Here is a 57,671-nt window from a genome sequence, read left to right on the forward strand (position 1 = left end):
CTCAGCCTTTTGGACCTCAGCCTTTTGGACCTCAGCCTTTTGGACCTCAGCCTTTTGAACTATATTAATTTCATTAATCACAGAAGCTTTTTGAGCACTAAGATTTATATTCTTTCTCTCATTAAGAACGTTAGTTATGTTCTCATTAAAAGCTTGTATTTTGCTTGCATCAAAAACTTTTTCTTCTTTTTCATGGAGAGTTTTCATCTGGTTCTCATCATGAAGAAATTGATGGCCGTCAATTGCTTCATTATTAAGAAAACGTTTATCAACAATCTCAGCCTGACCAAAAACTTTCATTTGGCCTGCAATTAAGGTTTCTCCTAAAATTTTTACTTCACCGAAAATTCTAGCATATCCATAAATTTTAGCACAACCATAAACTTCAGCATTTTCGGTAATTGCAGCAAAGTCATAAATTTTTGCTTCATCAAATATTTTACTATTACCGAAAATCTGAGATTTTCCGAAAACGCAAGCATTGCCAAAAATATTGGCAGACTCCCAAACTTCTGCAAATTCGTAAACTTTGGCTTGACCAGAAATTTTGACTTGACCAGAAATTTTGACTTGACCAAAAATTTTAGCATTTTCGAAACATTCGACCGCTTCACTAATCACAGCATTTCCATAAATCTGTGCATTACCATACACCTTAGCTTTTCCCGCAATTATGGATTTCTCAAAAACTTGAGCATTTTCATAAATCATAGCTTCGTTATAAACTTCAGCATTACCACAAACCTTGGCAGTATCTGAGATTATACTACTACCATAAACTTTAGCATTTCCCCGAACTTCGGCATTGCTCTTAATCTGAGCATTGTGAAAAATCTTTACATTTTCATTAACTACAGCACTTCCATAAATCTGTGCATTACCATAAATGTTAGCATGGCCATTAACTGTGGCATTTTCATAAATTTTGGTATTTCCATAAATCTTAGCGTGACCAGAAACTTGTGCATTATTCGCAATTATTGCATTGTCGTAAATCTTTCCACCACTAACCAAAGCATTGTGGTAAATAGCAGCATTTCCATAAATCTTGCTATGTCTAAAAATCCTGGCATTACCAGAAATTATGGTATTACCATAAACTTTACTGTTGCCAAAAACTTCGCTTTGCTCCTTAATCTGAGCATTACCATAAACTTCAGCTTTGCCGTGAACTCTACTTTTGTCAGTAACAAGAGCATTCTCATAAATCTCGGCATGGTCAAAAATCTTTACATAGTCATCAATCTTAGCTCTACCGTGAATTTTTGCATTATCATAAACGTCGGTATATCCACAAACTTGAGCGTGTCCATAAACGCTTGCCTGACCATGAATTTTAGCATCGCCAATAATGTTAGACTTACCATAAATTCGAGCATTACCGTAAATTTTGGCAGATTGAGAAATACGAGCTTTATTATGAATTTGGGCATTTCCATAAACTTTGGCATTATCATACACTTTAGCATCTTCGTAAACTCTAGCGTTTCCAAAAACCTTAGCGTTGCCGTAAATCCAACAATCACCCTGTTGTGATAAATTTGATTCATTTTCAATAAAACCGCCAAGATCGCCCTCTGTTACATTTCCAAAAGATCTAACGGCTATAATACGATAAGGTGCAGGATTCTCTCCTGTGAATATACAGTGATATTTTTTTTCGATTTCTATTGCAAGCTCTTGTTTTAATTTTGATGAAAGCTCTTTGGGTGAAGGAATGCTGTCTTTTAATTTTGATGAAAGCTCTTTGGGTGAAGGAATGCTGTCTTTTAATTTTGATGAAAGCCCTTTGGGTAAGGGAATGCTATCTTTTAACTTTGATGAAAGCTCTTTGAGTGAAGGAATGCTGTCTTTTGATTTTTGTAACAGTTTTTCTGCTGAAGCAATTTTCTTTTGTGAGGGCATATTAAATCCTTTAACATACTTAATCCCCACCCAATTAATTAAATATAACAATATAATAAATTTTCAGTAGAAATTATTATATTATTTAAGATAAAAAGTTACCTTAAAGATAATTTACAATCAAGTTGAAAATATGTTTTATCAATTATTTATTTTTGGTTGTTGCTAAATTACAAATAATTCATTGAAGTGGTTTTAATGGGTAAGTTATATTGCTAACTGTTTCAACAGGATAATAAGTAGCATTATTAGTGATCTTTTTTGTTTTGTGAAGTTTTAAAATTGTCGCTGCATTACTCATTTGAAGAGAGACCGATTATTTGCAATATTCTTATAGGATTAAAGAAAAATATTTTTTATTATAAGTGTTAACAGACTGCTCTCTGTATTTCTAAATTATAATGAGTTTCCTTTCTGTAATGCAGTAAAATGCTTGCAGATTAGAAATATTTGTAAATTTAGGATCTTCTTTTGCAAAGATTACTCGATCGTTTATATTTGCATAATTCTTTTGTAAATTGCTTATTTTCGTTTAACTGTAATAAATGTTAAAAAATCTTCAATACCTTATTTAATATAGGAGATACGATATAATTCTTTAAGAAAAGTTGTTGGTATGATCGTCATAATAAGGACATATAATTTTCTAAATGCAAAAGCTTATAGATCTTTTTAGAATGATTTTTTGACTCATTATCTCGGGAAAAGCAATTAAAATGTGCTCATTTGTCATTGGTAATTATCACGCTGTCGTGAGCCATTTCTTTGTAGAATTTATAAGAAGATGACGGTGTTTCTTATGTGTATTAACTCAGACATTAGCGTTCTCATATTCATATAAATAAAGTGAGAAGTATTGATTATTCTATTATGTAAGAGCTCTTCATAAATCTGTACTCTCTAAAAAGTATGTAATATACGGCGTAATTGATGCAATTATTCTTTTCCTATGAGGATGACGATGATTTATGATTATTTTTAAGTATGAAGAAGCAATTGTAACCAAATAATTAGTAATCTGAGGGCAGAATTTTTTGAAATTGGTTCAATTTAGGAAACATATAACATTTATAGCCCATCCTACAAATATTATTAAGTCAGTATAATGTGTATATTTTACTTTTCCAGAAAATCAAATAAATGATTTACTTGATGGTGAAATAAATCAAATTAAAGCGTCACATTTTATGCGACTGAATCATTGTCATAAAGTATTTTATAAGAGTATAGAGATTGTACAAAACTTTATAAATATATGCAAAAAGCATTAGGTCTAATCATTTTTTTGATGAGTGCAAAAATTGCTCCCATAGTTCTTATAAGGTATAGAGTGAAATCTATTTATTTTCAGATCGATTAATTTAAAGGTGAAATTCTTTGCATCTTTATTTATTCATGATACGTGTATGCTTTAAAGATATTTCATAATATGAGATTTGGCCTAAAATGCGTTTGTTGGGAATAGAAACAAGTTGTGATGAAACAGCAGTCGCTGTTATTGAGCACAACAATAAGGGAAAAAGCCGTATTCTTTCCAATATTGTTTGGAGCCAAATTGACCACCACGCGCCTTATGGTGGTGTTGTTCCTGAAATTGCTGCACGCGCTCACATTGAAATTCTTGATGGTTTAATTCTTCAAGCGCTTACAGACGCTGATCTGAAACTCAAAGATATTGATGCCATTGCAGCAACAAGTGGTCCTGGTTTGATAGGAGGACTTTTAGTTGGGCTCATGAGTGCAAAAGCACTAGCTTTTGCTACCAGAAAGCCTTTTATTGGCGTCAATCATCTAGAAGGACACGCTTTGACAGCTGTTTTAACGCATAATGTTAATTTTCCTTATTTATTGCTCTTAGTTTCAGGGGGGCATACTCAAACAATCCTTGTTCATGAGGTGGGGAATTACCAGCGTTTAGGAACCACTATTGATGATGCATTAGGAGAAGCTTTTGACAAAACCGCAAAACTCTTAGGTCTTTCCTATCCTGGTGGTCCAGCACTTGAAAAAGCTGCTTTATTGGGGGATAAAAATCGTATTTCTCTTCCACGACCTTTGAAGGGTGATAAGCGGTTAGATTTCTCCTTCTCTGGTCTTAAAACGGCTGTTCGGCAAGTTGCAACAGCTATGGCACCTTTAACAGAAAGTGATGTTTCCGATATTGCTGCAAGTTTTCAAGCAGCTGTTATCGATATATTGCAGGATCGCGTTGGTCTATCGTTACAACAATTTATCAACCATTATCCGTTTTCTCGTCATGAGGCATCTCCTCTCCCTGCTTTAGTTGTTGCTGGAGGAGTCGCAGCTAATCAAGCTATTCGTTCTAGTTTGCAAAAGCTTGCTCATCAACACGGTTTTGAATTTATTGCTCCACCTCTTTCTTTATGTACGGATAATGCTGCAATGATTGCTTTTGCTGGTGCTGAACGTTTAGCACGGGGACAAGTAAGTTCTCTTGATATCGGACCTCGATCACGCTGGCCATTAGATGAAAAATCTCTTCCTTTAGTCGGGACAGGGCGTCGTGGAGTAAAAGTATAAATCTGGAAACTTATTAAAGTTTATAAAGGAAATTTTATGGCTTATTGGCTTTTCAAATCTGAACCTTCTAAGTGGTCGTGGGACATGCAAAAACAAAAAGGATTTGATGGTGAACAATGGGATGGTGTGCGCAATTATCAAGCACGCAATAATATGCGCGCTATGAAATATGGCGATAAGGGTTTTTTTTATCACTCAAATCAAGGACTAGAAATAGTTGGTATTGTGGAAGTATGCGCTGAAGCACATCCTGATTCTACTAGTTCAGATCCACGCTGGGAGTGTGTAGATATTCGTGCTATTTGTGATATACCAAATCCCGTTTCATTAAAACAAATTAAAGCTAATCCAAAATTAAAAAATATGATGCTGGTTAAAGCTATGCGCTTATCGGTACAATCAGTTACAGAAGATGAATGGAAAGAAATCTGTTCTATGGGAGGATTAAAAGTAGCATAGCTTTAACCTAAAATAATAATTTTTGTTTGCCGATTAATATAAGGTAAAATACGTTGCATATCACGATATGAAAGTGCGATACATCCTTCTGTTGGCGTATAATTATTTTGTGCTAAATGTATGAAAATAGCACTTCCTTTTGCCATCTTTCGTTCTGTAATATTCCAATCTAGAATAAGGCCCATATCATAGAGGCCATCTTCACGTTGCATCTTTTCAGCACTTTTTGGATAAGGAAGACGTACCAAACGATTATAATTGGCATCTCCACTTGCATCACACCAACCGTCGTGTGCTTGAATATGCCGGATTGCTAAAATTGAACGTGGGAAATAACGGTAAAAATTATTGCGAAATCCCCCTAAACAACGCATATTGGCTAAAGGAGTAGCACCATCACCTTCACGTTTAAAAGCAGAGATACCAGCTCGCCCTAAAGCACAAAAAAAGCGATGCTGACCAATACACAGAATACCCCGTGTCTGCATACCTGTTTGTCGACGGATAACAATAGAAGAAACAAAAGCTTGTTTTTTATATATTTTCTTTTTTAATGTCACTTGCAAGCAATCCTATTTTCATGAAATTATTCTTTCTTCAATCTTAGTGAAAATACATCTTATAGGAAAAAAAATGAAGGACTATACCCTTTTAATCGTTGTGGATGATAACGATCTTCGTTCTATTCTTGTAGAACAATTGCAAATTCATAAAGAGTTTGAAGTGCTTCAAGCAAAAACTACTGAAATAGGGATTATAGTGGCTCAAAAAGACAATGTTGATCTCGCTATTTTTGATGTAGAACTTCCCGATCTCGATGGTCGTGAAGCTGTAAAAAAATTACGCTCCCAAGGATTTCGTGCTCCCATTATTATGATGACTCATTGTGATACAGATTGCGATACTATTTTAGGTTTTAAAATGGGTGTTAATGATTATGTGACAAAACCTTTTCGTTTTTCAGTGCTTTTAGCTCGTATTCGCGCCCAATTGCGCCAATATGAACACAATGAAGATTCTTTTGATCTTGGTCCTTATATTTTTAAACCTAGAGAAAAATTCCTTATTGATCAGCAGAACAATATAATTAACCTTACAGAAAAAGAAACAGCAATTCTTAAATATCTTTATGAGACTAGAGATAAAATTGTAAGTCGTGAAACATTATTGGAACACGTTTGGGGCTACAACGCAAATATTATCACGCATACATTGGAAACCCATATTTATCGTTTGCGTAAAAAAATCGAAAAAGATCCTTCTAAAGCAAAAATTCTTGTTACCGATCATAATGGATATCGTTTGAATCTTTAATTGTGCTGGAGGCGCGCTGTTTGAAATACAATTCAGATAACATTGTTTTAAGATAAAAATTTAGATTAAAGTGGTCTGTCTCTTTGTACATGTTTGTGGTGTTAGTGTAGGAATAAAAATGCGTCGCGACTGATGACGTTGCACAAAAGAACCTTGATAGACATGTTTTTCTGCTGAACACATTAAAAGTCCACCAAAATAAGGAAAAATATGACTTGCTAATGATTCATAAAAAAATGAACATAACCGCGATATACAGTTTAAAGAGGGCATATAATGGACAATTTCTTGTACTGATTCAGTAATAAAATTGGTTTCTTTCAATAAACGAACTATTTGTTGTCGGCTATAAGATTTGCCATAACCAAAAGGTGTACGATCATTACGTGCCCATAATCCATAACGATTAGGAACAATAACAATAAGGCGACCATTAGGAATCAAAACACGCCATATTTCGTTTAGTGTTTCGTATGAATTTTCTGTATATTCAAGTGCATGTATTAATAAAATGCAATCAATCGAAGCATCCGGAAGAGGCAAATCTTCTTCAAAAACAAGTGCTGTAGCAACTTTATCGGGATAAGGCCAAGGTGATGCTCCTTGACTAGCAGGCATAAAAGCACAACACTGCTTTGCACGTTTACGCAATGCAGAAAGATAAGGAAGTGTATAGCCAAGGCCCATAACTCGTTTATCTATAAGATCAGGCCAACAGACATTTAACTGATCATAAACTGTCATTTGCATACGCATACCAAGCGTAGAAGTATAAAAATCTTTTAATGTAATTATATCCAATTTAAAATACCGTTTAGAAGCAAATTTCAAGTATCGCAAGTTTTCACACACTTAAATTTATATGGAATTCTGCTTTTTTGTCTCAAGAAGAAAAATCTTAATCTTTAATTTCCTTCATCCGAATGATTTTAAAAGCATGGGGAAAAGTTATTTTATCGTCTCCTTTATTATAAGTAATTAACTTTATTATTATCTGTAGTGCTTTTTTATTGCATAATAATTTGCACTATATTTTCAAAATAGTCGCAAAAATTTTTTCTTCAATTAAAATGAAGTAATCTTTCAAGATAATTCTTTTCTTCTTCTGAAATATACTCATTGCTAAGGCGTTTGCGAATTTCATCCAAAATTTGCCGTGCGCGCATTCTATCATTTGCTTTTGGTTCAATTACACCTTCTTGTTTTTGGTCAATTTCTGAGGAGAGTGGACGCCCTAATGGATCTTTACGGTTATGAATGGCATTCTGATTATTTTTTTCTTTATTGAGCATGTTACGCATCTTTTTTAATACATTTTGTGCGCCTTGTCGTAAAGCTTCTAAAGCATCTGATTGATTTTGTATTGACAATTCATAGTCTTGCTTATCAAAAGCATCTCTTGCAGAATTCATTTTCTCTTCTGCTTCTTTCAGGTCATCGCTTGATTCAAATCCTTCTGCTGTCAATTCTTTTTTCAATATTGATAATTCAGATTGCAACTCATTTTGGCGTTCTTTTAAGGATTCACTCTGTACTTTGGGCGTACTGTTTCCATGCTGCTGATCTGTTTTTAAATTGTGTGTATCATTAAGAATTTCTTGCTGACGACGCATTAAATCACCAAGTTGATCTATTTTTTCTTTCATTTGTGTCGTTTGATTTTTGTTTTGCCCGTTTGTTTGATGACTTTTCCGTATTTGCAAATGATCAAGTGTTTGTTCAATTTCAGCTAAAAGTTGTTCCGCTGCAGAAGAAGAACCCATTTTAGCCATTTCTTCCATTGAATTCAGTTTATTTTGTAATGTATCTATAGAGAGATTAGCCTCTCTTGAATCTTTATCTTCTGGTGCTTTTTCAGCTAAAGCATGGATATAATCATTTACAGCTTGTCGTAAATCTGCCATAAGTCGCTCGATTTCAGCAGCAGAAGCACCATGCTGCAATGCATCACGGAGAGCAGCTTGTGCTTGTTTTAATCTCTGTTGAGCAGACTCGAGCTGATTATCTTCAATACCTAAAGCAATTGTCCATAAATAATCAACGACATCTCGCAATTGATCCTCTGTTTGTGCCATAGAAAGCCTTGTCCATGCACTCTGTAAAAGAAGAAAATGAGTTGTATTTTGAAGACCATTTTCTGGACGTAAAAGCAAAGCAGAAATCATATCAAGTACATGCTCGCGTTTAGATGCGTTAAGAGCCAATAAACGACGTTGTTCATTGATTGCACGTGCAACAGGATTTGCAAAAATGCGCTCTGGTAACGTCATGATAAAAGTTTTACTGCGTCCCTGTTGGTCAGCACCATCTTGTACTATCAAAGTAATTTTTACTTCTGAACCAGCCCACGGATGGCTTGATAAATCTTGCACTGTCCGCATTTTACCTTTTCCACCACGTGCTAAAAGAAGTTTTATTTCAGGTGCTTTATAAAGGGGAGAACTATTTTTTTCTTGATCAAAAAAAGGTTCTATTTCAACAAAAGCATTTGTAGCTCCATAATCATCATCCATTTCATACTGCAATTCTAATGATCCAGATAAAATTCTTCCTGGTTTTTCTAACCAATGAATCGTTGGTAATTGATCTTTAATCATGCGTAAATGCCATTGTTGTTGCTTATGGCGCGACGCTAAAGATAAATAAATTGAACGCTCTAAGTGTGTTTCAAAACGAATAATTGAATTATTTAAAGCCGGTTGTTCGTTCTTCTTAGTAAGTGAAATTTTCTGGCCATCTTCTTCAGAGATTGCTGTTACTGTAACACCAGCACCATTGACAATATGTACAAAAACCTCACTACCTTCAGGAATTGTAAATTGTGTTGTTTCATTTTGCGTTAAATAAATGGGTGCAACTCCTGTATAAGCAGGTGGTGTAACCCAAGCATCAACGCGCATTAATGTCTCATCAACGGTAGGACGAAAATCAAATGCATCTGCTAAACGTCCACCTGATGAACCAAAAGAAAAACTAAAAGCACAAACACAAAATAGAATAAATAAAGCTCTAAGAGCCATGGGATCGTAGGAAGCACTCCTGAGATAAATTAATCCAATTCGCAAATGATGCAATTGTTCTGCCATACGGCGCTGATGTTCACGCCAAATATTTGTAGTTGTATCTTCTTCATCTTCAAAGTGTAAACGATCTTTTTGAACATTGAGAGGTTGGTGTTTGAGATTATTTGTTTTTTCGATATGGTCATTAATATCTTTGATTGTGGGCAAACGGAAACCGAAAAGCAGAAAAAGACTCCCCGTTGCTATAAAAAGCACGAGCCATAGAAGAAATAAATGCGCCCAATAACCAAGAGCATTGAAAATGCCAAACCAACTCAGCGAATATAAAAGGCTCAGAGCAAGAAAAAAGGGTAATAATCGTGGCCATATTCGCTCACAAAATAGGATACACCAAACAAGAATGCGCACAAACAAAAGCTTTAGTTCTGAAAAACTTTTGATGTTTTTATTGTTCATAGATAAATAGTTACCTTTTTTTATAGCGGTGCATTGAAATCATAAGATTCATACAAAATAATTATGAGAAAATAAATTGTTTCATGAGAGTTGAGTGAAAATAAGACTAAGATATTTAAAAATTTTCAATCCAATCTGGAATTTGATCGAGTCCGATCAATTGTTCATAATCAAGACGTGGACGAATAACTGCATACCGCATATCTTGAACTAAAACCTCTGGTATTAAAAGTCGGCTATTATAAGTATTTGACATAACCGCACCGTAAGCCCCTGCTCCTGTAACAACCAAAAGATCTCCTTGCGACAAGAGCGCTAAAGAACGATTCAAACCTAAATAATCACCCGTTTCACAGACAGGGCCAACAATATCTGCATTGATCAGCGGAGTATCTATTGGTTTTTCTTTTACCAGGAGCACATTTTGCCAAGCTTCATACAGCGTTGGGCGAATGAAATCATTCATTGCTGCATCAACAATAACAAAATTTCGCTCTTTTCCCCTTTTTAAATGTATTACAGATGTGACGAGTATGCCAGCTTCACCAACAATACTACGTCCAGGCTCTAGGATAATATTGATCCCTAAAGGGGCAATATGTTTTCTAACAAGAGCCGCATACTCAAAAGGAGAAGGTACGGAGTGATGTTCAGAACCATAAGGAATTCCAAGTCCTCCTCCAATATCAACATGGGTTATAGTATAACCATCATTCCACAACTGACAGATAAAATCTGCCGTAATAAGAAAAGCATCTTCAAAGGGTTTTAAATTACAAATCTGACTGCCAATATGTATATCTACACCACAGATGTATAAACCAGGCAATTGAGCGGCTTTTTTATATACTTCTCGTGCTGATGAGAGTGGAATACCGAATTTATTTTCAGATTTCCCTGTTGTGATTTTTTTATGAGTTTTTGCATCCACATCTGGGTTAATTCGCAGTGAAATGCGTGCTGTTGTCGAAAGTGCAACAGCACGTGCTGATAATTGTTCAAGTTCTGGTTCTGACTCAACATTAAAACAATGAATATTTTGCGTAAGAGCAAAATCAATCTCTTTCATTGTTTTACCAACACCAGAATAAACAATTCGATGAGCAGGAATACCGGCAGCAAGTGCACGTCGGAGTTCACCTTCTGATACCACATCAGCTCCTGCTCCACTCCGTGCTAAGAGTCGTAAAATTGCTTGATTAGAATTCGCTTTGACTGCATAAGCAATCAGATAAGGCATATCTTGAAATGCTTGCTGATAGTTTTCAAAATTTGTAATAAGTGTACGCGCTGAATAGCAATAAAAAGGAGTCCCTACCTTTTGCGCAAGAATAGAAAGTGAAAGGTCTTCAGCGTGAAGTTCGCCTTGATAATAAGAAAAGAAATGCACAAAAAACCTATTGTATCAGCTGATCAAGAAAAAAAGGTTTATCTGCTTTTCTTTCAGAAATAAATGCTTCTTGTGAAGGATTCATGATTGTTGAAGATGGTAAATCTAATATTTCTCTCCGTCCACATCCAAATATGATAACATTGCAGAAAAGAATAATTATTAAATTTTTCACAATGGTTATCATATATCTTTTCCTATTATGTTGATATTGTTTCTGTCTTATTTTTTGTATTAAAAAATAAAATCACTTAAGCGGCTATAAGGCGCTTTTTCCAATAAGCAATTTGACGCAGAACTTCTGAAGGTGCTGTTCCACCAAAACTTTTCCGGCTTTTAACGGATTTCTCAACTGTCAAAATATCAAAAATGGTTGCATTGATATTGGGATGTATCGTTTGAAGTTCAACTAATGTTAGCTCATTAAGAGTGCACTGTTTTTTTTCTGCTAATGCTACAATAGATCCAGTAATATGGTGCGCCTCACGAAAAGGAAGCCCTAATTCACGAACAAGCCAATCAGCTAAATCAGTTGCTGTTGCATATCCAAAATGAGCTGCTTGTTTCATGGCTTCTTTATTAACTTCAAGATCACCAATAATTCCTGTCATAGCTGCTAGCGATAATTCCAAACTCAAAGCTCCATCAAATACATATTCTTTATCTTCCTGCATATCTTTTGAATAAGCAAGGGGTAAACCCTTCATCACTGTTAAGAGTCCAATCAAAGCAGCATTTAATCGCCCTGCTTTAGCACGTATAAGCTCGGCAGCATCAGGATTTCTCTTTTGTGGCATAATAGATGAACCCGTTGAAAAAGCATCTGATAAACGAATAAAATGAAATTGTGCACTCGACCAAAGAACAATTTCTTCTGCTAAACGGGAAAGATGCATAGCACAAAGAGTCCCAACGCTTAAAAATTCTAATGCAAAATCACGATCTGAAACACTATCAATCGAGTTACGCGTTGGCTCACGAAAACCTAATGCTTCTGCTGTCATAAAACGATCAATCGGAAAACTTGTACCTGCTAGAGCAGCAGCCCCTAAGGGGGATTCATTCATTCGTTCAATGGCATCATGCATACGCGATAAATCTCGACTAAACATTTCAACGTAGGCCATCATATAGTGACCAAATGTAACAGGTTGTGCGGTTTGTAAATGCGTAAAACCTGGCATAAAAGTATCGACATGCTGTTCTGCTCGAATCAGGAGTTGTTTTATCAGCTCTTTTAAAGCTTGTGTCATTTTTTGCATTTCTTCTCGTACCCACAAACGAAAATCAACAGCAATTTGATCATTTCGTGAACGTGCTATATGTAAACGTCCTGCAACAGGGCCAATTAATTCACTCAGCCGTGCTTCAATATTCATATGAATATCTTCAAGTTTTCGTGAAAATGTGAATGTACCCATTTTAATTTCTTGATGAATCTTCTTTAAGCCATGGGTAATTTTTTCATAGTCGGATTGTGAAATGATTTTTGTTTGCGCTAGCATGGCTACGTGACAAAGTGAACCTTCAATATCTTGTTTATAAAGTTTTTGATCAAAATCAATTGAAGCGTTAATTTCTTCCATAATTGCGGCAGGTCCTGCTTTAAATCGACCGCCCCACATCTGGTTTTTTAATTCTTCATCTGCCATATCTTAAAATACCTATTGAAAAGGACAAAAATTATGATTCATAAAATTTTTATCAGCCGAAAAAATAAGAATAAAAAAACACAATATTTTCTTATGTTTTTTATGATTGTTTTAAGTTTATACACAACAATTAATCAAAATAACAACAGAAGAGCATTCTTTCTAAATTTTATTTCAGAGGCAAGAGCTCAAGAAACAGATATCAATAAGCAACAGACGGAAAAAATAGGAGCCATTAAAAAAGCAGCAAAGGGCTTTTTTACACATGTACGATTTACCGATACTCTTTATGATATGAACCAATTGTCTTTTAAAGATATTGAGGGAAAAGATCATAATTTGTCCGAATTTAGGGGAAAACCAATACTCGTCAATTTATGGGCTGTTTGGTGCGCACCTTGTCGTGCAGAAATGCCAGAATTAGCACGATTAAAACGTGATATGGGAGGAAATAATTTTGATGTTATAGCTATTAATATTGATAAAAATACTTCTGCTGAAAAAATTCAAAAGTTTTTAAATGATGCTCATGCTGATAATTTAGTTTATTATCGGGATAATACAATGAATATTTTTCAGGATATTAGAAAAAAAGGACTCGCTTTAGGTTTGCCTATCACATTTCTCATAAATAAAGATGGTTATCTTATTGCTTCGTTTAATGGCGCTGCTCCATGGGCTGATGATGATGCAAAAGCGCTTATAAAAGCCGTTATTGAAGAGAATTTATAACTTTCATAATTAAATTTTAAATGGAGTGCGATTAAATCTAGAACTCATGCATAAAGCAGGTATATTTTTGCAATAAAAAAGGCAAGGTTCACCTGTTAGATAGCTTTATTTCTAAAGATTGTTTATTCTTAACAGTTTGACCAATCACACTTTCGATAAGAAAATACCTCATTGATGAAGCACATTCATTTAGGCTGCAGAATTTGTATTTCACGCGCTCAAAGAAGTTATATTTGTACAAATGAACTTCGTTTATGATTATCATTTAAATTTTGTTATCTATAGAATGAGGTTTACAGTGAAAATCGCTCTCACGATAAGGGATTTTTAGGAGAAAACAAACAGTTGGTTACAATCAATATTTCAAGCTGATAAAAGTTTTATATTATGATCAATTCCGGATTTTAGAAAATGAGTATCAATTCCATTTCCGAAAATGATAGGCGTTTTTTGTGTTTGTCTTTTGCATTCAATCAATAGAGAATGACTTTAATGGATCTGTGCGTTGTGCATGATCACGATAAAATATAATTGCTGCATTTATTTCTCCTCCTAAAATAAAAATTGCACTTAAGATATACAGAAAAATAATTGCAACCATAATAGAAGTTAATCCTGCGTAAGTAGAAGCATAATTAAACATTGTTAAATATTGGGCAAAGGCAATAGAGGTTAAAAACCAAACAAATATTGTCACTAAAATACCTGGTAAAATATCTCTTACTTTTCGCTGTCCCGCTGGCAACCATTTGTGAACAATTAAAAGACTCGTAAAAAGAACAACTATCGCAATTATATAACGCCATAAACGAATTATGCCAATATATTCAGTAATCTGAGAAGAGTGGTTTTGCATAATTTTAATCAGTAAAGGTGCTAAAACCAATAAAAAGCTAATAACAACAAGACCTACTGTCCCAATAATGACGAAAAATAAACTTTGAAAACGACAAAAAAACAAGCTGCGTCGATCAATAACACGGTAAGCTTTATTTAATGCTGTACGCAAAGCACCCACACCATTTGAAGCAAAATAAGCGGCTCCAATAACTGAAAGTGTTAATAAATCTCCCCGTTGTGTGGTGAGGACAGTAATGATTTCTTTAGAAAGAGGTTCTGCAATTGCATCCGGCAACAATTGTACAAGTGCTTCAATTTTTTGCGGTGTATATGTAAATGCTCCAAGAAAACTAGCAAGAGATGTCCCGAAAATAAAAAAAGGAAAAAACGCTAAAAGTCCCGAAAGTGCAACATGACTCGCAAAGGCACTCCCATTATCACGAAAATAATGACTCACTGCGTTAAAAAAAATACGGTAGCTATACCAAAATGCCCTTTTTATCACATTTAAATACCTTTGGATAATAGCTTCACGCTTAGCATAGTTTTTTCATTGGGAATATATAAAAATAAAAAACATTTGCACAATAGGAACTGTTTATCAGAATGTTCATCTATGGTAGAGGTAAATATTGTCTACCTTATATTTTAACATTGTGAAGAGCATATCGGAAATAAAAGGGGAAAAACGATTTTAGAGCGTTTTAAGATTGTACTGGATAAATTTATAGGAAGGAACGTTCGTAAATGAAGCTGAATTATTTTAAAAATAATGAAGTTACGGAGGGCGTTTTAAAGAGTGCATAGCGTTTGATTATACTCATGAAAATATCATATAGTATGCTTCTAGAGGATTTTCTCGTATATACTATGAGAAGCATTTTTTCAATTTGGGTGTTTATATTTTTGTGTCTTTTAAGAATTTCCATTCTCAATTATTTCATTATTGTTTGTAAAATATTATAAGACTAAACATATTCATTATTTTTATTTTAAAAAAGGATCTTGAGTAAGAGAAATTTGAAAAGATTTTATTTTTCCTTATCATACACTGTTCATAAGAAGCCCTCTGCAAAAAAGGATGTTATTCGAAAAACATCTAATTTTTAAAGTTTTTTTCATTTTGATATCGTATTGTAAAAAAGCATGTGGTAAAAAAAGTGATCATTATGGTAAATTCTTCAAGATCAAAAGAAAAATTAAAAAGTTCTAAGGCATCTAAGGCATCTGTTGTTAAATCTGAAATTATAGCTCATGACTCAGAACAAGAAACACAACACTCAAAAGAGCCGATAATAACAAAGCAAAGCGATGTTGAGCGCAAGACTGTAAGTGGTGTTGCTTTTACTTCTTTAATGGTTTCAGGGATTATTTGTGGTCTTATAACTATCAGTCTTTGGGTAGGTCTGCAAAGAGCAGGTTTTCTTCCATCTTTTTTAGTGGTTGATCATTTGGAAGAAGAAAAAAATCTTCAGATTACTAGGCATGTAAAAGAAAAAGCAGAAGAAACAGAGAAACAGTTGAATCATATGCTTCAACAGTTTGATGTATTGAAGAGAGAGTTTTCTTCTTTTTCATCACAACAGGTTGAAGCTTTTCAAGAAGATGAATCTTTTCAAAAAGAGAGAAGCAAATCTCTTGCACTCTTAGAAAAAAAAGTAGATGCTTTCGAAAAGAATATACAGACTTTAATGAGAATATCAGAAGATGTAAAGACAGCTTTATTTGTTGGAGAAAGTAATAAAAACGATATTATTACTTTAAAACAACAGTTAGATACTGTCCAAAAAGAAATATTCACTCAAAATAGCGAAAAAAATGGGATAAATACTGCACGGTTTGTTGCAGTCAATGCATTAAAAAACGCTATAGATCGTGGTGGATCTTATGTGCGTGAATTGGAAACAGTACAACATTTTTCATCTTCTGTTGAAGGATTGGATTTGTTACAGAAAACAGCGCATACTGGTCTTCCAAGCTCTGCAAAGCTTTCAGCTGATTTTGCTTATGTTGCAGATAAAATTGTTGGGACGCAAAATAGTCTTGCATCGGATGCTGATTTTTTAAAGAAGATTGAGATATGGATAAAAAGTTTTATTGTTTCGCGTCCAATTGGATATGTTGAAGGGACAACAGTGCCTGCAATTGTGGCACGGATGGAAGTTTCTATTCAGGCTGGAGATTATGAAAAAGCTTTAGCTGAATGGCAAACTTTACCTCAAAATGCTAAACATATTTCGGTAGATTTTATTGATCAACTTAAACGACATCTTGCTGTCCAGCACGTTCTTCAACAGTTGTTGATTGGAATGCCAAAAGAAACTTCCGAAGCTGCAAAAATGTAAATAGGATCAAAAATGATACGTATTTTTATTTATATTTTTGTCGTTTGTGTGATCGGTGCAGTTTTTAGCTGGGGTGCCAATAATAATAGTTTCTTGGTCATAACATTTTTGCAGATGCGATTTACTGTCTCATTGCTTACGATTATTAGTGGGATTGTTATCCTGTTGATGGTATTAGTGTTTTTATGGAAGTTTTTTAGAATTATTTTTTCCATTCCTAGAACTTTATACAGCTTTTTTTCAGGACGTTACCAAGAATGTGGTCGCAAAGCTCTTACGCAAGGTCTGCTTGCTGCTTTTGCAGGTGATTACGCGGCTGCACAAAAAATGGAAAGACGTGCATTAAAATATTTTATAAAAGATTATGAACCATTGATAAAGCTTTTAAGGGCTCAAATCTTATCTTTGCAAAAAAACTCTATGAAGGCTATTGCGCTTTATGAAGAGATGCAAAAAGATGAATCGACAAAGCTTGCTGGGCTTTATGGTTTGTTTCGTGAAGCTATGAATACAAAAGCTTATGATGTCGCACAGCACTATGCAGAAGAGGCACTCGATTTGTCACCAGCGCTTTTATGGGCTCAACAATTTGTCCTTGATCGATTAAGTGCTGAGGGTCAGTGGAATAAAGCGCTTGATGTTTTTTATCGAGCGCAAAGAGCTTTGCCACGTTCTGAGCATTGTACTTCAGAGCGTAAGTATACCCATGCTCTTTTATTAAGTGGGTTAGCACTTCACCTTACGGAGACTCAGCTCGCAGGAGCACGTAAAGCTATTTTAAAGGCCCATAAGTTGATGCCTGATTTTGTACCAATAACGGTGCTTATGGTTGATATCCTTTATCAATTAAAAGAAGTTCGTAAAGCTGATAAAATAATTATTAAAGCTTGGCAGGAAAATCCTCATCCTGATTTGGGAGCACTTTATCTTAGGAGAGAAGAAAGCGCAGTTGGCCGTTTGAAAAGAGCTAAAACACTTGCTTTTTATAATAAAGAAATATTTGAATCAGCTTTTATTGTTGCAAAAGCTGCTTTGGATGCAGGCGAATTGGAATTAGCAAGAGAGTACGCACAAAAAGCACTCACTTATCATCCGCGTGAAAGCGTTTATTTATTATTAGCAGATATTGAAGAAGCAAAAGGTAATGGTCAAGGGAGTCGTCAATGGTTGTCTTTAGCATTACGAGCAGAACCTGATCCAGCATGGGCGTGTGATGGTTCTTTCTTTTCTTCTTGGTTGATCGTTTCTCCAATCAGTGGTCGATTAGGCCGTTGTGAATGGAAAGTACCTCCCCGTTGTTCTCCTATAACATTAGAAGTCGATAACGTGATGCTGAAAAGAGAATGCAAAAAAGGCGTTGTGGATGAAAAAGGAGTTATTAAAAATAAATCCTTTGAAGAAAAATCATCGATAGGGCCTGATTTTTTATTAAAGTCGCGCACAAAAAAACAGAATAGAAAAAAAGTCGATCAGATACCTTTAAATGTTGAAGATTTAGAGAATAAAGAAGCAGAAGAAGAGAGTTCTTTGCCAAGAGAGAAATTTCAATTATTTTAGAGGTGTTGTAGACATTTTTGATAAAAATAAGGTTCTTATTTATTCTCAAATGAAATGAAATCTGATTATAAAAATGATTGGTTAAAATATGTTTTTAGCGAAAACATATCTTGATAGAAAACAAAGAAACGGTAAACTAAAAATTGCAGTTGTTTTGCATCGCCAATCTTCACAGACTGGTTTTTTAGGGCAATTTTTACAAAGAAATGGTTTTGCTCTTGATTTTTATTATCCTATTTTAGGACAGAAACTTCCTAAAACATTGAAACATCACGCTGGTGTTGTCATTTTAGGTGGTCCGATGAGTGTGAATGATAAGGATGCATATATTCATGAGGAAATTGATTGGATTTCATTATCTTTGAAAGACAATAAACCTTTTTTAGGGATTTGTCTTGGAGCACAGATGCTCGCAAAAAATTTAGGCGGGCGTGTTGCTGCAAAAAGTGATAAAAGTGTAGAAATTGGTTGGTATCCGTTAGAGGGGACTTTGCAGGGAAAGACCCTTATGAATTGGCCAAAAATGGTCTATCATTTACATAATGAGGGCATCTATGATTTGCCTAAAGAAGCTGTTCTTTTGGCAACAGGTCAAACTTATCCGACACAAGCTTTTCATTATGGAAAAAATGCATGGGGTTTACAATTTCATCCTGAATTAACGCGTGTAATGATACAACATTGGTTGAAACATTCAGCTCAAGAATTGACTAAAAAAGGCGCCCAATCTGCTTTTGCACATTTAGAAGGTTATTCACTTTATGGTCACGTTTTGTGCGAATGGTTTGACAATATGTTACAACATATTTTTGGTGTTCCTACTGCCTGCAATACGAAATTGTGAATTGTATGGATTCTGAAAATCATTCTTAAAAAGAGAAATTTGAATTAAAGAAATTATATTAAACAATACGATAACAAAACATCCAAAAAAGTATGATCATTTTTATGGAAAAAAGGAACAATCAAGAAATGAGATGAGCACAGTCCTTTTTCTGCTTGCTTCATCACTATGAGTATGGCTTGTTGATATGCGTCATATTTTTAGGATGAGTGACGATAATGCTCATCATTTCCGTATTTTATTTTTGTTCTCTTTTTTCAAAAGCAAATAACAGCGCATATATCTCCTTGCACTTAATCTACAAGGAGATCAATAAAATTTTTTCTAAGGTTGATCGTGAATGTTTTAAGTTTGAAAAGCAGTATTTTTAAGTTGGGCAATCATACTTGCTGTAAAAGTAAAGCGAGAAACATTGAGATCACCTTCAATGAGTGCATGAACGCGGTTGATGATATTGTGAATTTGATCTTCATCAGATTTTATCCAAGCTGCTAGAGAATCATTTTTTTCATTATAATTTTTTAAGATTTTTATAACGATTTGTCGCAAGCTATCAGCGATGTTTTCTTTAGCTTCACTTAAGGCCATACCATCGTAATAATCGACAATAGGAATTGTTTGGCTTGCTTCATTGATACGATTTATACGAATAACCTGAGCAAGTGAAAAATAGATTTCTGCAGTTTTCATAAGATCACTTTTGCTTTGTTCTGCAATCAAAGAAATATCACAGATCATTGGAGCAACATCTAAAAGAGCTAATTGTCTTGCTAAAGCTTTTGGAGCTCCTTCTTCATTGTATTGTGTTGCTTTTTCTTCAATTTTTTGACTGATATCTTGATCATTGGCGTGCAGAAGCTTTTTTTCAATCAGGCTACGCGCTGTTTTAATTGTTTGCACAAGCTCTTCTAATGGCACTGAGAGATCCATATTGCGCAAGCCCCAATTGGTTGTTTCAAAAAGCATTGAAGTGATTGCTGCATAGAATTTATTTTGATTCAATCCTGGTATTTTATTATCAAGATTATCAATTTGGCTCGAAAGCTGAGGAATTTCAAAACTATCTCGGATGATAATAAACACACGAATAATGTTTTCAGTTTTTTGACCTGTTATATCTTGCAAGTGATTAACAAAAGTAGGTCCACCGCGGTTCACAATATCATTAGCAATAAGAGTTGCAATAATATCACGACGTAATTGGTGTTCAATGATTTCCTTTTTAAAATTTTGTTGAAGTTGAGTTGGAAAATAATTCAACAAGGTTGTATCGAAATAACAATTGTCAACAATTGGATTGTTTGCAATTTCTTCTTGTAGAGTTAATTTAGCATAAGCTAAAATAACTGCAAGCTCTTGGCGGATAAGTCCTTGATTTTGGCTCATTCTTTGACGTAAAATTTGCTCATTGGGGAGAATTTCAACTCTACGATCTAGAAGTTTTTTCTGTTCTAAATCATGCATAAAACGTATTTGATAAGGTAAATCAATAACACTTCGTTTTTCAGCTAAGGAAAGCGAAAGCGGTTGCAAATAATTATTACGCAAAACCAATTGCTCAACTTGTGGGGTCATTTGTTTCAACAACTCATTACGGGCTTCACGAGTCAGTTTTTTTGTGCGTAGAGCTGAGGCAAGAACAATTTTAATATTAACTTCAAGATCAGAACAATTAACACCTGCAGAATTATCAATGGCGTCGGTATTACAGCGTCCGCCGTTTAAAACATATTCAATCCGACCGCGTTGTGTAAGACCGAGGTTTGCTCCTTCACCGATAACTTTTGCGCGCACTTGTTCACCGGTGATGCGAATGGAATCGTTGGTGCGATCGCCGACTTGAGTATCCGTTTCGGTTGTTGCACGAATATAGGTTCCAATACCACCAAACCATAAAAGATCTACAGGGGCTTTTAAAATGGCTGAAATAATTTCAAAGGGTGTTCCTGTTTGCTTTTCAAAACCAATAGCTTGTGCTGCTTCAGGAGAAAGAGTGATTGTTTTGGCAGTTCGTGAGAAAATACCGCCCCCTTTTGAGAGTTTTGTTTGATTATAGTCTTGCCAGCTTGAACGAGGAAGTTGGAAGAGGCGCATACGCTCTGCATAACTTGCTGCTATGTCTGGTTCGGGATCGATGAAAATATCGCGATGATCAAAGGCAGCAATAAGCTTTGTTTGTTGAGACAGTAACATTCCATTCCCAAAAACATCTCCCGACATATCACCAACTCCAATACAGGTGAAGGGAGTTGTTTGAATATCGTGATTAAATGATTCTCGAAAATGTCTTTTTACAGCTTCCCATGCACCTTTAGCTGTAATACCAATTGCTTTATGATCATATCCTGCGGATCCTCCGGATGCAAAAGCATCGTCAAGCCAAAAATTATTTGCTTGGCTAATAGCATTAGCGGTATCAGAAAAGGTTGCAGTACCTTTATCGGCAGCAACGACAAAATAAGGATCATCGCCATCGTGACAAATGACATTTTGAGGCGGGTGTATCTTACCATCGATCAGGTTATCAGTAATCGAAAGGAGTGCTGTAATGTAGTTTGTGTAAGCTTGCCGTGCTGCTTCTGTTATAACGGCACGATCATTGGTTTGAGGAAGGCGATGAGGGAAAAATCCACCTTTCGCACCCACAGGAACAATAACGGCGTTTTTGACTTGTTGAGCTTTAACGAGATCTAATATTTCAGTACGATAGTCTAATGCACGGTCAGACCAACGAATACCACCACGGGCGATAGGACCAAAGCGTAAATGGACACCCTCAACTTCAGGTCCATAAACAAAAATTTCTCGATAAGGACGTGGTTCAGGTAAGCCTTCAATTTGGCGTGGATTTAATTTTGTTGCTATGATACGTCGTGGGCTTCCATCAGGAAGAGGAGAATAGGCATTCGTTCGTAAGCTTGCAACAATGAGATTACGATAACGACGCAAAATAAGATCATCATCCAAACTTGGCACTTTCTGCAATTTTTCTTCAATGCGTTGCTGAATGATTTCTTCATTGTTGAGTCGTTCTTTTTCTTTATGGCTTTGATGAAATTTCAAATGAAATAAAGCATAAAGATCTTTAGTAATTTCAGGATAAGCGTTTAAAGTTTGAGCAACGCGTTTTTGTGAATAAGGAATTCCAGTTTGTTGGAGATAGCGTCCATAATGACGCAAAATAACAATTTCGCGCCAGTCGAGTTGAGCTGTTTGTGTTAAGGCATTAAAAGCATCATTGTCCGCATTTTGTTCCCAAACGGCTTCAAATGTTTCAGCATGCTTTTGTGCATTTTTATCGAGATCAATATCGAGTTGGAAATCACTTTCCAATTGCATATCATGAAGATATACAGAATGCCCATAGCCGTCTGGGAGCTCCAACGTCTGTTCAGCAATAACCCGAAAGCCCATATTTTCAAGAAGGGGTACACGTTTGGAAAGGGCAAGGGCTTCGTTACGATGAAAAAGTCGCAGAGAAATATTGTGTTTCTCTTTATTGTGGGCGCGGTAAAAAGTAACGAAAAGAGGTTTTTCGCTATTAAGGCTTAAGATATGGTCAGCATCTTTAATAGCATCTTCAGCTGAAAATAAATCACGATAGCTATTAGGAAAGTCACTGGCTAAAGATATTTGTTGGTCTGTTGCTTTATGAATAAGAGCTATGGCTTGGATGCTATCTTCCCAATTTTGGGTTATAGAGCGAATATGATGTTCAAGTGTGGTACGCTCAATGACAGGAGCACTGTGACTTCCTTTACGATGGATAATGTAGTGAACGCGGATAAGCGTACTTTCTAAGAAAAGTGGATAAGATTCAAAGAAATCACCTTTATAGGTTTCAACAAGATATAGTCCAATTTTTTCGCGGATATTACTACTATATTGATCACGCGGTACATAGACAAGAATCGAAACAAAACGTCCAAAAGGATCAGTGTGAGCAAGGACCCGTAAGCGCGGACGTTCATCCAATTGCATGATAAGCTCTGCATTTTCTGTCAATGTATCGACATCAGAGCGAAACATTTCATCTCTTGGGTAGGTTTCTAAGACACTCATCAATGCTTTTCCAGAATAGTCGGTCTGATTATATCCAAGGCGTTGAATAATTGTCTTCGCTTTTTCTTTTAAAAACGGAATTTGCAGAATAGAGTGCGTATAGGCTGAGGATGTAAACAACCCAACAATACGTAATTCTCCACATAGATACCCTTCTTTATCAAAAATCTTAAGACCGATATAATCCAACCAAACAGGACGGTGGATTTTTGAGCGGCTGTTGGCTTTTGTAACAATAAGCAAATTGTCACTTTCCATAAAAGATAAGACTTCTTTGGGGCGTTCTTCTACGCTCGCATCACCAATAATGCGAATAGAAGCATCAGTGAGAATACCTAGCTCAATACTACCGGTTTTAAAGGCTTTTTTGGGTTCTTGGCCTTTGGTAAAGTCATAGGTCCGCATTCCAAGGAAGATGAAATTATTGTCCATAAGCCATTCAAGAAATTCAATGGCTTTTACCCCTTCATTTTGGTAGTTCGATGGAAGATTTGTTTGATAGGTATGAATATGCTTCTTGACTTCTTCAAGCATCGGTTTCCAGTCTTGTACAGCCGCATTGGCTTGTTCAAGAACGAGAGTGATTTCATCTTTAAGCTTTTTTGTCTTTTCTTTGTTTAATGATTCAATGTGGATTTGCATCAAGCTGATACGTTGTCCAGAGTCACATTCAAGAACAGGATGTGCGATTAAATAAATGTGATTTATTTTCTGTTTAAAAACATGCAATATAGAATCAAGAAGAAAAGGTTTGTTATCATTAACAAGTGTAATAACAGTTATAGATTTATCATGACGCGTTAAAGCGTGCTCAAAACAAATTGTACTTTTACCAGGCTGGTGGGACTTAAATGCTTCGATGGCTACATTTGTAGCTTTGTGAAGTTCATCTTGCTTATAGAAAGCAATATCTTCTTTATCAGTATGAGAAAAAAGAATTTGTTCTATTTTATTTTCAGTGCTCTTTAGATTTAGTGCTGTTTGTGTTGACACAATCATCCTCCCTTTATTTATTGTGGCAACCTTTTCTTTAAATCCTAAGAGCAGGTCCTTATGCCATTTTTATACTGTAACATCTTCTTTTTGAAGTGAATAGTTATTTGTTGTTGCTAGAATAAAATTATTTTCTACTTCGTAAGAAGTGTTTGGTTGTTTTAAGAAAGTACATCTTGTGCGTAACAAGAATATTTTCATTAATTTTATTGCAGGGTAAGAGCATATTTTAAAAGTGTATAATGAAAGTAAATATATTATGACATGTTTACCAGAAAAATTTTTAAGCGGTTATCAATCTTTTATAACGAATCATTTTACGCATAAAGTGGAACGTTATTGGCAATTAGCAGTGGAAGGACAGAAACCTGAAACTTTATTGATTGCGTGTTGTGATTCGCGCGCGATACCAGAAATTATTTTTGATGCGAATCCTGGTGAAATTTTTGTGGTGCGTAATGTCGCCAATTTAGTTCCTCCTTTTTCGCCTGATTATCAATATCATGCAACATCAGCGGCTATTGAATTTGCAGTGCAAGTGCTGAAAGTTAAGCATGTTGTTATTTTGGGGCATGCGCATTGCGGGGGAATTAATAATGTCCTTAATGGAAAATGCACATCTTTATCATCAAATGATTTTATTGGTCGATGGATGAGTCTTTTGGCTCCTGCTGCAGAAGAAGTAACCGAGAATAAATTGATCACTCCTTTAGAGCGGCAGACTGCATTAGAACGACTTTCTATTCGTTATTCATTGCAGAATTTGGAAACATTTCCATGGTTAAAGGCTCGTAAAGATCAAGGACTTTTGACAATACACGGTGCTTGGTTTGACATTGCAAATGGTGAATTATGGAGTATGGAACAAGAAACGGGTAATTTTGTGCGTGTTGAGCGTGGAACTTCTGCGCAGATATAAGTGATTTTTATTTTAGTTTTCATATAAATAAGGTGCTGTGTGATATATCTTGACAAAGAAAGGTTTTTGTTGTTTGAAAGAAACAGCATTCAATGACAAGATTAATTTGGAGCCACCGCCTGGGACCCTGTTATGGTATAAAAAGATCCCAGAGGTCAACATCCGACAACGCGTTGCGTCCTCGGGTGCTATGTTGATTTGTTTGTTATGAAGCAATGAGGTAAATGATGTTTGAAACTTTGCAAGAACGTCTTGGTTCCATTTTATCTAATTTAACGGGACGTGGCGTTTTATCAGATAAGGATATAACAACAGCGCTGCGCGAAATTCGTCGTGCTCTGTTAGAGGCTGATGTTGCTTTAGATGTTGTTCGTTCTTTTACCGATAGAGTTCGTGAGAAAGCCGTTGGGACTACAATTGTTAAGTCCATTAAACCCGGTCAAATGGTTGTGAAAATTGTTCATGATGAACTGGTTCATATGCTTGGGGGAGAAGGTGTTTTAAGTGATCTCAATGCGCCGGCACCCGTTGTTATTATGCTGGTTGGTCTACAAGGATCAGGGAAAACAACAACAACAGCAAAACTTGCAAAGCGTTTAAGAGACAAACATAATAAAAAAGTTTTAATAGCATCATTGGACACACGTCGTCCTGCGGCGCAAGAGCAGCTCCGTCAATTAGGGGAGCAAGTGCAAGTTCCGAGTTTACCGATTATTCCTGATCAATCTCCTGTCGATATTTCTGCGCGTGCAGTGCAAGCTGCTAAATTAGGGGGATATGATGTTGTGCTTCTTGATGCAGCAGGACGTAACCATATTGATGAAGCACTTATGCTTGAATTAAAAGAAATTAAAGCAGCTTCGCAACCTTATGAAATTATGTTGGTGGCCGATAGTCTTACTGGTCAAGATGCGGTTAATCTTGCCCGTTCTTTTGATGAGCGTATAGGAATTACAGGAATTATTTTAACACGTATGGAAAGTGATGGGCGTGGTGGAGCTGCTCTTTCAATGCGTGCAGTGACAGGCAAGCCGATTAAAGCAATCGGAACTGGTGAAAAGATGGATGCTCTAGAAGAGTTTCATCCCGGTCGTATTGCAGATCGTATCCTCGGTATGGGTGATATTGTTTCTTTGGTTGAAAAGGCTGCTGAAACAATTGATCGTGAAAAAGTGGCGGCTTTTGCGAAAAAAATGCAAGCCGGAAAATTTGACCTGAATGATTTTGCCGAACAGTTGCATAAAATGAAAAAACTGGGTGGAATGGGGGGTATTATGGGTATGATGCCAGGGTTAAGTAAGGTGAAGAATCAAATTGCAGCGGCAGGTTTTGATGATTGTCTTTTTAATCGGCAATTAGCAATTATTTCATCTATGACACATGCAGAGCGTGCTAGTCCTGAGATTTTAAAACATAGTCGTAAACAAAGAATTGCTAAGGGGTCGGGGACAAGTGCAGCAGATATTAATAAGCTTTTAAAAATACACCGCCAAATGGCTGATATGGTAAAAGCTATGAGAGGGAAAAATACAGGCGGTTTTATGGAGAAAATGTTAGGGAAGTTCGGTTCCAAAACGGGATTTGGTGATATGAAAGCTCCTGATACTATACCCGATTTATCAGAACTTGATTCAATTCAATTCTCAAAACTGCAAAATCAGATTGGAAAGGGTCATTTAGGGGGTGGATTACCTGGACTTCTGGGGCGCGAATTAACATTTCCTGGTCTTTTAAAGGGGACGGAGAAAAATTCTCCTTTTTCTAAGAAAAAGTAAAAAGACAAAAAGAGAAGGAAGTGTAATGCAGGGAAAAGCACCCAATGATTTAGGGCATTTGGGGACATCGTTTGATCATTTTAATGCAGCGCTGGGTCATTTTTTAGCAAAAAGATTTTATTGTATGCAAGGGACAGAAGGGGATAAAGTGCGTCATGGTTTGCTTGAAGTTGATTGTGCGTATGAGCAGTGTCAGGTGGTGCATTTGCAGCGATTAACGCGAGACAGTTATCTTAATCCGAATCTTGCTAAGAAATTTACAGGTCATTATTCAAGAAGTGATTGATAATCAAAAAATAATTTTTAAAGAACACAGAAAACAAATTAGTTTAAACGACAAGTCAAGATGACAACAGGAGAAAAATATGGCATTAAAAATTCGTTTGTCCCGTGGTGGTTCAAAAAAGCGTCCTTATTATCATATCGTTGTTGCGGATGTACGGAGTCCGCGTGATGGACGTTTTCTTGAACGTGTTGGTGCTTGGAATCCAATGTTGCCTAAAGATGGAGAACGTGTAAAACTTAATGAAGAGCGTATCCAATATTGGCTTGGTCAAGGAGCTCAACCGACAGATCGTGTTCTACGGTTTTTAGATGCCGCTGGTTTAAAAAAGCGTCCGGCACGTAATAATCCTCATAAAGGTGAACCTGGTAAAAAAGCACAAGAACGTATAGCTGCAGCAAAACAAGCTGCTGAAGAAGCGTCAGAAACAATTTCAAAAGAAGAAGCATAATGAATGAAGTAAATCAACAATGTGAGCCTTAAAAGCTTATACAATGTAAAATTTCACTGTTAGTTTTATTTTAAAAGGATTTGTTTTCTTTAGAAGATGGTTTGGTTTTTTTAAAGTCAATAAAGGCTTTAAAAGTCAATGGCGCGCCCATTTATTTCCCAATCTCCATAACGTGCGGGATCTTTTCCACCCCGTCCGCCGTTTTCTAATGGCTGATTTTCATTTGTTGCACATTTACGTCTTTCTTCAGCTTCTTGAAGGGCACGTTGTGCTTCAGGGGGAATTGGTGTGTGTTGGGGAATAGTGGTATTTTGTGTTCTCATTTTTTTGTCTTTTTTGTTCATTTGTACCTCAATTTCATTGAAGAAATAACAAGAGAGCCCCATCATATAATAATAATATTCTATCATGGAGTTTTAATTATGAATAGAGTGCGTACAGCAATGCTTTTAGCTTTTATGACTGCCCTTTTTATGGGATTTGGTTATCTCATTGGAGGAAGCAAGGGTATGCTTATTGCGCTTTTAATGGCAGGAGGCTTAAACTTTTTTTCTTATTGGAATTCAGATAAAATAGTTTTGCGTATGTATGGAGCGCGTGAGGTTGATCAGTATTCTGCACCAGTTTATTTTAATATTGTGCGTGAATTAGCTCAGAAAGCTTCTCTTCCTCAACCGAAGGTCTATGTCATTGATAGTGCACAACCGAATGCTTTTGCTACGGGGCGTAATCCCCAAAATGCTGCTGTTGCTGCTAGTACAGGGTTGTTGGAAAAGTTAAGTGCAGAAGAAATTTCTGGAGTTATGGCTCATGAACTCGCGCATATTGAACATCGTGATACATTAACGATGACTCTTACAGCAACAATTGCAGGAGCTATTTCAATGCTTGGTAATTTTGCTTTATTAACGGGAGGACAGCGTAATTCTTCAAGGTCTTCTCAAGGTACCGGGACATTTGTGGGTATTATTGCTATGTTGATAGCCCCTTTCGCGGCTATGTTGGTGCAAATGGCTATTAGTCGTACGCGTGAATATGCTGCTGATCGGAGAGGTGCTGAAATATGTGGTAATCCTTTATGGTTAGCTTCGGCTTTGAGAAAGATTGCAGGGGGTGGATATACGATTTATAATGAAAAGGCGGAACATCATCCAGCGACAGCTCATATGTTTATTATTAATCCTTTGAGTGGTGAAGGTGCGGATAGCCTTTTTTCTACACACCCAGCGACGGCAAATCGGATTGCAGCATTGCAACAACAAGCCATAGAAATGAATATATCAACAATTGATCAAGGCATTATCAAGCACTATGAGGAGAATAATCTGAAAGGGTTAAATAATATCTTAGACTATGAAAATCTCAATTTTAAGGATAAGAATAATCCGTTAAGCGATGAGGAGACAAATGTTTTACTACAGGCGAAAACTCGTCCTGCTTGGCTTCGTCGTAAAAATCCGAAGAAGTTTTAATCATAAAGATTAAAAGAAACAAGGTAGAATAAAGGCATTGTGTTGAAAGATAAAAAAGCGGGGCATATGTTTGAGAGAGATGTGCCTGGGTTAGCTGTTCGGCAAGTGTGCGTTCGTTTGTTAGGTGCAGTACTTGATAAGCGTACATCTCTTGCTGGTTTGACAGATAATGAGTATGGTCATCCACAATATTTAAAGCTTTCATATCGTGATCGTTTATTGTGTCGCGCTATTTTGGGAGCGGCATTACGTCATCGAAGCCAGATTACAGTGGCTTTATCACGCTTTTTAGTGCGCCCTTTGCCAGCACAAGCATTTTCCCTGCATCATCTTTTACATATTAGTATAACGCAAATTCTTTATCTTGATATTCCCGATCATGCAGCGATTGATTTAGCGGTACGTGTGGCAAAGATTGATCCGCGGATGCCCCGTTTCTCGGGATTAGTGAATGCTATCTTACGTAATTTTGCACGTGAGGCGCCTATTTTGCGGATGCAAACGCCTACAATTAAAGCTATTCCAATGTGGTTCGGGCAACTTTTAGTATCGACATATGGAGCAGAGAAAGCTGATCAAATTTTAGCCATTCAAAGTATAACACCTCCTCTTGATTTGACGGTGAAATCTGATAGTGCTGGTTGGGCAAAGCGGTTGGGAGGCATTGTTTTGCCTAATGGTTCAGTTCGCCTTATTTCTTCGGCTTATTCTGTTGCTGATTTACCAGGTTATGCAGAGGGAGCTTGGTGGGTTCAAGATGTTGCAGCAGCTTTACCTGCTCGTTTGTTGGGAAATGTGTGCGGCAAAAAGGTAGCAGATCTTTGCGCGAGTCCTGGAGGAAAAACCGCGCAATTGGCTTTGCAGGGAGCAGATGTAACGGCTCTTGATATTTCAGCCAATCGATTAAAGCGTTTAAGGGAAAATATGGACCGACTCAATTTTTCAGTGCACTATTGGCTTGGTGATTTAAGACAATTTCATCCTGATCAACTTTTTGATGCTGTTCTTCTTGATACACCTTGTTCTTCTACGGGGACAATACGTCGTCATCCAGATATTTTATGGACAAAAACAATGGACGATGTCACCAAATTAGCAGAGGTGCAATATGATTTGCTTTTAGCTGCGATTGATTTAGTGAAAAAAAATGGATGCATTGTTTTTTCTAATTGTTCATTAGCAAGAGAAGAGGGTGAAGATCTTGTTAAGAAAATTTTAGCAATACGTCATGATATTGTTTTAGAGCCTATTTTAGCCGAGGAAATGGGTGCTATGGCACATTTGATATCAATGGAGGGTTTCTTGCGCACAATCCCTTCTGATTGTTGTTATGAAAATTTTAATACAGAAGAAAAATTATTCTTAGGAATGGATGGTTTTTTTGCCGCACGTTTCCGAAAGGTACATTAATTAACGTTTCATTTACTCAAATAGTTGAAGCTGTATTGGATAAATGTAGACGGAGATATGGTTGTGGTAATTACAGAGATTGCTCCTCAGATAAAAACATCAACCGTTGTATATGGCATACAACACTTTCTACGACGTTTACGGGCAGGACCACTCTTTCGTTGGCGATTTTCTGGTTTTCGTCCACAAAAGATTTTAGCGTATCCAATTGATTTGCATCTCGCTGATCCAATGATAGCGCGTGAGTTTTACCATGGTCGTTTTGCTTTTTCTGGTTGTACGGTTCAAGCGGGTGCTCTTTCTCCTTTTTCATTGGTACCGCCAATATTGCAATGGGAAAAAGCATTGCATGATTTTCATTGGTTACGTCATATGACTGCTGCACAAAGTGAGTTGGCAAAAGCTTATGCGCGTTCCTTGGTAGAAGATTGGTTGGAGCATCATAGTAAGAAGATAAAAGGGCCTGCTTGGAGTGGAGCCGTTGTGGCAAGGCGCCTCATTTCATGGATTTGCCATTCGCAAATGTTATTAGAGGGGGCGAATAAAAGCTTTGAAAAGCGTTTTTTACGTTCACTTGGTTTTCAGTTTCGCTATTTGCGCATCTTGATTCGTTGTATGGAAGCAAATGAACAGCGTTTACAAGCCGCAATTTCTTTAGCACTTGCATCTTTAGCTTTGCCCGTTTCTGCAGCAGCAAAGAAAAAAGTACAAACTTATCTTGTTTATGAACTTTCGCATCAGGTTCTTATTGATGGAGGACATATTTCCCGTAGCCCTGCTATTTTGCTCGATTTATTATCGGATTTATTATCTTTGCGCCATCTGTATATGCACAGTAATGAAACGGCTCCGCGTATTTTAATTGATTCTATTGAGCGTATGCTGCCTGCTTTGAGATTTTTTATTCATGAAGATCAAACAGTAGCTCGTTTTAATGGCGTTGGACCTATTATACCAGCGTGTTTATCGACTATTTTAAATTGTGATGAAACCGTTGGGCACCCTTTTAGTTATGCCCGTTATTCTGGTTTTCAGCGTTTACAGGCTAATCAAACGACAGTTCTTGCAGATACGGGAAAATTTCCACCCGCTTCTTTTGCAGAATATGCCTGTTCAGGTTGTTTGTCATTTGAGATGTCCTCGCAGGGAAAACGCTTTATTATTAATACAGGAGTTAATCCTTATGGTTCTGCAGAATATCGACATTTTGGGCGTTTGACAGCAGCACATTCAACGGCAACAGTGAATGATTGTGCAGTGGGTGCTTTTCGTAAAAAAAGGAACAATGATGCTTCTCTTTTACTTAAAGGACCGACAAATATTCAAGTACAACGCATAGAAGATTTAGAAAAAATTGGCTTTATTGCGTGCCATGATGGCTATGTGAAGCCTTTTAATCTTATGCATGAGCGTGGCCTTATTTTAACTAGAAATGGAGAAATGATTGAAGGTTTCGATCATTTTTTTACACCGCAGAAAAATCAATGGTATAAATATAAGGCCAATCAAAATGAAGACGATAGTGTTGCTGTTCGGTTTCATCTTAATCCGCAGGTTGAGGCTTATTATGATGGCAATCGCGTTTCCTTAGTTGTAGAAAGTGGGCAGGAGTGGCATTTTATGTCACCCGATGCGGACATTTTTCTCGAAGATTCAATTGATTTTGCTCATTTAAAAGGTCCACAACGCACACAACAGATTGTTTTATATTTTCGTACTGCATTGCAGAGAAAAATTCATTGGCGTTTTATACGTCATAGATTAGCATAATCTTCGCTTGGAAAGATCAACCAAGATAATTCTATTATTTGTGGATTGGAGCATTGTCTGCATGTCCTGTGGGTATGTTTTGGCAAAAGCTTATGCTATGTCCATAGTGGCTTTTTTTGAATTTTAGCCATTTTATTTTAGGATTTCTATTATGGTTGTTATTGCAAAACAATTTTCTACGGTGGATCTTCGTCACGTTCGTCGTGCTCTTCTTTCTGTTTCTGATAAAACTGGTTTGATTGAGTTTGCGCAAACGCTGCATGCTTATGGAATTGAATTAATTTCAACGGGAGGGACATCCAAAGCGTTAAGTGCTGCTGGTTTACCTGTTACTGATGTTTCTGATATTACAGGGTTTCCAGAAATAATGGATGGACGCGTCAAGACACTTCACCCTTTGGTTCATGGTGCTTTATTAGGAATAAGAGACGATCCAGACCATAAGGCGGCTATGGAACAACATGGTATCAACGGAATTGATCTTCTCGTGGTTAATCTTTATCCCTTTGAAGAAACTGCTCGGTTAGAGGGAGATGCGCAGATAATTCTTGAAAATATTGATATTGGTGGACCGGCGATGATTCGTGCAGCTGCTAAAAATCACGCTTATATTGGTGTTGTAACAGCAGTTTGTGATTATGCATTGATTGTGGATGAATTAAAACAACAGGATGGGTGTTTAAGTTTTTCATTGCGGCGTCAATTAGCAACACGTGCTTATGAGCGTACAGCTGCTTACGATGCTGCGATAGCGGCTTGGTTTGCGAAAGATTTAAAAATTCAAGCTCCGTCTTGGCAGAGTTTTTCTGGTCATCTTGAAAATGTGATGCGCTATGGAGAAAATCCACATCAACAAGCGGCATTTTATCTCTCTGGTGATAAACGCTTTGGCGTTGCTACTGCGACACTTTTGCAAGGCAAAAAACTTTCTTATAATAATATGAATGATACCGATGCAGCATTTGAACTTGTCTCAGAATTTGATTCTCAAAAAAGCGCGGCCGTTGCTATTATTAAACATGCTAATCCCTGCGGTGTTGCAGAAGGGCAGAATTTAAAAGAGGCTTATTTGAAAGCTTTGGCGTGTGATAATACCTCAGCATTTGGTGGTATTATTGCTTTAAATCGTCCTCTTGATGAAGCCTGTGCAGAAGAGATTGTTAAAATTTTCACTGAAGTGATTATTGCTCCTGATGCTACAATGTCTGCACGCGAAATCATTGCTCAGAAAAAAAATCTTCGTTTGTTGATAACAGGAGGAATGCCTGATCCGCGTGATAACGGGCTCGTTGCTAAAACACTTTCAGGAGGGCTTTTAGTGCAAACACGTGATAATGCAGTTGTTGATGATTTTGAATTGCAAGTAGTCACAAAACGCGCACCAAGCCAAGACGAAATGCGTGATCTTAAATTTGCTTGTCGTGTTGTTAAACACGTCAAATCAAATGCTATTGTTTATGCAAAAAATAATACAACGGTTGGGATTGGGGCTGGCCAAATGAGTCGTATCGATTCAGCAAGAATCGCAGCACGGAAGGCTGAGGAAAGCGCACAAAAAATGGGCTTAACGGAATCTTTAACGAAGGGATCTGTGGTCGCATCAGATGCATTTTTCCCTTTTGCAGATGGCTTGTTATCTTTGATTGAAGCTGGTGCAACAGCGGTTATTCAACCAGGTGGATCGATCCGTGATGAAGAAGTTATTGCAGCAGCTAATGCGCATGGTTTAGCAATGGTTTTTACAGGAGTGAGACATTTTCGCCACTAAATTTATGGTCTTTTTTCATTTTTTATTCTCAAAAATAAGAAGAGTAGGCTTCTGTGTTATAAATGCAAATCAGTTATGCAATTATAACACTCCTCATTTTTGTAATTTGTTTTATCTTCCTTGTTTAGGAATTTAACTATAATAGTTTGGTAAAAAATATGAATATTTTACGTTCTTACAGCCAATGGCGTCGTTATCGTCGGACAGTTAATGCGTTAAGTCGTCTTTCAACATATGAGCTTAGTGATCTTGGCATTAATCGTGCTGATATTAGTTTGGTTGCATGGCGTTCTTCACGTAAATCATTGTAATATTATTTTTGATAAAAATTTAGAAATTATTCAGCGTTCTAAGGAGCGCTGTTTTTATTTATAATGTTGTCAGTCAATTTTAAAGTAAAGACGGTATTGTCTGCTGGTTTAGAGGGTGTACTATGTTCTTCTTTAGTAAGGAGAAAGAACGGAAAAACAGAAAAATAAGCTGTCATTTGTTCTGCTTTCGAGAAGTGTTGGTATGGTTTTGAGCATAAGAATGAAGTCTTTACATTTAAGTGTGTAAGGGAGGATAGTTTTTGTGTCTTTTTCAGTTTTTATATCGTATTAGAAGAAGAGATGTCCCTAAAACACCAGCGGCTAAAATAAACCACGTTATTGCATATATTAAGTGGTTATTGTGAAATTGCACAACAGTAAGGCCAGGAATGGGAAGATTTTCTTGTGACACTGTTTCTGATTGCGCATCAATAAAATAGGGAGCAACAGGAGAAAGGTCTAATTTTTGGGCCATAGCAGGGAGTTCGCGCGTATGCCATACATTTTGATCAGGTTTGTTTTTGCGTGGAAACACCCCATTTTTTTCACTCATCCTTAAAAGGCCTGTAATCGTAATCTGATTTAGAGTATGTGCAGAATTATTATTAAACGAAGCGTTTTTTTCCTCTTGTTCAAATTGATGACGTGCTTCCATAGGAATAAAACCGCGGTTGATAAAGGTCACTGTGTTATCGGTTGTTTTTAAAGGAGTTAAAACCCAATAACCCGTGGTATTTTGTGCAACAGCGGTTACGAGAATATTTTTGTTTGTAAGAAGCTTTCCGGTGATTGTAACAGGACGATATTCATCTTTGTTAAAAGTAATATCTGGCCATTGTTTGTAAGGTGGCGCTTGGATAGGTGTGAGATGGACACGTTGATTAGCACTGGTAATAAGATTTGTTTTCCATTTTAATCGTTGTATTTGCCATACACCTAATGCACTAAAGACAGTAAACAGAAATACCCATAAAATACTCAATAGAACAGAAAAAAGACGGATGTTTTTGCGTTGGAGATTTATTTTAGAATGGCCCATTTTCATCATGATAATGAATATCTTTTAATATGAAAAGAGCTAAAAGAAAGTATTTTATAGGGTTTTACCAAAAAAATAATAAAATAACCGATAGAGGAATGAAAAAGTTTCTAAAAGACTTGACCTTTTATAGCCAACGACTTATAAAAACTCAGTTTTCCAATAATGCCCGTTCAAGGTTATGGGTGGATTTTTTGTTTGCATCCATTTATTTTTCTGGCGTTGGAGTTTGGAATTTCTTAAATTTAAAGGTGAAATCTATGTCTCGTGCCTGCGAATTGACAGGAAAAGCGGTCCAGTATGGCAATAATGTCAGCCATGCAAACAATAAAACCCGTCGTCGTTTTTTACCAAATCTTTGCAATGTGACATTGATCTCGGAATTGCTTCAACAGAGTTATCGTTTGCGTATTTCTGCAAATGCTTTGCGTTCGGTTGAGCACCGCGGTGGTCTTGATAACTTTTTGATTAAAGCTGATGATAAGGAATTGTCGCAGCGTGGGCGTTTATTGAAGCGCCAAATTATGAAAAAAAAGCTGAAAGAGTAGCTTAATTCTTTTATTTTCCTGCAGAATAAAAAGTTTTTTCATTGAGGGAAGCGTTTAATTATTTAGGCCCAATATTTTATTTTGATTCTATTCTCTAGGTTAAAGGAATGTCTTCAGCATATAAATCTTTAGCTGCGCAAAAAGAGAAAAGTCGTCTTTTTTTTGCAAGCTTTGCAATGTGTATTGCTGTAGTTGCTTCCAATATTTTGGTTCAATATCCTGTTAATTTCTTTAGTTTGGATGAGCTATTAACCTATGGAGCTTTCACATATCCCTTTGCTTTTTTAATTAATGATTTGACCAACCGCTTTTATGGTCCCGGTGCAGCAAGGCGTGTTGTGTATGTTGGTTTTATTTCTGCTGCTTTTATTTCTTGGATATTAGCTACACCGCGTCTCGCAATTGCTTCTAGTACAGCGTTTTTATTTGGGCAATTACTTGATATAATAGTTTTCACACCTTTGCGGCGTAAAACATGGTGGAAAGCTCCTTTAATAGCAGCATTAGTGAGTTCAGCTTTAGATACAATTTTGTTTTTTTCTCTTGCTTTTGCAAGCAGTTTTTCTTTTATCGATCAATTGGTTGATTATTCTGATGGTTCTATTATTGACAGTATCAGTGTTATGAGTATTGAAATTCCTGTTTGGTTTTCACTTGCTTTTGGTGATTTTTTAATAAAAATTATTATGAGCCTATTTATGCTTGTCCCTTATGGGGTAATTTTAAAGAGTTTTCGGACTCCTTTTTATCAAGGGCGTTGAGAAGAGACGATGTCTTTTGTTTATTCAACAATAACGATATTTATTATATTATACTGCTGAAATAGAAAGATTTTTATTCTATTCTTGGCACAAGATGATGTGTAACAATATTTATATAAGATCGGTGGTTGATTGGGTCTTTATCTCTTCAGATTTTCTTTTTTAAAGAGTGCTGTAAGCTGTTTTGTTATGGCATTTGCTAACTCTTCAGCGTTGATGATTGTTACAGCGCGTTGGTAATAACGTGTTACATCATGGCCGATACCGATAGCGATAAGTTCTATAGGGGAATTTGCTTGGATTTCTTGTATCACAGCGCGCAAATGTTTATCTAGATAATTACTGGGGTTAACAGAAAGAGTTGAATCGTCAACAGGAGCACCATCAGAAATAACGATCAATATTCGACGATGTTCATGGCGTGAGATCAAGCGCTGATGCGCCCAAATAAGGGCTTCTCCATCAATATTTTCTTTCAGTAATCCTTCTTGCAGCATTAATCCTAAATTGCGTCGAGCACGGCGCCATGGTGTATCAGCGCTTTTATAAATGATATGACACAAGTCATTTAGACGCCCTGGATGAGAGGGTTTATTTTGATGAATCCATTTTTCGCGCGATTGTCCTCCTTTCCATGCTTTTGTGGTAAAGCCTAAAATTTCTACTTTAACTCCACAACGTTCAAGAGTTTGTGCTAAAATATCAGCACAAGTTGCTGCAACAGTAATGGGGCGTTCTCGCATGGAACCTGAATTATCAATAAGCAGTGAAACAACAGTATCACGAAATTGTGTTTCACATTCCATTTTAAAAGAAGGCGGTTGCATTGGATCAATAATAAGGCGTGGAAGGCGTGTTGTATCAAGATAACCTTCTTCTAAGTCAAAGTTCCAAAAACGATTTTGTTGTGCCATGAGGCGGCGTTGGAGTCGGTTTGCTAAGCGTCCAACAATGTTTTGGAGATGATTTAATTGTTGATCAAGATAATGACGTAAATGATCTAATTCTGTTACAGAACAAAAATGAGTCGCATCCAAAATAGCATCAAATTCATGGGTAAAAATTTTATAATCAGCCAAATTTTCCATTTTCTGAGAAGCATGAAGAAAGTATTTTGATTTGCTGAATTTATTTTGTTGAGAATTTTCTTGTTCATTTTGAGGTGTATCATTATCATTTGACTGAATAGTTTTTTCTTTGCCTTTATTTTGTGCATCATTACTTTGTTCGGTTGTTTTTTGTTTTTCACTTTGAGATTTTTTTTCGTTTATAGTTTCTTCTTCTGTTTGATTTTGTGTATCGTGGTTCTGTCTCTGTTTTTTAGAAGTGCGATTCTTAGGGTTTATTTTTAATGGATTCGCCATTTCAAGGGCTACGAGCATTTGACGTGCTATTTGTGCGAAAACATTTTGGTTATAAACATGAAGTGTTAGCTCATGTAATTCTGTTGCGACTTTTTTTTCTATGGATTGACGCCATAGTTCCAAGACAAGTCCGGCTTCTTTTGGGGGAGAGCGTTTTGTTATTTTTTCACGCAATAAAAGCGCAATCGCTTCTTGAAAAGGAGCTTCATTTTGATTCCTTATCCTCTGATAACAGGCTTTTTGATATTTATCAGCAAGCATTATATCAAGATTTTGTGCGATTCCTTTCATTGTTAAAGTGCCAATTGCTTCAATACGTGTTTGTTCAAGTGCATCAAAGATCGCTCGTGCTTCTGGTTCTATCGGGGCAAATTGGGTGTGAATATGGCTATCATGCCATGCTTTGCGGAGTGCTATAGAATCGCTTAATCCACGAGTAACAGCTATATCTTTATCGGTTATTTGTTGAGGTAATTCTGGTAAACGTGCACAATTCTTGCTTAAGGATGGCTTGTTATGACTAAACATAACGTTAAGTTCGCGTGTGTTAGCAATGGCGCGAATACAAGTAGATGTAGCTCTTTTAAAAGTTTCAATATCAAAGTGGCTCTTAGAAGAATGTTTTGCTGAATTTTTGCTATTATCACCTTCTTTTGCAGCCATAATTGACGCATTCCTTAAGGCAAGACATGATGAATCAGTGATTCAGGAAGCTCATTTCCAAAGGCACGTTGGTAAAATTCTGCAACAGTTGTTCGTTCAAGTTCATCACATTTATTGAGAAAAGTTAAACGGAAAGCAAAACCAATATTTTGAAAAATTGTGGTATTTTCTGCCCAAGTTATAACGGTACGCGGGCTCATAACTGTAGAAATATCTCCATTCATGAAAGCTTTGCGCACCATATCAGCAACATGTACCATTTGTGAGATGGTTTTTTTACCCTCAGTGGTTTGGAAATGTTTGACTTTCGAACAAATGATATCAACTTCTTTATCGTGGGGTAAATAATTTAATATTGTTACAATTGACCAACGATCCATTTGCGCTTGATTGATTTGTTGGGTGCCATGATACAGTCCCGTTGTATCGCCAAGACCAATAGTATTTGCTGTTGCAAAAAGTCGAAATGCTGGATGAGGAGTAATAACACGGTTTTGATCAAGCAAACTGAGGCGCCCAGAGGATTCAAGTACTCGCTGGATGACAAACATAACATCTGGCCGTCCTGCGTCATATTCATCGAAAATAAGGGCAATATTATTTTGATAAGCCCATGGCAGAATACCATCTTTAAATTCGGTGATTTGCAAGCCATCTTTCAAGACAATGGCATCTTTTCCGATTAAGTCAATGCGACTAATATGTCCATCAAGATTAATTCGAATACAAGGCCAATTAAGACGTGCAGCAACTTGTTCAATATGCGTTGATTTTCCTGTACCATGATAGCCAGATATCATAACACGTCGGTTAAAAGCAAAACCTGCTAAAAGTGCTAAAGTTGTTTGTTGATCAAAAAGATAATCGGGATCTAAATCAGGAACATGAGAGCTTTTTGTGCTAAAAGCAGGCACTTTCATTTCAGTATCAATATTGAATACATCCTTTGCCCAGACTGTTGTGTCAGGCATATTTGAGACTGTAAGATTTGTTTTTGTCATCATTTTTGAGGAAGATATCCGCTGTTTATTATTTTGTTGTCAAACACTATAGAACATGGACCACTTATGCAAATGCTCTAATGGCAAAAGAGATTGGCTGTGAAGGAGATGCTGTGTTGCATGATCGTTTTTCAAAAATCTTAAATGTTTAATCATTGAACAATAGAATGGAGTATTTGAATATAGATTTTAACATCTACCAGATTTTTTCAGTAAATTATAGGCATGGAGCACGTTACGAAAGCGTTCTTCTGAAGAACGATTCCCACCATTAGCATCAGGGTGATGTTTTTTAACAAGCTCCTTATATTTTGTTTTGATATCTTCGGCTGAAGCATTTTCTTGTAAGCCCAAAGTATCAAAAGCTTTAGCTTCCAAAGGTTTTAGTTTTCGTGTATCCGTAGTCTTTGAGTGTCGTTGGGTAAAAAGTTTAAATGGATTACGCACACGATTTTGGTAAGCAGCGGTTCCAGATCGAATTTTTGCGTAATCGGAAGCTGTTTTTTTAACCGTGCTATTATTACCTGCAGACCATGTTGGACGATGCCCTGTAAGAGCATCTTTTTGAAACTTCGCAATGTCTTCATCGCTGAGACCTGAGAAATAATTAAAATTTTTATTATAAGCACGGATGTGTTCAATACAAAAATAGAGATATTGACCTTCGTGATTGCGTCCTGCTGGTGCTTTGTGCGATCCTGCTTTTTCGCACCCTTCCCATTGGCATTGTTGTATTTGTAATTGACTCTGTTTTTTTTTGTTTGAGCTAATACGAATTGAGTCGAATAATTTAGATGTTGTTGTCATATTTTTGCCTTATGCAAGATCGATCTTTTTGATAAGAATTGACTTGTAAAAAATTTCTTTCCACATTTAATTTTATTAAATATTGTCTTAAAAAATTAGTTACAATATCCGTTTTTGTGAAGGAAAAAAAATGTCTTGTACGGTTTATACAACAATTGAAACAAAACTGCGTGATGCTTTTTTGCCGCAAAAGCTTGAAATAATTAATGAAAGCCATCTTCATGTAGGTCATCCTCACGAAGAACATGCTTTTGATGGTAAGGGGGAAACACATTTCCGTGTGAAAATGCTTTCTTCTTCTTTTTCTGGTATGAAACGGGTAGAAATACATCGGGCTATTTATAAAGTTTTGGAGCAAGAGTTGGCAACAAACATTCATGCTTTAGCGCTTGAGATTGAAAGTGTTTAACATGTTTTTCTCAATTCAAAAGTTTTTAGGCACGGGGATGTGCTTTTTGATAGATTTCTAATAAATGATTTGTATCAATATGGGTATAGATTTGTGTTGTGGATAGGCAGGCATGGCCGAGAAGTTCTTGGATAGTGCGCAAATCTCCTCCCCGTGATAAAAGATGGGTAGCAAAAGAATGGCGTAATGCGTGTGGTGTGGTTGTTTCTGGTAAGCCAAGACGCGCTCGTAGGTTTTGGACAGTTCGTTGAATAATAGCGGGTTGTAAAGGTTTTCCCCGGACACCAAGGAATATTGGCTGAGTGTTTACTAAAGGATAAGGACAGCATTTTAGGTAATTCTCTATCGCTTTATGGACAATTGGAATCAGTGGGATAAGACGTGTTTTTCCTCCTTTTCCATTGACAGATAAGCTTTTTATACTGGGATCAGCAAATTGCTCTGGAGTGAGTGCTAAGGCTTCTGATATCCGCATTCCACAACCATAAAGAAGAATCAAAATAGCGGTATTACGAGCAATAATCCAGGGTTCAGTTTCTTGTTGATTTTCTTCTTTGACTATACGAAGTGCTGATTCTATGGTCAAAGGTTTTGGTAATGATTTTGGATGTTTTGGTGTTCGTACAAGTTTTGCGGCAGGAACATTAACAAGTTTTTCCCGGGATAAATAGTTAAAAAAAGAGCGTAAACTTGCCATGTTTCGGCTTAAGGAGCGAGCACTTATGTTTTGTGTTCGACGATAAGCTAAATAAGCACGCAAATCAGCTACACGCAAATCAGCAAGATCGTCGAGAGTTGGTTGATATCCTAAATGTTGACAAAGAAAAAATAAAAACTGCCTTGTATCACGCTCATAAGCAACGGCCGTATGAAGAGCCATTCGACGTGTTTGTGTGAGATGATCCAGCCAATTCTTTCTCGCAATGAGGAGGGTATGATCAGCTGGAACTAGAGGAATTTTTTCATTTATACTGTCATATTCGAAGAGCATTTTTAGTTAAGAGCGCTTTTCTTTTTCTTAGTTTTTGTTTCATTTTCTTGACTGTTTTGTTTTTTTAACTCTTCATGAGTGAGTTGATTTTCACTTTTTACAGAAAGAATCTTTAAAAGGTTATTCATTGACATAAGATGCGCAAAAATCCATCCAAGAAAACCATTTTTATGCAATTTAGCAAGTTGATGAGCAAATAATTTATTGAATTTTTCTTCATCAACCATCCAGAAATCTTCTAATTGCGCTGATACACCTCTGTCATTTTTCACATTGATTGATTTTTGACATAAAAGGTCCATTTCTACAAGGGTCTCGATAAATTCAGCGGTTTTTTCCATACTGATTTTAAAACTTTCAAGAAAATTAATACATTCTTCCATAAAGGGCGAAATAGATCCATCTGAATTGAAAAGATCTTTCCCTGAAACTTCATTAAACATACCTGATTGTTGATCAAAGCAAACAGAAAATTCTTTTTCATTTTGCATTTTTGCAAGAACAAAAGGATAGCGACGGACAAAAGCAGGAATATAAGTATCTTTTTTCCACTGTTTATCAGAAGTAATGTAATCATTATCGTTATTAGAAAGGCCTACGAGTGCAACGGACGTATAATGGCGTTTTTTCTGCTCATCTTCCGCACTCATAAATAGGATGGGATAATCTATAGCGGCTTGAAAATATTCAGCACTGGCTAAAGGAATCCAATGGGTATCCTGTGCAAAAGACATATCGTTTAATGGGCTGAATTTAAGATTTTTATGAGTGATTTTGTTCAGTGGAGTCACATTTTTGTAAAAGAGCATGACATTTGCCATAATATTTTCTCCTTATGATTAATTTCTATTTTGTTACCAAAATGAGCCTTTTTAGAAGATTTTATGTGGCAACAATATCGAATGCGAGTTACAGGATGAATTAAGTACTTTAAGTTTATAATGATTCTTTCTTTTTTAAATAAAAAAATTTAATTATAGGAAGTGTAATGGAAAAAGTATGAAAAAGAAAGTATATCTTGCCATTATTGGTGCGGCGCATGGAATTAAGGGGGATGTTGTTGTTAAAGTATTGAGTTCTAACCCTGAGAGTTTAAAGAGCTATAGTGTTTTTTATGATGAAACAGAACGTTCTTATGAAGTTGTTAGCTTTCGTATGCAAAAGAATAATGCAATTATACATTTTAAAGGAATAGAAGAACGGAGTGCTGCAGAATCTTTAAGGGGAATCAAACTTTATGTTGAAAGAAATCAATTGGCTGATGATTTGGATGAAGATGAATTTTATCAAATAGATTTGATTGGCCTTTGTGTTTATAATTGTGCCAAACAATTTCTAGGTAAGGTAAGTGGTTTCTTTAATTTTGGCGCTGGTGATTTAATTGAAATACAGTTGGTTTCTGGTAAAAAGGTTCTTATTTCCTTTAGCAAAGCTGCTGTCCCCGAAATTTGTGTTGCTTCTGGTTTTCTTATTGTGGATCCAATAGCTGCTGGTTTGTTTCATGATCAAGAGTAATATGCATAAGTAATGTGCGTAAATTAAATGAAGGGATGAAGAGTTATCAATATGGGATTTCATGCGCGTATTTTAACACTTTATCCTGAAATGTTTCCAGGAATTTTAGGATATTCTTTAGCAGGACGGGCTTTAAAGCAAGGAATATGGTCGCTGGAAACAGTGCAAATTCGAGATTTTACTTTAGATAAACACCATAGTGTTGATGATACACCAGCTGGTGGTGGTGCAGGTATGGTCATGCGTGCTGATGTATTAGCAGCGGCAATTGATAGTTGTCCATTGGATACACCAAGATTATTACTTAGTCCACGTGGGCAACCTTTTGATCAAGCTTATGCACGTTCTTTAGCAGTTGGGTCAGGGGTGACACTGATTTGTGGGCGTTTTGAGGGGGTAGATGAGCGTATCATTGAAGCACGGCAATTAAAAGAAATTTCTATTGGTGATTATATTCTTTCAGGAGGAGAAGTTGCTTCCCTTGTTGTGTTAGATGCAATTATACGGCTTTTACCCGGTGTGATAGGGAATAAGATTTCTGTAGAGTGTGAAAGTTTTGAAAATGGTTTACTTGAATATCCACAATATACACGCCCTCTTGTTTTTGAAGGACGAAGCATTCCATCGGTTTTAACATCGGGTCATCATAAAGCTATTGCTAATTGGCGGCGAGAACAAGCTGAATTGCTCACGCATCAACGTCGTCCTGATCTTTATGCTCTTTATAAGAAAAAACATTAGAAAGCTTGATTCATCTCAAAAAATAATATACTGTTAGCGTAGTTTTCTTCAAAGAAATTTTCTGTATATTCTAAATTTTAAGTGTGTATCCCAAAATTAAAAGATGGTGTATTCGCTTTCTATATTCAATGTAGCCTAAAGAGTATTTAAAATTTTTTTGGTGAGAGTTTTAAGCGCTCTAACTGTTCGAAAAGAACGCGAAGGATAAAAAGATGAACATTATAGCACAGCTTGAGGCTGAACAGTGCGCAAAAATTGAAGCAAAACGTCAACTGCCTGTATTTCAGGTTGGTGATACAGTGCGTGTGATGGTTCGTGTGACAGAAGGTACACGAACGCGTATTCAGGCCTATGAAGGGATTTGTATCGCTCGTTCAGGGGGTGGTGTAAATGAAACTTTTACAGTCCGTAAAATTTCTTATGGCGAAGGGGTTGAGCGTGTGTTTCCAGTTTATTCCCCTCTAATTGAAGGGGTTGAGCTTGTTCGTCGGGGTAAAGTTCGTCGTGCGAAGCTTTACTACCTACGTGGTCTCAGAGGAAAAGCAGCACGTATTGCTGAAAAGAGAGAGTACCATAAAAAAGATGCAAAAAGTGCAAAAGAAACAGAAGAGAGCGCTGTTGTAGACAATGTTACAAATGTCTCAGAATGAATTACTCAATAAATTATATGAATGAGATTTATTAAAAAATGCAGCTTTAAGGCTGCTTTTTTATTGTAATAATTAAAACAAAAAAGGAATAAAATATCCATTTTTAAAAGAATTATAATAAAATTTTTAATGTCTCTTTTGTTTTTTATTATTAATTTTTCTCATGAATAAAGAACATTTACAGAAGAATATATTTTGTGAGAATAGAATTTTTGATGAGAGAGTATCTTAGGATAGGAAAAATTTTGATATTTTCGGCGACGGTTATTTAAACTTAAGCTCTTTAGAAGAGTGTATGATGCATATAGTAAGTGAAGGATCTTATAAGTTTTCACGCAATGAAGTTGGTAGAGGTGTAAATGTTCAAGATTGAATTATAAAGAACGGCTGATTTGTCATAAAACTTAAAAAATTAACACTATCTTTTTTATAAAGAGTCATAATCATTATAGAATAGATCCGCTGATCTTAAGGAAAAGTAGAGTGAAAGATATGTAAAAAATATGTTTATATTTAAGAAATAATGTTAAACCTTTGACGTGAAGATAAAATTGTACTAAACAGAGGAAGTTTTATGGTCTATGGCTATATAACAAATCGGTTTTTTTATGCGCGACCTTTAATCCGTCATTTTAATAACCGGCCTGTAATGTTAGTCCCTTAGGACTGAACAAGTTGAAATGATTGTGCACTGAATCACTTTGCGTGGATTTTCTCGTAATGATAAGGTTGCAGTGAAAGCCAGGTCAGGATGTTTTATGATAGAGACAACCACAACAAAAGATCGCCCTCGTTCTCCTCACTTAAGCGTTTATCGCTGGTCAATTACTATGGCAATTTCGATAGCACATCGTATTACTGGTATAGTGCTTTATTTTGGAATGTGTTTTTTGGCTCTTTGGTTAGTTTCAATTGCTTGTGGTGCTGATACATTTAAAATGGTTAACAAGATTTATGGATCTTTTCCTGGGCTTTGTTTTTTGTTTTTTTATACATTAGCTGGAGTTCATCATATCGTTGGATGTGTTCGCCATATTGTTTGGAATCTGAATCCTCGTTATTTAGCAAAAGAAAAAGCGACCTCAACTGCTTGGGCTACAGTTTTTATTTCTCTTATTGTCACGATTGCACTTTGGGTCATTGGGTACGGCGTTGTTTAGCCAGGGGTAGAAAAAATGAAAAAAGATTTGCGAACAGAACTTGGAAAAGTACGTGGCTTCGGCAGTGCGCATACAGGAACAGAGCATTTTTGGTTAGAGAATCTGGTCAGTTTTGCTAATGTGCTTCTTTGGACACTTTTTATTATTCTCGTTATGTCATGCGTGGGAAAAGATTACAGTGTTGTTCATGCGAGACTTTCCCATCCTATGGTTACAGTTTGGATGGGGTTGATGATTTTTTCAAGTCTTTATTACATGAAATTGGGGATGCAGGTCGTTATTGAAGATTATATTCCACATGAAGGTATGCGAATATTCTTTTTTGTATTGAATATTTTATTTTGTTTTATTCTGGGCAGTATAATGATGTTTGCTCTTTTGAAAATCGCATTAGGGGCTTGAAAATATGGTGAGAGCAATATCATCTCTAGGTGCTAGAGTGGGGCGTGCTGCCTATAACTATGTCGATCATAAATTTGATGTTGTGGTTGTTGGTGCTGGGGGAGCTGGTTTACGTGCGACCCTTGGTATGGCTGAGCAAGGATTAAGAACAGCATGTATTACAAAAGTTTTTCCAACGCGATCACATACAGTTGCAGCGCAAGGCGGCATTGCGGCATCCTTGTCGAATATGGGGCCTGATAATTGGCAATGGCATTTATATGATACGGTGAAAGGATCTGATTGGCTTGGCGATACCGATGCTATGGAATATTTAGTGCGAAATGCACCGGCAGCTGTTTATGAATTAGAACATTATGGGGTTCCTTTTTCGCGTACACAAGAAGGGAAAATTTATCAACGTCCTTTTGGTGGTCATACCACAGAGTTTGGTGAAGGTCCACCAGTTCAACGTACTTGTGCTGCAGCTGATCGTACTGGCCATGCAATTTTGCATACGCTTTATGGGCAAAGCCTTAAGCATAATGCGCAGTTTTTTGTTGAATATTTTGCCCTTGATTTGATCATGACAGATGGTGTGTGTACAGGTGTTGTCGCTTGGAATCTTGATGATGGTACAATTCATCGTTTTTCTGCGAAGATGGTTGTTCTTGCCACTGGCGGTTATGGGCGGGCTTATTTTTCAGCAACATCAGCGCATACATGTACAGGTGATGGTGGCGGGATGATTGCTCGGGCTGGGTTACCGCTTCAGGATATGGAATTTGTTCAATTTCATCCTACGGGGATTTATGGTTCTGGTTGCTTAATTACAGAAGGTGCACGTGGTGAAGGTGGCTATTTAGTGAATTCTGAAGGTGAGCGCTTTATGGAACGTTATGCACCATCTTTTAAGGATTTGGCGTCGCGCGATTTGGTTTCACGTTGTATCACACTTGAAATTCGGGAAGGGCGTGGTGTTGGTGCGAAAAAAGATCATATTCATTTAGTCCTTAATCATATCGATCCAGCTATATTGCATGAGCGTTTACCCGGGATTTCTGAATCAGCTCGAATTTTTGCAGGGGTTGATTTGACCAAAGAGCCAATTCCTGTTTTGCCAACAGTTCATTATAATATGGGTGGTATTCCTACCAATTATTATGGAGAAGTTTTAAATCCAACCCTTGATTCTCCTGATCGTGTTCAACCAGGTTTGATGGCTGTGGGTGAGGCAGGATGTGCATCTGTTCATGGGGCTAATCGTTTGGGATCAAATTCATTGATTGATTTAGTCGTTTTTGGACGTGCTGCTGCAATTCGTGCAGGAGAAGTCATAGATCGCGATGCAGAAATCCCAGCGCTTAATGAAGCCGCAGTTGATGCAATTATGGCACGTTTTGACCGTTTACGTTTTGCTCAAGGGCAGGTTCCAACAGCTATGCTGCGTGAAAAAATGCAGCGTGCGATGCAAGAGGATGCTGCGGTATTCCGTACAGCAGATTCTTTAGAACAAGGATGTCAACGGATCAGTAAAATTTGGGATGAACTTTCTGACCTTAAAGTAACAGATCGCTCACTTATTTGGAATTCTAATTTGGTAGAAACATTAGAGCTTGAAAATTTGATGGCGAATGCAATTACGACTGTTTATTCTGCAGCTGCTCGTTTGGAAAGTCGTGGTGCTCATGCACGAGAAGATTATCCAGAGCGTGATGATAAAAATTGGCGTCGTCATACACTTTCGCATCTGTCTCAAGATGGAAAGGTGACATTATCGTATCGTCCTGTTCATGTTGATCCATTAACGTTTGAAGAGGATGGTGGTATAGATTTAAAGCGTATTATGCCTAAAAAGCGTGTTTATTAAGGGGAAAGTGAGTTATGGTACAAATTAGGCTTCCCAAAAATTCTCAAGTTAAAGCTGGAAAAGTTTGGCCTAAACCTGAAGGTGCTACGCATTTAACAGAATTTCATATTTATCGTTGGTCACCTGATGATGAGAAGAATCCGCATCTTGATACTTATTACGTGGATCGTTCACTGTGTGGCCCGATGATTCTTGATGGGCTTTTATTTATTAAAAATCATATTGATCCAACTTTAACACTTCGTCGGTCATGCCGTGAGGGCATTTGTGGTTCATGTGCGATGAATATTGATGGCACCAATACATTGGCTTGTACTAAAGGAATGGATGATGTAAAACATCCAATTAAAGTGTATCCACTTCCTTCTATGCCTATTGTAAAAGATTTGGTTCCTGATTTAAAGCGTTTTTATGCGCAACATCGCGCTATTGAGCCTTGGCTGAAAACTGTTTCTCCTAAGCCTGCAAAAGAATGGTTACAAAGCTATTCTGATCGTCAGAAAATTGATGGTCTTTATGAGTGTATCCTTTGTGCATGCTGTCAAACGTCGTGCCCAAGTTATTGGTGGAATGGTGATCGTTATTTGGGGCCTGCTGTTTTACTCCAGGCTTATCGCTGGATTGTTGATTCTCGTGATGAAATGAGCGGTGAGCGCCTTGATAATTTAGAAGATCCTTTTCGGCTTTATCGGTGCCACACGATTATGAATTGTGCGCAAACTTGTCCGAAAGGTTTAAATCCAGCTAAGGCGATTGCTGAAATTAAAAAGCTTATGGTTGAACGACGTCTTTGAAAATTTACCAGCTAAAATAGAAAATAAGTACAGGCTCATTGGCGGTTCGTATATGTGTATTTTGAAGGTAAATGAAGTAGACGCGGCTTAAGTATAAAGTCTTTTCTGTATGTTTACTTTTTGCAGAGTGGTTATAGTTGCTTGCAGGAGAGTGTTATTATATCACTCCTTATTTGTTGTTGATATACAGGAGATTGAAGGCGTTTATTTTCGTTGTTAGAGTGGAAGTCCACGGAGAAGGCGTGGTGCGTTGGAGGTGAGTCCAGAAGCTTCTTGCATAAGATATTTTTTTATTTTTGGCATTTGATTAATAAGTCCAAGGCCAACATCGCGAAAGAGGCGTAGGAGTAAGATATCATTCGAAAAAAGTCTGTTGAGCCAATCATTACTAAGAGACATTCGTACAGTTTCAAAACGTCGCCAACTTTGATAGCGTTCGAGAGCTGTCATTGATCCGATATCGAGGCCCAATCGTGCTGTTTCGATGATGACTTCAGCTAAAGCGGCACTATCACGGAGTCCTAGATTAAGGCCTTGTCCTGCAATAGGGTGGACTGTGTGGGCGGCATCTCCTATGAGAGCAAAACGAGGTTTGATGCATTGATTTGTTAAGGAAAGAACGAGGGGAAATGCTTGGCGTTCACCATTCCAAGAAAGTTTTCCAAATTGATGACCAATACGTTTTTCTATCTCTGCTTCAAAAATTAAAGCGTCTGCTTTAAGATAAGATTGGGCGGTGTGATGTTTTTCATTCCATACGATAGCTAATCGGTTGCCTTTGAGAGGCAGGAGAGCAAAAGGTCCAGCAGGGAAGAAATGTTGAATTGCTCGGCCATGGTGGGCTTTTTCATGTTCGATAATGCATGTGATTGCTGTTTGTGGATAAAAATGAGCAAAGCTTTTAAGATCGGCTTTTTCTCGTAATATAGAGTGTGCTCCATTCGCTGCAACCAGCAATTTTGTTTGCCAAGTTTCTTTATTACTTAAGGTAACGGTTGTATGTTGCTTCTCTTGATGAAAATGAACGACAGTGGTTTTTTCGATAAAAGAGATATGCAAATCTTTTGCACGTTTTTTTAATGCACTGATGAGCCTTTTATTTTCAACCATACTTGCAAAGGGTTCTTTGGGTGTTATATCTCTTTCAAAGGTTAAAAAAATTGGTTTGATTGGATCATTGAGACGTGCGTCAGTGATGGTTATTGAATGGATAGGTTGAGCGTAAGGTTTGATATGTTTCCAGCACTGTAGTTGTTCAAGCATACGAATAGAAGCGGCAGAAAGAGCAAATGCTTGTGTATTTTTGGGAGATGTGCTGCTTTGGGAAGTGGCATCCACAACATTTATTTTCAGTTCAGGGGCAGCCTGTTTGAGAGCTACAGCAAGAGTCAAGCCAACAACTCCACCGCCTGCAATAAGAAGGTCACATTGTTTTATTGTTTGATCGGTGTAAGAAGTCACGTTGTTTCTTTCACTTTTGGCAGTTATTTCATCTTAAATGATATGGATATTGATCTTATTATCATTTTTTGTGCAGTCTTAAAGAGAAATTGTTGTTATTATATTGGTTAAAACTGTATTAATATTTTTTATGTTACAAATTTTAGATATAATTCTTGCTTTAAGAATCTTACGTTCGGGATTGATGAATGCATCGGGGTTCCTCTCTTTATGATTTGCCCAAAAAACCAGAATATCGAAATTCGCATTTTATTGAAATGTTTTTGCAACAAATAGGGGTTTTGATTGGGTTTGGTCTTCTAGGGCTTTTGATTTTTTGTATCTTAGCTTTAGCAACATGGAATTTTGTAGATCCATCATTGACTTATGCTAGTTCTAATGAGATCACAAATCTTATGGGATGGCCTGGTGCAGTTTTTTCAGATCTTGCTATGCAACTTTTTGGTTTGGCAAGTCTTGGTATTTTGTTGCCTCCATTCTTTTGGTCACTTTTGTTACTTGCACAAAAAAGAATTCATAATTTTCTGTTTCGTCTTTTTTTATGGTTGGTTTCAATAATTTCGTTTACAACTGCATTTGCTTTAATGACCCCTTTTGCATCTTTTACAAATTGGCCATTGCCGATTGGTTTTGGAGGAGTTTGGGGAGATAAGATTTTAAATGTTATTTCTTTTTTATTTTCTTTTTCTTCATCTATAGAGAGTGTGTTGTGGGGTATTGCTTTGGCATTTGCCAGTTTTGTAGTGGCTATTTTTGCTGGCAATGTAGTGTGGCGACGTCAGACCGATACAAGTGAAAGCGAATCAGTTCGTGTGGATCCAGTTTTTGAGACATTAGAAAATGAAGAATATTCTCATAATGAACTCCATAGTGGTTTCTTCTCTACAGCTTTTGGAGCAGTTTTGCATTTTCTTTATTTTTTACAAGCCCGTTTTGAGCGTTTTTTTTCGTTTATGAGGTGGTTTAGAAAAATAGAAAATTCATTTGATCGAATTGAGCCGGTTTTTTTTGATGAAAAAACAGAATTTCAGGATTTCCAAAATACAGCTCTTTCTGCTTCTGATAACTTCGTGGTAAAGACTTCAAAAGCGCGTTCAAAATATCGTTTTACTCTTCCACGGCTAGATTATCTTGCTATTCCTTCATCAGCAGTAAAAAATATGCGTCTTTCCCCTGCTACTTTAAGAGCCAATTCTCAGGAACTGAAAAATATTTTATTAGATTTTGGGGTTAAGGGAGAAATTATTGATGCACGTCCTGGTCCAGTTGTAACCTTGTATGAATTTGAGCCGGCTGCTGGTATTAAATCTTCTCGTATTATTGGGCTAGCAGATGATATTGCTCGCTCTATGCGTTCTATTTCAGCGCGTGTTGCTGTTGTTCCAGGACGGAATGTTATTGGAATAGAATTACCCAATGCATCTCGTGAAATAGTCTATTTGCGAGAAATTTTACAGGCGCGGGAATTTTTTGGGACTGAAGCAAGATTAGGGCTTGCTTTGGGTAAAACCATAGGCGGTGAAACAATTGTTGCAGATTTAACGAAGATGCCTCATCTTTTAGTGGCAGGCACGACGGGATCAGGTAAATCTGTTGCTATTAATACAATGATTTTGTCTCTTCTTTATCGCTTAACACCTGAACAATGTCGCTTAATCATGGTTGATCCTAAAATGCTCGAGCTTTCGATTTATGACGGCATTCCTCATTTATTGACGCCCGTGGTGACAGATCCTAAAAAAGCAGTCATTGCTCTTAAATGGGCTGTTCGTGAAATGGAAGAGCGCTACAGCAAAATGTCAAAAGTCAATGTTCGCAATATTGATGGATTTAATGCTCGCTTAAAAGAAGCAAAAAAACAGGGTGAAGTATTAACACGGACGGTTCAAGTTGGATTTGATCACAAGACCGGTGAGCCCTTATATGAAACAGAGACCCTCGATTTAAATCCTTTACCTTATATTGTTGTTATTATTGATGAAATGGCAGATCTCATGATGGTTGCTGGTAAGGAGATTGAAGGCGCTGTTCAACGTTTAGCGCAAATGGCACGTGCTGCTGGTATTCATGTTATTATGGCAACACAACGTCCTTCAGTCGATGTTATTACAGGAACAATTAAAGCAAATTTTCCTACACGCATTTCTTTTGCTGTAAGTTCAAAAATTGATAGTCGGACAATTTTGGGGGAACAAGGAGCTGAACAATTATTAGGGCAAGGGGATATGCTGTTCATGATGGGAGGAGGACGTATTCAACGTATTCATGGAGCTTTTGTTGCAGATGATGAAGTTGAACAGGTTGTTGCGCACCTGAAAGACCAAGCAATGCCTGATTATTTGGAGACTATTACACAAGAAGTTGCAGATCGTGAAAGTGGTGTTTCATCTGTTTCTTCCTTAGAAGATGAGCCTTATAGAAAGGCTGTGATGGTGGTTCTGCGTGATCGTAAAGCTTCAACTTCTTATATTCAGCGCCGTTTGGGTATTGGCTATAATCGTGCTGCTTCATTAATTGAGAGGATGGAAGAAGAAGGAATTATTAGCCCAGCTAACCATGCAGGAAAACGAGAAATTTTGGTGCCTGCTTCAGAAGAACCCTTTTAAATAAAGTTTTTTAAAACATATTTTTAGAAAGTTCTTATCATCTATTGCTTATATAAAAATCAATAGAGTATGTATGGTGAGCACATGAGGAGCATGATGTATGAGGGTGTATTTTTTTACGTTAAGAAGAACGTTTAGTCTTATTTTGTTATTTTTTCTGTTGAGTAGTCCTGCTTTTTCGCAGTCAGCAAAGCAGTTTGCTCGGGCTCAGAATATTATTAATCATTTTGCGGCGATCAAAGTGATGACAGGGGATTTTATTCAATTTAATCCAAAGGGAAAAATGACAAAAGGAACATTTTATTTAGAGCGTCCAGGGAAAATTCGTTTTAGTTACAAAGGCGTGCCATTGCAGGTTATTTCAGATGGTAAATCTGTAGGGGTTAACAATCGGGCTTTAAATACATGGAGCTTTTACCAGTTGTCTCAAACACCAATGAAATTTTTATTAGGGAATGTGATTCATTTATCGTCAGAAAATTTGTTAGCATTTCGAGAGGATCCGAAAACAATCATGATTGTTTTACGGGATAAAACAATTGGAAAAGGGCAAATAAAGATGATCTTTGATTCTCAAAGTTATGCGTTGCGACAATGGGCAATTCTTGATCAACAAAATTTAGAAACAACTGTTAAAATCATGAATGTGCGTACAAACGTTAGATTTTCTGATGATATGTTCGTCATTCCCCATAAAAATACTGTGACGCTACAAAGTCGGAATAACAATTAATGCTTTTTCATATTGCTACTTGGAATATTAATTCTATTCGTTTGCGCCTTTCCCAGGTTCTTCAGTATTTAGATATTTTTTCTGTAGATATGTTATGCTTACAAGAAATAAAATGTCCAGATGATTTATTTCCACGTCAATTTTTTGAAGCAGCAGGTTATCAGCATATCGCATTGAGTGGTCAAAAATCTTATCATGGCGTGGCGATTATTTCTCGTTTGCCTTTTATTAGTGTTGAAAGGTGTTTCTTTTGTCAAAAAGAAGATTGTCGTCACCTTTCAGTTGTTATTGAACTTCATGGGAGAAAAATTCGGATTCATAATTTTTATGTTCCTGCTGGTGGTGATGAACCTGATGTAAACAAAAATGAAAAATTTCGTCATAAACTCGATTTTTTAGAAGAAATGTCTTCTATCCGTGCGGATCAGGGAGATGGTTTAGAGTCTCTTTTGTTAGGTGATCTTAATATTGCTCCTTTGCCAGAGGATGTTTGGTCTCATAAGCAATTATTGAAGGTTGTTAGCCATACGCCGATTGAGACAGAGCGTTTACAAGCTTTATGTTGTGAAGGTGGATGGGTTGATTTGATGCGGATGAAATTTCCAATTCCTACTAAACTTTATACCTGGTGGAGTTATCGTGCACGTGATTGGGCACTTTCTGATCGCGGTCGACGGCTTGACCATATTTGGTCTTCACCAAATTTAGTGCCTTTCGTTAAAGAACTTGCAATTTTTCGTGATACACGGGGATGGCCTCAGCCTTCAGATCATGTCCCAGTACAAACTTTATTTGATTTTTCAGGCAATTTAAAATAAGCATTGAATGAAGAAAAGGAATGGATTAATTCTCGAAGAATGCAGAGGAATGGATGGGGATCAGTCATTTAAAACAGATTCTATCAAAAGGGTTTTTGCATCCTTTTTGTCTGTTTTTTTTTGTTCTACCAGGGTGTGTTGTTGGCCCCGATTATCGTAAAACATCTTTTTCTGTTCCAGCAATTTGGGGGCAACATTCTTCTGTACAAACTCTTGAACATTCCGCTACACTTGCGGGTTGGTGGCGAAATTTTAATGATCCGATTTTAGATGCGTTGATTCATGATGCAATCGCTGCAAATAATAGTATTGCGGTTGCGAAAGCGCGGGTTCGTGAAGCGCGGGCTAGTTTAGGGCAATCGATTGGACATCTTTCGCCAAGTATTTCAAGTTCCATTGTCGGCACTCATGGTTCTAGTCAGTCTGATACTTCTTTGAGTCAATATCGTGGTGGTTTTGATGCAAGTTGGGAGCTTGATCTGTTTGGGGGACATAAAAGAGCAGTTGAAGCAGCACGTTATGGCCTTGATGCGGCGGTAGAGGATCTGCGGGCTACAATGGTTACTCTTTTAGGAGATATCGCAACGAATTATGTTGAAATGCGTGGTTGGCAACAAAAACTGTCGATTGCGCGCTCTATTGCTGCGTCGCAGCGAAAAACAGCGCAATTAATAGAGGCTAAATTGAAAGCTGGGGACATCTCAGAGCTGGATAATTCAAATGCACGAGCACAAATGATCAATACAGAGGCCGATATTTTACAGATGGAAGTGAATTTATCGATGAGTATTCATCGTCTTTCTGTTTTAACTGGGCGTGTGCCTATAGCATTACAGGATTTTTTGCAAAAAAGCGCTAAAAAGAAACAGATTCCAAAACCAAAATGGCCAATCTCTGTGGGAATTCCTGCTGATATTTTGTTGACACGTCCAGATTTACGACGTGCTGAGCGTCAATATGCTCAAGCGACAGCGCGAATTGGTCAACGCGAAGCAGAACGTTACCCTTCATTAAGCTTAACAGGTAATATTTCTACAACAGCAGAATCCGTGGGTCAATTAGCAAAAGGTTCGACGATTGGTTGGTCCTTTGGACCAAATATTCGCTTTCCTTTTTTTAATGGAGGACAAGTGGTTGCCTCGATTGCTGTAGCGCGTGCTCAGCGTGATCAAGCTTTTATTGCTTATCGAGCGGCAGTGTTAGGAGCTTTAGAAGAAGTAGAGAATGCATTGGTGCGATTGTACAAAGAACAACAGCGTTTTAAAAAGTTATTGGCTGCAAATGCAGCTTATTCACATTCATTGAAGCTTTCGCAAGACCTTTTTGAAAGTGGTAATACCAGCTTTCTCGAATTACTCAATGCTTATCGTTCCTACTATTCTTCGCAAATGTCATTGAGTGATAGCTCTATCACTTTGGCAAAGCATTATATCGCATTGATGAAGGCATTAGGAGGAGGATGGAATGGTGTCGTTAATGTATCTCGTCCAGAGGTCGTTGATAAGATTACTAGTTCACATGTGAGGGCGAAACAATGATGAAATATCTTATGGAAAAATATGCAACCATAAAACGCAAAAAGCTTTTTTTATTTTGCAGTGTGGTTATTATCATCTTTGCCTTTAAGATGCTCTTTGTTTTATTTGGGAGTAAAAATACACCAAATTATATGACAGCAGTGGTTACGCGTGGTGATATTGAAGAAACGGTTTTAGCTTCTGGAATTGTGCGTCCTTATCGATTGGTGGCTGTTGGTGCGCGTGCAACAGGGCGTGTGGTTTCTGTCCGTGTTTCATCAGGAGATTTTGTAGAAGAAGGAGATCTTATAGCAGAGATTGACCCTACGGATCAGGAAAATGATCTGAAAAGAAAAAAAGCAGTCTTGTCCTATTATTATGCGAGTTTAAAAGAGCATGAAGCTTATCTCACTTTGGCAAAACAAAATTTAGAGCGTCAAAATAAACTGATTGAAGCACGAGCAGTTTCACGTGCTAATTTTGATGATGCAGTCACGCAAGTCAAAATACGTGAAGCTCAAATTGCTCAACTTCAGGAACAGATTGTGCAAGCACAAATTGATGTGAGAAGTGCAGAAGTGAATTTAAGCTATACGAAGATAACAGCGCCTTCTTCAGGAACAGTTTTAGCAACCGTTGTCGAAGAAGGACAAAATATTAATGCAACTCAGTCAGCACCGACAATTGTTATTTTAGGAGATTTGACGAAAATGACAATTAAGGCGCAAATTTCAGAAGCGGATATTTTAAAAGTTCATGCAGGACAAGATCTTTATTTCACCATTTTAGGAGACGCAAAACGTCGTTATGAGGGATCATTAGAGACAATAGAACCTGCTCCTGAAGATATTCGTAGCGATATTAGTATTAATCCTAACATGTCGGGATCGAGCTCTTTAGCGTCATCAGCTATCTATTATAATGGGCTTGTGCATGTTAACAATAAAGATCGTTTTTTGCGCACTTATATGACCGCTCAAGTGCATATTATATTAGGGCGTGCTCGAAATGTCTTGTTGGTTCCAAGTGATGCTTTGCGCAATGAGACAAAAGAGCGTAAAGCATGGGTGCAGCTTTTGGTTGGTCGCGATAAAGTGATTACAAAACAAGTAACAGTCGGACTCAATAATAAAGTGATGGCTGAGATTGTTTCTGGACTTAATGAGGGGGATGTGGTGGTGGTTGGTGCACGAGATGGATTGCTCGTATCTTCTAATTTACAGAGTGAAAATAGGGCTTAAAACATGATAACAGAATCGAAGGATACTGTTCTTGTCTTGGAAGATGTCGTCCGCGAATTTCGTGCAGGTGAGACATTGATCCGTGTTTTAAAAAACATTAATTTAACCATTAAGCGTGGCGAGATGGTTGCAATTGTAGGAGCATCAGGTTCAGGAAAATCTACGCTCATGAATATTTTAGGCTGTCTGGATCGACAAAGTTCAGGGTGCTATTGGATTGCTGGTAAAGATACGGCTTTGCTTTCAGCAGATGATTTATCAGCTTTGCGACGCAATCATTTTGGTTTTATTTTCCAGCGTTATCATTTGCTCAAAGAATTAACGGCTCT

49 protein-coding genes (1 of these 49 cut by a window edge) are annotated in these 57,671 nt (G+C 36.9%); 32 read left to right on the forward strand and 17 right to left on the reverse strand.

Features of this window, described 5'->3' with window-relative positions; genetic code table 11:
• Positions 1 to 1,905: LbetaH domain-containing protein (locus tag O99_RS06645; RefSeq protein WP_051668855.1), on the reverse strand; the 1,905-nt coding region annotated here is incomplete at its 3' end.
• A gap of 1,446 nt (positions 1,906 to 3,351) precedes the next feature.
• On the opposite strand from O99_RS06645, the gene tsaD reads away from it, so the two are divergent.
• A complete protein-coding gene (tsaD, locus tag O99_RS03910; RefSeq protein ID WP_035006453.1) occupies positions 3,352 to 4,446 on the forward strand; it encodes a tRNA (adenosine(37)-N6)-threonylcarbamoyltransferase complex transferase subunit TsaD in 1,095 nt (364 codons plus the stop codon).
• Between the two features lie 36 nt (positions 4,447 to 4,482).
• A complete protein-coding gene (locus tag O99_RS03915) occupies positions 4,483 to 4,905 on the forward strand; it encodes an EVE domain-containing protein (protein ID WP_035006454.1) in 423 nt (140 codons plus the stop codon).
• 2 nt (positions 4,906 to 4,907) lie between these two features.
• Here the strand turns inward: O99_RS03915 and O99_RS03920 are convergent, their stop codons facing one another.
• Positions 4,908 to 5,471: a L,D-transpeptidase family protein gene (locus O99_RS03920; protein WP_035006456.1), complete on the reverse strand. Its 564-nt coding sequence runs from the start codon at positions 5,469 to 5,471 to the stop codon at positions 4,908 to 4,910.
• Positions 5,472 to 5,538: 67 nt separating this feature from the next.
• Between O99_RS03920 and O99_RS03925 the strand changes: the two genes are divergently transcribed.
• Entirely contained in the window at positions 5,539 to 6,219 is a 681-nt protein-coding gene (locus tag O99_RS03925) for a response regulator transcription factor (protein ID WP_035006457.1), read from the forward strand.
• 60 nt (positions 6,220 to 6,279) lie between these two features.
• On the opposite strand, the gene O99_RS03930 is transcribed toward O99_RS03925, so the two are convergent.
• From O99_RS03930 to argH, 5 genes are all read right to left on the reverse strand, one after another.
• On the reverse strand, positions 6,280 to 7,050 hold the full coding sequence (locus O99_RS03930; protein WP_235692220.1) for a class I SAM-dependent methyltransferase: 771 nt from the start codon (positions 7,048 to 7,050) through the stop codon (positions 6,280 to 6,282).
• 230 nt (positions 7,051 to 7,280) lie between these two features.
• Positions 7,281 to 9,698, reverse strand: coding sequence for a TIGR02302 family protein (locus O99_RS03935; protein WP_035006459.1), 2,418 nt, complete (start codon positions 9,696 to 9,698; stop codon positions 7,281 to 7,283).
• 115 nt (positions 9,699 to 9,813) lie between these two features.
• Positions 9,814 to 11,088, reverse strand: a complete 1,275-nt coding sequence (gene lysA / locus O99_RS03940; RefSeq protein WP_035006461.1) for a diaminopimelate decarboxylase — start codon at positions 11,086 to 11,088, stop codon at positions 9,814 to 9,816.
• Positions 11,089 to 11,095: 7 nt separating this feature from the next.
• Positions 11,096 to 11,275 (reverse strand): hypothetical protein, encoded by a 180-nt coding sequence (locus O99_RS03945; protein WP_035006462.1) that lies wholly within the window; start codon positions 11,273 to 11,275, stop codon positions 11,096 to 11,098.
• Between the two features lie 64 nt (positions 11,276 to 11,339).
• Positions 11,340 to 12,740, reverse strand: coding sequence for an argininosuccinate lyase (argH, locus tag O99_RS03950; protein ID WP_035006463.1), 1,401 nt, complete (start codon positions 12,738 to 12,740; stop codon positions 11,340 to 11,342).
• 33 nt (positions 12,741 to 12,773) lie between these two features.
• Between argH and O99_RS03955 the strand changes: the two genes are divergently transcribed.
• Complete coding sequence (locus O99_RS03955; RefSeq protein ID WP_035006464.1) at positions 12,774 to 13,472, forward strand: TlpA disulfide reductase family protein; 699 nt, start codon at positions 12,774 to 12,776, stop codon at positions 13,470 to 13,472.
• 469 nt (positions 13,473 to 13,941) lie between these two features.
• On the opposite strand, the gene O99_RS03960 is transcribed toward O99_RS03955, so the two are convergent.
• On the reverse strand, positions 13,942 to 14,817 hold the full coding sequence (locus O99_RS03960; RefSeq protein WP_035006466.1) for a YihY/virulence factor BrkB family protein: 876 nt from the start codon (positions 14,815 to 14,817) through the stop codon (positions 13,942 to 13,944).
• A gap of 664 nt (positions 14,818 to 15,481) precedes the next feature.
• Between O99_RS03960 and O99_RS03965 the strand changes: the two genes are divergently transcribed.
• From O99_RS03965 to O99_RS03975, 3 genes are all read left to right on the forward strand, one after another.
• A complete protein-coding gene (locus O99_RS03965) occupies positions 15,482 to 16,657 on the forward strand; it encodes a COG4223 family protein (RefSeq protein WP_035006467.1) in 1,176 nt (391 codons plus the stop codon).
• A gap of 12 nt (positions 16,658 to 16,669) precedes the next feature.
• Complete coding sequence (locus O99_RS03970) at positions 16,670 to 18,214, forward strand: heme biosynthesis protein HemY (protein ID WP_035006468.1); 1,545 nt, start codon at positions 16,670 to 16,672, stop codon at positions 18,212 to 18,214.
• A gap of 88 nt (positions 18,215 to 18,302) precedes the next feature.
• Complete coding sequence (locus O99_RS03975) at positions 18,303 to 19,058, forward strand: glutamine amidotransferase (RefSeq protein ID WP_035006470.1); 756 nt, start codon at positions 18,303 to 18,305, stop codon at positions 19,056 to 19,058.
• A gap of 345 nt (positions 19,059 to 19,403) precedes the next feature.
• On the opposite strand, the gene O99_RS03980 is transcribed toward O99_RS03975, so the two are convergent.
• On the reverse strand, positions 19,404 to 24,119 hold the full coding sequence (locus O99_RS03980; protein WP_035006472.1) for an NAD-glutamate dehydrogenase: 4,716 nt from the start codon (positions 24,117 to 24,119) through the stop codon (positions 19,404 to 19,406).
• A gap of 253 nt (positions 24,120 to 24,372) precedes the next feature.
• On the opposite strand from O99_RS03980, the gene O99_RS03985 reads away from it, so the two are divergent.
• From O99_RS03985 to rpsP, 4 genes are all read left to right on the forward strand, one after another.
• Positions 24,373 to 25,032, forward strand: coding sequence for a carbonic anhydrase (locus O99_RS03985; RefSeq protein ID WP_035006758.1), 660 nt, complete (start codon positions 24,373 to 24,375; stop codon positions 25,030 to 25,032).
• A gap of 227 nt (positions 25,033 to 25,259) precedes the next feature.
• Positions 25,260 to 26,807, forward strand: a complete 1,548-nt coding sequence (gene ffh, locus O99_RS03990; protein WP_035006474.1) for a signal recognition particle protein — start codon at positions 25,260 to 25,262, stop codon at positions 26,805 to 26,807.
• 25 nt (positions 26,808 to 26,832) lie between these two features.
• Complete coding sequence (locus O99_RS03995) at positions 26,833 to 27,093, forward strand: chorismate mutase family protein (protein ID WP_051668856.1); 261 nt, start codon at positions 26,833 to 26,835, stop codon at positions 27,091 to 27,093.
• Positions 27,094 to 27,172: 79 nt separating this feature from the next.
• A complete protein-coding gene (rpsP, locus tag O99_RS04000) occupies positions 27,173 to 27,541 on the forward strand; it encodes a 30S ribosomal protein S16 (RefSeq protein ID WP_035006476.1) in 369 nt (122 codons plus the stop codon).
• A gap of 128 nt (positions 27,542 to 27,669) precedes the next feature.
• Here rpsP and O99_RS04005 read toward each other — a convergent pair whose 3' ends face one another.
• The gene (locus O99_RS04005) at positions 27,670 to 27,885 is read right to left on the reverse strand and encodes a DUF1674 domain-containing protein (RefSeq protein WP_035006759.1); all 216 of its coding nucleotides are present in this window, start codon (positions 27,883 to 27,885) and stop codon (positions 27,670 to 27,672) included.
• Between the two features lie 78 nt (positions 27,886 to 27,963).
• Here O99_RS04005 and htpX point away from each other — a divergent pair, with 78 nt between their 5' ends.
• From htpX to O99_RS06770, 5 genes are all read left to right on the forward strand, one after another.
• Positions 27,964 to 29,013 (forward strand): zinc metalloprotease HtpX, encoded by a 1,050-nt coding sequence (htpX, locus tag O99_RS04010; protein WP_035006477.1) that lies wholly within the window; start codon positions 27,964 to 27,966, stop codon positions 29,011 to 29,013.
• Between the two features lie 42 nt (positions 29,014 to 29,055).
• Positions 29,056 to 30,423, forward strand: a complete 1,368-nt coding sequence (locus tag O99_RS04015; RefSeq protein ID WP_035006760.1) for an RsmB/NOP family class I SAM-dependent RNA methyltransferase — start codon at positions 29,056 to 29,058, stop codon at positions 30,421 to 30,423.
• Between the two features lie 57 nt (positions 30,424 to 30,480).
• Positions 30,481 to 32,193 carry a heparinase II/III family protein gene (locus O99_RS04020; protein WP_035006479.1) on the forward strand — a complete coding sequence of 571 codons (1,713 nt, stop codon included), beginning with the start codon at positions 30,481 to 30,483 and terminating at the stop codon, positions 32,191 to 32,193.
• 151 nt (positions 32,194 to 32,344) lie between these two features.
• Positions 32,345 to 33,961, forward strand: a complete 1,617-nt coding sequence (gene purH, locus O99_RS04025; RefSeq protein ID WP_035006480.1) for a bifunctional phosphoribosylaminoimidazolecarboxamide formyltransferase/IMP cyclohydrolase — start codon at positions 32,345 to 32,347, stop codon at positions 33,959 to 33,961.
• Positions 33,962 to 34,119: 158 nt separating this feature from the next.
• A complete protein-coding gene (locus O99_RS06770; RefSeq protein WP_078674034.1) occupies positions 34,120 to 34,272 on the forward strand; it encodes a DUF1127 domain-containing protein in 153 nt (50 codons plus the stop codon).
• A gap of 271 nt (positions 34,273 to 34,543) precedes the next feature.
• Here the strand turns inward: O99_RS06770 and O99_RS04030 are convergent, their stop codons facing one another.
• On the reverse strand, positions 34,544 to 35,320 hold the full coding sequence (locus O99_RS04030) for an SURF1 family protein (RefSeq protein WP_035006481.1): 777 nt from the start codon (positions 35,318 to 35,320) through the stop codon (positions 34,544 to 34,546).
• Between the two features lie 251 nt (positions 35,321 to 35,571).
• Between O99_RS04030 and rpmB the strand changes: the two genes are divergently transcribed.
• Both rpmB and O99_RS04040 read left to right on the forward strand, forming a co-directional pair.
• Positions 35,572 to 35,859, forward strand: coding sequence for a 50S ribosomal protein L28 (gene rpmB / locus O99_RS04035; RefSeq protein ID WP_035006482.1), 288 nt, complete (start codon positions 35,572 to 35,574; stop codon positions 35,857 to 35,859).
• A 107-nt stretch (positions 35,860 to 35,966) separates the two neighbouring features.
• On the forward strand, positions 35,967 to 36,620 hold the full coding sequence (locus O99_RS04040) for a queuosine precursor transporter (RefSeq protein ID WP_035006483.1): 654 nt from the start codon (positions 35,967 to 35,969) through the stop codon (positions 36,618 to 36,620).
• A 140-nt stretch (positions 36,621 to 36,760) separates the two neighbouring features.
• Here the strand turns inward: O99_RS04040 and cobT are convergent, their stop codons facing one another.
• The 3 genes from cobT to O99_RS04055 form a co-directional block, all read right to left on the reverse strand.
• The gene (cobT, locus tag O99_RS04045; protein WP_035006484.1) at positions 36,761 to 38,647 is read right to left on the reverse strand and encodes a cobaltochelatase subunit CobT; all 1,887 of its coding nucleotides are present in this window, start codon (positions 38,645 to 38,647) and stop codon (positions 36,761 to 36,763) included.
• A 14-nt stretch (positions 38,648 to 38,661) separates the two neighbouring features.
• Positions 38,662 to 39,648, reverse strand: a complete 987-nt coding sequence (gene cobS, locus O99_RS04050) for a cobaltochelatase subunit CobS (protein ID WP_035006761.1) — start codon at positions 39,646 to 39,648, stop codon at positions 38,662 to 38,664.
• A gap of 189 nt (positions 39,649 to 39,837) precedes the next feature.
• Positions 39,838 to 40,455, reverse strand: coding sequence for a J domain-containing protein (locus O99_RS04055; RefSeq protein ID WP_035006486.1), 618 nt, complete (start codon positions 40,453 to 40,455; stop codon positions 39,838 to 39,840).
• Positions 40,456 to 40,585: 130 nt separating this feature from the next.
• On the opposite strand from O99_RS04055, the gene O99_RS04060 reads away from it, so the two are divergent.
• Positions 40,586 to 40,864: a BolA family protein gene (locus tag O99_RS04060; protein WP_035006487.1), complete on the forward strand. Its 279-nt coding sequence runs from the start codon at positions 40,586 to 40,588 to the stop codon at positions 40,862 to 40,864.
• Between the two features lie 25 nt (positions 40,865 to 40,889).
• On the opposite strand, the gene O99_RS04065 is transcribed toward O99_RS04060, so the two are convergent.
• Entirely contained in the window at positions 40,890 to 41,855 is a 966-nt protein-coding gene (locus tag O99_RS04065; protein ID WP_035006488.1) for a tyrosine recombinase XerC, read from the reverse strand.
• Positions 41,856 to 41,857: 2 nt separating this feature from the next.
• Positions 41,858 to 42,676 (reverse strand): SapC family protein, encoded by an 819-nt coding sequence (locus O99_RS04070; protein WP_035006489.1) that lies wholly within the window; start codon positions 42,674 to 42,676, stop codon positions 41,858 to 41,860.
• A gap of 178 nt (positions 42,677 to 42,854) precedes the next feature.
• Here O99_RS04070 and rimM point away from each other — a divergent pair, with 178 nt between their 5' ends.
• The 7 genes from rimM (at position 42,855) to O99_RS04105 (ending at position 48,966) form a co-directional block, all read left to right on the forward strand.
• Positions 42,855 to 43,370: a ribosome maturation factor RimM gene (gene rimM, locus O99_RS04075; RefSeq protein ID WP_035006490.1), complete on the forward strand. Its 516-nt coding sequence runs from the start codon at positions 42,855 to 42,857 to the stop codon at positions 43,368 to 43,370.
• Between the two features lie 51 nt (positions 43,371 to 43,421).
• Positions 43,422 to 44,111, forward strand: a complete 690-nt coding sequence (gene trmD, locus O99_RS04080) for a tRNA (guanosine(37)-N1)-methyltransferase TrmD (protein WP_035006492.1) — start codon at positions 43,422 to 43,424, stop codon at positions 44,109 to 44,111.
• A gap of 212 nt (positions 44,112 to 44,323) precedes the next feature.
• Positions 44,324 to 44,761 (forward strand): 50S ribosomal protein L19, encoded by a 438-nt coding sequence (rplS, locus tag O99_RS04085; protein WP_035006493.1) that lies wholly within the window; start codon positions 44,324 to 44,326, stop codon positions 44,759 to 44,761.
• A 758-nt stretch (positions 44,762 to 45,519) separates the two neighbouring features.
• On the forward strand, positions 45,520 to 45,921 hold the full coding sequence (sdhC, locus tag O99_RS04090; RefSeq protein ID WP_035006763.1) for a succinate dehydrogenase, cytochrome b556 subunit: 402 nt from the start codon (positions 45,520 to 45,522) through the stop codon (positions 45,919 to 45,921).
• A gap of 15 nt (positions 45,922 to 45,936) precedes the next feature.
• On the forward strand, positions 45,937 to 46,323 hold the full coding sequence (gene sdhD, locus O99_RS04095) for a succinate dehydrogenase, hydrophobic membrane anchor protein (RefSeq protein WP_035006494.1): 387 nt from the start codon (positions 45,937 to 45,939) through the stop codon (positions 46,321 to 46,323).
• Positions 46,324 to 46,327: 4 nt separating this feature from the next.
• Entirely contained in the window at positions 46,328 to 48,172 is a 1,845-nt protein-coding gene (gene sdhA, locus O99_RS04100) for a succinate dehydrogenase flavoprotein subunit (RefSeq protein WP_035006495.1), read from the forward strand.
• A 14-nt stretch (positions 48,173 to 48,186) separates the two neighbouring features.
• Positions 48,187 to 48,966, forward strand: coding sequence for a succinate dehydrogenase iron-sulfur subunit (locus O99_RS04105; protein WP_035006496.1), 780 nt, complete (start codon positions 48,187 to 48,189; stop codon positions 48,964 to 48,966).
• 216 nt (positions 48,967 to 49,182) lie between these two features.
• Here O99_RS04105 and O99_RS04110 read toward each other — a convergent pair whose 3' ends face one another.
• Entirely contained in the window at positions 49,183 to 50,427 is a 1,245-nt protein-coding gene (locus O99_RS04110; RefSeq protein WP_051668857.1) for a ubiquinone biosynthesis hydroxylase, read from the reverse strand.
• Between the two features lie 188 nt (positions 50,428 to 50,615).
• On the opposite strand from O99_RS04110, the gene O99_RS04115 reads away from it, so the two are divergent.
• The 6 genes from O99_RS04115 to O99_RS04140 form a co-directional block, all read left to right on the forward strand.
• Positions 50,616 to 53,033, forward strand: a complete 2,418-nt coding sequence (locus tag O99_RS04115; protein ID WP_035006497.1) for an FtsK/SpoIIIE family DNA translocase — start codon at positions 50,616 to 50,618, stop codon at positions 53,031 to 53,033.
• 100 nt (positions 53,034 to 53,133) lie between these two features.
• Entirely contained in the window at positions 53,134 to 53,766 is a 633-nt protein-coding gene (locus O99_RS04120) for a LolA family protein (RefSeq protein WP_035006498.1), read from the forward strand.
• Positions 53,766 to 54,584 carry an exodeoxyribonuclease III gene (locus O99_RS04125; protein WP_035006499.1) on the forward strand — a complete coding sequence of 273 codons (819 nt, stop codon included), beginning with the start codon at positions 53,766 to 53,768 and terminating at the stop codon, positions 54,582 to 54,584. The genes O99_RS04120 and O99_RS04125 overlap by 1 nt, the downstream gene beginning before the upstream one ends.
• Before the next feature lie 53 nt (positions 54,585 to 54,637).
• Entirely contained in the window at positions 54,638 to 56,122 is a 1,485-nt protein-coding gene (locus tag O99_RS04130) for an efflux transporter outer membrane subunit (RefSeq protein ID WP_035006500.1), read from the forward strand.
• Positions 56,119 to 57,342, forward strand: coding sequence for an efflux RND transporter periplasmic adaptor subunit (locus O99_RS04135; RefSeq protein ID WP_035006501.1), 1,224 nt, complete (start codon positions 56,119 to 56,121; stop codon positions 57,340 to 57,342). Before O99_RS04130 ends, O99_RS04135 begins: the two co-directional genes overlap by 4 nt.
• A 3-nt stretch (positions 57,343 to 57,345) precedes the next feature.
• Positions 57,346 to 57,671: the 5' portion of a MacB family efflux pump subunit gene (locus O99_RS04140; protein WP_035006502.1), read on the forward strand. It continues 1,657 nt past the right edge of the window; 326 of the gene's 1,983 nt are visible here — the first part of the coding sequence; the start codon lies at positions 57,346 to 57,348; its stop codon lies off the right edge, out of view.

The organism is Bartonella rochalimae ATCC BAA-1498 (assembly GCF_000706645.1).
Lineage (GTDB): Bacteria > Pseudomonadota > Alphaproteobacteria > Rhizobiales > Rhizobiaceae > Bartonella > Bartonella rochalimae.

Coding starts and splice junctions, on each gene's coding strand:
- tsaD (WP_035006453.1), top strand. CDS start 3,352: ATGCGTTTGTTGGGAATAGAAACAAGTTGTGATGAAACAGCAGTCGCT.
- O99_RS03915 (WP_035006454.1), top strand. CDS start 4,483: ATGGCTTATTGGCTTTTCAAATCTGAACCTTCTAAGTGGTCGTGGGAC.
- O99_RS03925 (WP_035006457.1), top strand. CDS start 5,539: ATGAAGGACTATACCCTTTTAATCGTTGTGGATGATAACGATCTTCGT.
- O99_RS03935 (WP_035006459.1), bottom strand. CDS start 9,698: ATGAACAATAAAAACATCAAAAGTTTTTCAGAACTAAAGCTTTTGTTT.
- O99_RS03945 (WP_035006462.1), bottom strand. CDS start 11,275: ATGATAACCATTGTGAAAAATTTAATAATTATTCTTTTCTGCAATGTT.
- argH (WP_035006463.1), bottom strand. CDS start 12,740: ATGGCAGATGAAGAATTAAAAAACCAGATGTGGGGCGGTCGATTTAAA.
- O99_RS03955 (WP_035006464.1), top strand. CDS start 12,774: ATGATTCATAAAATTTTTATCAGCCGAAAAAATAAGAATAAAAAAACA.
- O99_RS03965 (WP_035006467.1), top strand. CDS start 15,482: ATGGTAAATTCTTCAAGATCAAAAGAAAAATTAAAAAGTTCTAAGGCA.
- O99_RS03970 (WP_035006468.1), top strand. CDS start 16,670: ATGATACGTATTTTTATTTATATTTTTGTCGTTTGTGTGATCGGTGCA.
- O99_RS03975 (WP_035006470.1), top strand. CDS start 18,303: ATGTTTTTAGCGAAAACATATCTTGATAGAAAACAAAGAAACGGTAAA.
- O99_RS03980 (WP_035006472.1), bottom strand. CDS start 24,119: ATGATTGTGTCAACACAAACAGCACTAAATCTAAAGAGCACTGAAAAT.
- O99_RS03985 (WP_035006758.1), top strand. CDS start 24,373: ATGACATGTTTACCAGAAAAATTTTTAAGCGGTTATCAATCTTTTATA.
- ffh (WP_035006474.1), top strand. CDS start 25,260: ATGTTTGAAACTTTGCAAGAACGTCTTGGTTCCATTTTATCTAATTTA.
- O99_RS03995 (WP_051668856.1), top strand. CDS start 26,833: ATGCAGGGAAAAGCACCCAATGATTTAGGGCATTTGGGGACATCGTTT.
- rpsP (WP_035006476.1), top strand. CDS start 27,173: ATGGCATTAAAAATTCGTTTGTCCCGTGGTGGTTCAAAAAAGCGTCCT.
- O99_RS04005 (WP_035006759.1), bottom strand. CDS start 27,885: ATGAACAAAAAAGACAAAAAAATGAGAACACAAAATACCACTATTCCC.
- htpX (WP_035006477.1), top strand. CDS start 27,964: ATGAATAGAGTGCGTACAGCAATGCTTTTAGCTTTTATGACTGCCCTT.
- O99_RS04020 (WP_035006479.1), top strand. CDS start 30,481: ATGGTTGTGGTAATTACAGAGATTGCTCCTCAGATAAAAACATCAACC.
- purH (WP_035006480.1), top strand. CDS start 32,345: ATGGTTGTTATTGCAAAACAATTTTCTACGGTGGATCTTCGTCACGTT.
- O99_RS06770 (WP_078674034.1), top strand. CDS start 34,120: ATGAATATTTTACGTTCTTACAGCCAATGGCGTCGTTATCGTCGGACA.
- O99_RS04030 (WP_035006481.1), bottom strand. CDS start 35,320: ATGATGAAAATGGGCCATTCTAAAATAAATCTCCAACGCAAAAACATC.
- rpmB (WP_035006482.1), top strand. CDS start 35,572: ATGTCTCGTGCCTGCGAATTGACAGGAAAAGCGGTCCAGTATGGCAAT.
- O99_RS04040 (WP_035006483.1), top strand. CDS start 35,967: ATGTCTTCAGCATATAAATCTTTAGCTGCGCAAAAAGAGAAAAGTCGT.
- cobT (WP_035006484.1), bottom strand. CDS start 38,647: ATGGCTGCAAAAGAAGGTGATAATAGCAAAAATTCAGCAAAACATTCT.
- cobS (WP_035006761.1), bottom strand. CDS start 39,648: ATGACAAAAACAAATCTTACAGTCTCAAATATGCCTGACACAACAGTC.
- O99_RS04055 (WP_035006486.1), bottom strand. CDS start 40,455: ATGACAACAACATCTAAATTATTCGACTCAATTCGTATTAGCTCAAAC.
- O99_RS04060 (WP_035006487.1), top strand. CDS start 40,586: ATGTCTTGTACGGTTTATACAACAATTGAAACAAAACTGCGTGATGCT.
- O99_RS04065 (WP_035006488.1), bottom strand. CDS start 41,855: ATGCTCTTCGAATATGACAGTATAAATGAAAAAATTCCTCTAGTTCCA.
- O99_RS04070 (WP_035006489.1), bottom strand. CDS start 42,676: ATGGCAAATGTCATGCTCTTTTACAAAAATGTGACTCCACTGAACAAA.
- rimM (WP_035006490.1), top strand. CDS start 42,855: ATGAAAAAGAAAGTATATCTTGCCATTATTGGTGCGGCGCATGGAATT.
- trmD (WP_035006492.1), top strand. CDS start 43,422: ATGGGATTTCATGCGCGTATTTTAACACTTTATCCTGAAATGTTTCCA.
- rplS (WP_035006493.1), top strand. CDS start 44,324: ATGAACATTATAGCACAGCTTGAGGCTGAACAGTGCGCAAAAATTGAA.
- sdhC (WP_035006763.1), top strand. CDS start 45,520: ATGATAGAGACAACCACAACAAAAGATCGCCCTCGTTCTCCTCACTTA.
- sdhD (WP_035006494.1), top strand. CDS start 45,937: ATGAAAAAAGATTTGCGAACAGAACTTGGAAAAGTACGTGGCTTCGGC.
- sdhA (WP_035006495.1), top strand. CDS start 46,328: ATGGTGAGAGCAATATCATCTCTAGGTGCTAGAGTGGGGCGTGCTGCC.
- O99_RS04105 (WP_035006496.1), top strand. CDS start 48,187: ATGGTACAAATTAGGCTTCCCAAAAATTCTCAAGTTAAAGCTGGAAAA.
- O99_RS04115 (WP_035006497.1), top strand. CDS start 50,616: ATGCATCGGGGTTCCTCTCTTTATGATTTGCCCAAAAAACCAGAATAT.
- O99_RS04120 (WP_035006498.1), top strand. CDS start 53,134: ATGAGGGTGTATTTTTTTACGTTAAGAAGAACGTTTAGTCTTATTTTG.
- O99_RS04125 (WP_035006499.1), top strand. CDS start 53,766: ATGCTTTTTCATATTGCTACTTGGAATATTAATTCTATTCGTTTGCGC.
- O99_RS04130 (WP_035006500.1), top strand. CDS start 54,638: ATGGGGATCAGTCATTTAAAACAGATTCTATCAAAAGGGTTTTTGCAT.
- O99_RS04135 (WP_035006501.1), top strand. CDS start 56,119: ATGATGAAATATCTTATGGAAAAATATGCAACCATAAAACGCAAAAAG.